The organism is Streptomyces sp. NPDC005017, from assembly GCF_042873115.1.
Taxonomy (GTDB): Bacteria; Actinomycetota; Actinomycetes; order Streptomycetales; family Streptomycetaceae; genus Streptomyces.
On sequence record NZ_JBIALD010000008.1, the window covers coordinates 1 to 57,044 of the forward strand.

Here is a 57,044-nt window from a genome sequence, read left to right on the forward strand (position 1 = left end):
GTGGGGCCCCCCCCCCGCCGGGGGGGGGGCCCGCCGCGCGCGGGGCCGGGGGCGGGGCCCGGGGGTGCCCCCCCCCCCGCGGGCCCCCCGGGGGGGGGGTGCCAACACTCCGCTGGAGCCCTCCGGCGGAATCCATGTTCGGGCGATTTCAACACGTGGGGCCACGGCCGGACCAAGCAGGACTACCGCGATCTCCTCGCCCACCTGAAGGACCCGGAGGGTACCCCGCCCCCGAAGGGCTACCAGGCCCCGTTCCACAAGGCCGGCCGAGAGGCCGAGATGAGGGCCGCGCACGCACACTTCCAGTCCCGACTGGACACGGAGATCGCGACGGGACGCTGGACGCCACCCACCCACGAAGCCGTCAAGGCGTAGTTGGCGCCGCCGGACACAGGTCTGCCCCTGGCACCTCGCCAGGGGCAGACCTGGCGGCTACTGAACCGCGAACCCGAGAAACGCCGTCCATGCGACTGCGGCGACCGGGATGGCAGTCCGGCTGATGTCCTTGGAGTCTCGTACATGGATGACGTGGGGCAGTGTGGCGACCTCCACGCACTGGCCGCCCTCACCGCTGCTGTAGCTGCTCTTGCGCCACGCACCCGGTTCGTCAACGTCGACGTTCATGTCTCTCCAAGCCGTTTCTCGATGAGCGTCAATGACTCGCGCGGGGTCAGGGCCTGCGCCCGGAGAAGGCCGTACTGCTCCTCCAGTTCCCGGACAGTGCCCCGCTCGGTGTAGAGACGACTGTGCTTGTAAGCCTCCACGTAAGCGATCCTCCGTCCATCCTGCGTCTCGATCAAGGTGAACGGACCTGCCAACCCAGCATGCTCGTCACGCCTGTTCGGCATGACCTGAACCTCGACGTTGCGACGCTGGCCACACAACAGGAGCTGCTCCAACTGCCCTCGCATCACGTCGCCACCGCCGAGGGGGCGGGTCAGCACGGACTCCTCGATGACGAAGCTGAGAGTCGGCAGCGGCAACCGGCCGAGAATGTCCTGGCGGGCGAGGCGAGCAGCGACCCGCTCCTCGATGATCTCGTCGCTGAGCAGAGGGCGGCGCATGGTGAAGACAGCTCGCGCGTATCCCTCCGTCTGCAACAGCCCGTTGATCAGATGGGTGTCGTAGACGTGAAGCTCAACCGCCTCCCCCTCCAACCTGGCCGCATCCCGGAAGAACGCCGGATACTGCGCCCGAGCGACCTCCTCCTTCATCTCCTGGAGGACCCCGCCCGCGTCCAGCGTCTCATCGGCCTGGTCGATGAACTTCGGGGGCGGCACCCGGCGGCCCTGCTCGTACGCCGCGATGGTCGACACCGAGTAGCCCGTCGTCGAGCCGAACTCGGCGCGTTCCAGACCCGCCCGTAACCGGAACCTCTTCAACTGGCGCCCGAAGACACGGAGGATGCCGGAGCCCGGCCCCGGCTCCCGCTCCCCGCCGCCCTCCTCCGTCCCGGACTCGTCCTCGGCCGCTCCAGCAAGTTCGCTCAACGTCCCTCACCGCCCTCCCGGCCAACGCGGACACCGCGTCGGCCGTCACGCCCCACGCCTCCTACACCCACCGGCACACCACGTACAGCGACCGTCTGTGTGCACGTCGTATCTCGTCACGGTAGAACCGGCAGGTCAGCGTGGACACATGAACACCGAAACTTCCCCCGCTCAGGGGGCCGCGCCGCGCCCGGTCCGCGAGTTCGCGATGCGGTTCACGTCGTCCGCGCGGGGAGCGCGCCTCGCGCGGCGGCTCGTGTCGCACCGGCTGGACTCCTGGGGCCACCCGTACACCGGGCACGTCAACGAGACGCTGACGCTGATCACTTCGGAGCTGACGGCGAACGCCGTACGGCACGGGCACGTCAACGGACGGGACTTCCACCTGCGGGTGACCGAGACCGGGGGCAGCCCGCACACCGTGCGGGTGGAGGTCACCGACACCCGCGCCGAACGCGTACCGCCGCCCACCGCGCAGGAACCGCCCGGCGACGAGGAGTCGGGGCGGGGTCTGCTCATCGTGGCGGGGCTGGCGTCGCGCTGGGCGGTCGCACCGCGCGCCGAGGGACCCGGCAAGACCGTGTGGGCGGAACTGTGGCTGCCCGGGAAGACGCCCGCACCGCCCACGACCAGCCGCTTTCCCGCCAACGCCTGAGGGGGTTCCAGATACGCTCCCGCCCGTCGTCGGACCCTCGACCCGGTGGGGGCGGCCGATCCGGCACCGGCGCTGGGCTGGGTCGACGTACCGCGCGGCGAGCCGTTCGCACGCGTTCCGGCAGGAGCGCAGCGGCCTGCCGACGCTGCTCGCTAGACGCTCGGCACTCTTGAGCAACGCCCGACCGGCTCCGGAGACCGGCCGCCAACCCGCAGGTCAGAGGCCCTACTTCACCGGCTCCAGGATCGCCACGCACTCCACATGGTGCGTCATCGGGAAGATGTGCAGTCTGGCCCGCTCCAGAAAACGTGCAGGTCAGAGGCGGTTTTCCAGCCCAATCCAGGCCCCATTAAATGCGTCGTGCGTCATACGTGCGTCACCGTCACTTACGTGCGTCAGAGACGCTGGGACCCCGAGTGTGGCCCTGGCCCCAGCGTACTCGGCAGCAGACCGCATCGCCGGTGGCTGCGCGAATTGCAGACTCCCCACCCCAAAGTCTGTAGGAATCGCGGGGCAAACGCCAGAAGCCCCCTGCCCGGCAGACGCCGGGCAGGGGGTATAAGGAAGGAGCAGGGGAACGGACGCGGAGAGTTGCGGCAGGCGACCCGGCCGGCCGCATGGGGGGATCCATCGCGATCCACCTCACCCGAGTGCGCGTCGGCTCCCCCTCCGCCCAAGCGATGCCTCGACCCCTCCGTCCGAGGATCCCGGGCAGTCACTTCGCTATCGCAACAGCCGGCGCCGTCCCTCCGCCCGTGACTCGCTTGGGAGTCGGCACAACCAGTTGGGATTCCAGTCGCGTCCATGCACCCAAGACAGCCTGATGGGAGTCCGGAGCCAGGTGGGCATATCGCTGAGTCGTGTGATAGCTCTCATGACCGAGGAGATGCTGGACCTCGTACAGCGAAACGCCCTGCTGCACCAGCCACGAGGCGCACGTATGGCGCATTGTGTGGGGTGGGTAGTGCGGGACCCGCTGCGGCTTCCCGTCCCGGTCTACGTACTTCGCGCCGTCGACGGCAGGCCACCACGTCTGCCGACGCCAGTTTCCGTCACTAAGCAGCCGTCCGGCGCGTCCTTTCGTAACGGTGGTGAAAACCACCCCGTCACGATCACGTCCGTGCATATGTCTGGAAACGGCTTCAAGCACGTGATCTGGCAATGGCACTTCGCGTCGGCTCTTGGAGCTCTTCGGGTATTCCTTTATCTTCGATGCCGCGTTGACCTCGACGACGAATAGTCGCGATCGGAGCCAGTCAATTCGATGTCCATGCAAGCCGGAGAGCTCGCCCCAACGCAGGCCGGTATAAAATCCCAATAGGGCCATTATGTGCCAGGGTGGCGGCAGCCTATCGAGGATCGCCTGAGCCTGGGACTGCGTGAACCACTGAGGAGGCTTGACGGCCTCCTGGGGAAGTTCGATACGCCGACATGGCGTGACCGCGATCAGGTCCTCGTCCACCGCGTCACGCATCATCGTGGACAGCAAGTTGTAGGCACGCCGGATAGCTGAGGCACCCTTGCCGTCAACGATCAGCTTGCGAACCCAAGCCTGCACGTCCATGCGCGCCATCTCCCGCAGTTCCCATTCGCCCCAGTGGGGCATAACGTGCGTGCGGATCGTGGAAGCGTCACCCCTCAAGGTTTTCGGCTCGACGACACGTGCCGCCCACCACCGATCGTGCCACTCATGGAATCTAATCTTCCCGGCACGTGGATCGCGGACCGTACTGCGAGCAAGCTGCTCTTCGAGTTGCACCCCCCACGCACGTGCCTGTGTTTTCAGGGGAAACGTTTCCGTGATTCGCTCGCCGGCACGATTTCGAACCGTAGCCTGCCATTTACCAGAAGGCAGCTTGCGCAGGTAGGGCATTGCACCTTTCCATCGATTGCAAGAGTGACAAAAATACCTCGGGACCGAACCTAGAAAGCAGACCGGGCGGTTTTTGATAGGGCCATACGACGCTTGATCAGGGCCTCTACCTCGCGTCCGAGAATCCGGACACGGGACCTTTCGGCTCCGGTGCGCATATCAACAACCGTCAGCTCACCGGCCTCGATGTATCGGTAAACGGATCGCCGGCTGACGTCGAGCATTTCAGCGACACTCGGGACGGAATACAGTTTGTCGCACATGCGTGACGACCTCCGGACTATCGCCGCCAGCATGGCGGGCAGGGGCAGAATCACGTCCGCACCGAATCCACCGCCAAGCAGCCGGTGAGGACCCCACTAACTGTCCGGAAAAACCCCGGTTTCGGTAACCGGGGATCGTCTGCTATATATCGCCCTGCACGACGAGAGCGTGCCCCTCGCCCCCGTTTCGGCCTCGGTCAAGCGGCCAGCCGGTAGGACCGGAGCGCGGGGGTCGCACCGTCGGTGACGAGTGCCAGCAGCCCGTCGTCGGTGAGGCGGTCAAGGTTCCAGGCCACGACGCGCTCGGAGGTTCCAACGGCGCGGGCGAGGTGACGAGTTGCGGCCCCGGGGTGCACTGCAATGTACGCGAGGACCGCGCTGTCACCGCAGTATCCGCGCTGCAGCAGATCCTCACCGAAGCCCGGCCACGCACACACAGAAACACAGCGCCGTGGACAGGGCTCCGTAGTTCCCCGTCTCCTTGGCGGTCCACGCGTTCATGGCGCTGAGCGCCAAGGAGACGGGGGCAGTGAAGCGGGCCGATCGGAGAGCGGCATTCGGCAGGTGTCCTCCCTGGGGCGGGGCCTCTACGAGGAGGCCGAGCAGCATGGGGATCGGCTTCCGTCGTGGCCGACCTGCCTGCAAGTCGACCCGTAAGCCCGAACCCCTCGCTGACCTGGTGTTTTCCGGGACGTTGTACGTTGACATGATCTCGGAGCAGGTTCCAGTCCCTTGGGGCTCTTTCTCGTCTGCCGAGGGCGAATCCGCCCGGCTTTGCCCTGGAGAGGCCCGTCTCCGCCGCGGAGCACAGCGGCGAAGCGGCTGGTGAACCCGCGTCCGACATCCGACACTCGGCCCGGCGTCCGCTACGCCGCCCAGGCGTCGGAAGACAAACCGACGGATGCCCCACGGAAGGTCGACGCTCGCATCTCGGAGCCCTCACATGACAGGCGGGCCGCCGACGCCATCGACGGCGCAGCGGTGCCCCTGTTACACAGGAAAAACCAGTCGATCGACGAGTGGGCGAAGCGTTCAACACTGGGCCCTGAGTGAATGGCTGGCTCAGACTCGAATGCCATTGCGGCGGTGATATCACCCCAGCGATAGGGCGCCAGGCTGCCTGTGGTCCATGGTGGTCGTCCGCCATCTGCTGGGCTGCTGACGGTTTCGTTGGGTCACTTGTGGACGCGCCCAGTGAAGTCGGCGAGCGATCCATTCACTTGTGGGAGATCGCGCTGACGCCATAGCTCCTGCCCTGCGAGAGGTCACAGCCATGCCCCGCCCGTTCGGAGATTCGCCCTACGCGTTCACTGTCCCGCCGTCGGTCGAGGCCGTGCCAGCCGCACGACACCGCGTTGTCCACCGTGCGCAGCGACTCGGGCTGGTCCTGGATGAGGTGCTGACCAACGACTTGCAGTTGCTCACCGGAGAAATAGTGGCGAACTCTGTCACGCACACACAGGCCGCGTGTGTGGTGTCCGTGCAGTGGACCGGAGAGCGGCTGCGCGTGGAAGTCACCGACGTTGACCCCACCTTGGTACGGCCGTCCCATGCCGAGGCGATGGACGAACACGGGCGGGGCCTCTTCCTCGTTGCCGCATTGGCAACCGAGTGGGGCTCACATCCCTGTACGGCAGGGAAGAAAACATGGTTCGAACTGGCAATCCCCACTCCCTCAGAGGGCACCGCAGCCGTGACCGTCTCACATGCTGATGCTGCTAAAGAGGAACCCGTGCCAATAACCTGTACACCTGTGCGAATCGAGCATCAAGCGGCCTGATCTGCTCCCGCCCGGCCGCCATCGCCCCTTGCAGACCGCTGTTGGCACGCCCGCGGCCTAACGAGCGAACGGGTCTCATCGCTGCTTCGCGGTTTCCACCTGGCCGGTGCGCGCCGTCCCCACCACTGAACGGATCCCACCTTGATCAGGTCGGCTTCCAGCCCTGCTCGTACCTCTCACTCAGGGTGCGCCCGCTGAGCGGGCCCAACCGTGTGGGACGTCTCGGAAATATTCAGTGTTGCTGCGAGAGCTCTCGTCCTAACCTCTTCACCAACGCGATGACGGAGACAAGTAGCCCGGGTCCACGCGAGCCGAGAGAACTGCCGGTAGCTGGGAAGGCAGCCTCGCGCCCTGCCGCGAATCCCCTCCCGAGTGCGGGGAGGAACGGCCTCAGCGGAGGCCCAATGCCCCGCCGGATGACCCCCGTGACCGGGTCGTGAACGAGGCCACCACTCTGTGGTGGTGAAGGCGCGGTGGCACCGCGAGTTGCCCCTTCTCGCCCGCGCTCCCAAGGGATCACGTCACAACGACTGATCGAACGGAGCACCGGCACGATGATCGATGTCACCTTGATCCGCGACAATCCGGCCCACGTCCAGCAGGCACTGGCAAAGCGGGCCGTCCACGTCGACCTCGATGGGTTTCTGCGTCTGGACGACGATCACCGGCATACGCGAACGGAGGTAGAGCGCCTCCGCGGGGAGCGGAAGAGGATCTCGGGCGAGATCGCGAAGCTGCAGCGGGCCGGCGAGGACGCGGCAGACCTGCGCTCGGAGGCGACGGCCGTCGGCGACAATCTGACCGCCGCCGAGACGAAGCTGGCCGAACTGGAACAAGCGCGTCGAGCTTTCCTTGATCCGTTGCCGAACCTGCCCGACGCGGAGGTGCCGGCTGGAGGCAAGGAGAACAACGAGGTCGTCCGCGAAGTCGGCCGGCGTCCGGAGTTTGGCTTCGCGCCGAAGGATCACGTGGATCTCGCTCGGCACCTTGGCCTGGTCGACTACGAACGGGGAACGAAGCTCGGAGGCAGCGGCTTCTGGCTCTACCGGGGAAACGGCGCGCTCCTCGAGTGGGCGCTATTGAACTACTTCGTCGAGGCCCACCTGCGGGATGGCTACGAGTTCATGCTGCCGCCGCACGTGCTGACCTTCGCAGCCGGGTACACGGCGGGCCAGTTCCCGAAGTTCGCCGACGAGGTCTTCGCCCTGGAGGAGGGCGAGCAAGGCCCGGCACGGTTCCTACTGCCGACTGCGGAGACGGCACTGGTCAACCTGCACCGCGACGAGACACTGTCCGAGACGGAGTTGCCGAAGCGGTACGTCGCCTACACGCCGTGCTACCGCAAGGAGGCAGGCGGCTACCGCACGGCCGAGCGGGGGACCCTGCGCGGACACCAGTTCAACAAGGTCGAACTATTCCAGTTCACCCACCCCAACGCTTCGGACGCCGCGCATGAAGAACTCCTTGGTAGGGCCGAGGCATTGGTACATGAGTTGGATCTGCACTATCGGATCACACGGCTCGCGGCCGAGGACACGAGCGCGGCGATGGCCAGGACCTACGACGTCGAGGTGTGGCTGCCGAGCGTCGGCGGGTACGTCGAGGTCAGCTCGGTGTCGAATGCCCGCGACTACCAGGCAAGGCGCGGCAACATCCGCTACCGGCCCCGGCAGGGCAAGTCGGCGTACGTGCACACGCTGAACGCCTCGGGCCTGGCCACCAGCCGTCTGGTGCCCGCGCTGCTGGAACAGCACCAGCAGGCCGACGGCACCGTGGCGGTCCCGGACGTCCTGCGGAAGTGGATCCCGAGCGGTGTCCTGGCAGCACCGGTGCCGGCCTGACGCTGAGCGGGCTGCGCGTCGAGCACCGAACGGACGCGCCGCGGGTCAGACTGCCCAGTCACGCCGATCGGCCAGCCACCGCAGGGTGACCTCCCCACACCACGTCTGGTGCTGACGAATGTGCGGGGACCACTCTGCGGGGGGCTGTCCGCCGGAAGTCAGGAAGAAACCCGAGAGCGCGGCCAGCGCCGCATCAAGTTGTTCGTCGGCGACTCCCCGGGCAGTGGGGTGCTGGATGAAGAGGGACGTGGCATCGTGGCCGTCGGCGTAGGCGGTGGCCAGGAGCAGCGCCAGATCGAACCAGCTCGCCCCCAGGCATGGCCAGTTCCAGTCGCAGATCCACGCGGCGCCGTATGTGTCGATCAGCACGTTGTCCTGGCGCAGGTCGTGGTGAAGGACGGCATTTCCTGCGACGGCCTCCCGCCATCCGCTCTCCACTCCGGCCAGCACGTCCAAGAGGTCGAGTGGCATCCAGGAGGGGAGGACGTTTGTGGGCGTCGCGCCACCGGCGAGGTTGCGCCAGTCAGCGAAGTCCCCATCTGCACCCACTGGCTTGAGGCCGATGTGCTGGAGTCGTGAGGGTGGGCTGGCGAGTGCTTCCGCAGTGATCGTGTAGGCGTCGAGGGCGGCCGTGAGCTCGTCAGGTCTCCATGGCGTGGCCGGCAAGCGACCGCCGTCGACAGCATCGATGCCCAGGACGACCCATCCGTCGTGCTCCTCAATCCACTGCAAGCGTGGTGCCGGAATCGGTGCAGGGAGCGCCTGGTTGATTAACGCTTCACGGCGGTAGCAGTCGGCGACCACCGCATTGTCCGTGCTGTTGACCGCTTTGATGAACTGAGCTCCGGACGTGCCACGGAGTACTGCGGCGAAGCCGCTGGTGAATCCGCTCCCGCTGCTGGGCCCGGCCTGTACCTCGCCCCCGAGACGGTGTGCGATGAGTTGGCGAACGTCGTGGGGGAGGTCCTGCCAGCGTGGGCGTACCGCCGTGGAGTCGTACCGGAGGCGGGGGGTGATGATGAGGGGCATGTCGTCAGGATGAGGGAACCGCATTCTCCGGCGCCACGCAGTTGTCGCGTGGACGAGTGCCGTTCCATGCCTCACTGAGCCCCGTAGGGCTGCGTCGAGACGGGGAGCGTCCTGGTCGCTGCGGCCACCGCCTGATCCTCTGTCCCTCACTCTGATGATCACCGATGGTCGCCCCCTTCCCGAACCGGCCGACTGGCACGATCACGAACTGCGGGCGGGATGAGGCTTGTTCCAACCGGTGGCGGCCACAACCTCCCGCGCGATGTCCACGACAGGTCGTCCGTCCGTCACCACCCGCACGGTATCTGCGGCGGCCCGCAGGTCTAGGAGCTGCGCCTTGCGGACGCTCCCTTCCAGCTCTTTCTCCAGCTCCGAGCCGAGTTCCCGCCCCAGAAGCCGCTCGCGGGCGGTGGCATCGGAGGCGGTGAGCAGGACTCGTATGATCCGCACCTCGGCCCCCATGGCGCACTCGAACATGCCTGTCGCCTCGGGCAGCACGCTCACGGTGTTCGTGTAGATCAGACGCCGGTAGCCGCGGTGGGCGAAGTTCGCCCATACGGCGGTCAGGTTGCTCTCGGTGATCTCCGTGCGGTGTGGGTCCCCTGCTGGTGCTGGATGCACCTGCCCCATGAAGTCCCCCTCGATGACCGCGTGAGAGACCGCCGCGGCGCGCAGCAGCGCCGAAACCTCCCACCCCACCGTCGTCTTGCCGACACCGGCTCGCCCGCCGATGAGCAGTACTTCAGCTTGATCCATGAGCGCAGCATGCCAGCGGGCAATCGGCTCACGCGATCCCTTATCGATCCACCTTCCCTAGCAAGATCACGGCCTGAGCAGAAATCTCGCTGTCCCAAGGGGTCCTGCCTCGCTATCCTCCGTGGCAACGCGATGACGGAGACGAGTAGCCCGGGATCACGCGAGCCGAGAGAGCTGCCAGCAGCTGGGAAGGCAGCCTCGTGCCCCGTGGTGAAGACCCTCCCGAGTGCGGGGAGGAACGGCCCGCCGGCCCAATGCCCCGCCGACTGGCCCCGTAACCGGCCACGAAAGAGGCCGCCGCCGTCGAGTGGCGGTGAAGGTGCGGTGGAACCGCGAGTCCCCTTCTCGCCCGCGCCCCCAAGGGATCACCATGACGCCCTGGAGGGCTGCGATGATCCACACGACCAATCGTGTACTGGTATCCGACCTGCGCGAGCACGTCGGCCGCACCGTGTCTGTGTCGGGCTGGGTACACACACTCCGCCTGCTGAGCAAAGTGCAGTTCGTCGTCGTACGCGACCACACCGGCCTGATGCAGGTCACTCACCAGCGAGGCGGCGCAGGCGACGAGATCGAGGCCGCCCTACAGCAGCTCAACCCGGAGTCCGCGGTGCGGATCACCGGCCGCGTCGCCGACAACCCGATCGTGAAGCTCCACGGCCTGGAGATCATCCCGGAGCGGGTCGACGTCCTGAACCGGGCAGAGACACCGCTGCCGATCGACGAGGGCACCGGCCTTGAACACCGCCTGGACTGGCGGTTCCTGGACGTACGGCGCCGCCCGGCCGCGCAGCTGCTGTTCGCCGTGCAGACCACGCTCGAGCAGGGGATGCGCGAGTACGCCTACGGGCAGGGCTGCACCGAGATGCACACGCCGAAGCTGATGGGCACCGCCTCGGAGTCCGGGGCCGAGGTGTTCGAGCTCGGCTACTTCGGCCGCTCCGCCTACTTGGCGCAGTCGCCACAGTTCTTCAAGCAGATGGCGATCGCGGCCGGCGTCGACAGGGTCTTCGAGATCGGACCGGTCTTCCGCGCCGAGCCGTCGTTCACCTCTCGGCACGCCACCGAGTTCACCGGCGTGGACGTGGAGCTGGCGTGGATCGACGGGGTCGAGGATGTCATGGCGTTCGAGGAGCGGATGCTCGCGCACGCCATCGCCCAGGTAGCCGACGCGCACGGGCAAGCGATCCGGGAGACGCTCGGCGTCAAGGTGACAGTGCCGACAACGCCGTTCCCGCGGATCACGATGACTGAGGCTCAAGAGATCCTGCGGGCGAAGGGCTGGGACCCGCAGGGCGCGAAGGAGGACCTGGACCCCGAGGGCGAGCGCGGCATCGGCGCGCATCTCAGGGAGCACACCGGCCATGAATGGGTGTTCATCACCCACTACCCGACAAGTGTCCGGCCCTTCTACCACATGCGGCCGACGGACAACCCGGCTGTGACGCTCAGCTTCGACCTGCTGTGGCAGGGACTGGAGGTCACGACCGGCGCACAGCGTGAGCACCGCTACGACGTGCTCGTGAAGCAGGCTGCGGAGAAGGGCCTGAGGCATGAACCGATGCAGGACTACCTCAACGTCTTCCGGTACGGCTGCCCGCCCCACGGTGGCCTGGGCCTGGGGCTGAGTCGAGTGCTGATGGTGTTGCTCGGGCTTGACTCGATCCGCGAGGCCACGTTCCTGTTCCGCGGCCCGAACAGGCTGACTCCGTAGCGGCCGAAAGACCGGGCGCAATCAACGGTTTGTCGTTTCACGGCAGTTCAGTGTGCGGCTGACGTCGTCGAGAGGACCCGATAGCCTGCATTGAGCGATCTCTGAGGGGCGAGATTCATCCTGGCTGAGATTGGTCAGAACTTGGGGGCGACGATGGGCGCAACAAGAACGGTGGCCGTCTACTCTCTCGGCGGCACCATCGCCATGACCACCGATCCGGCGACCGGCGGCGTCGTCCCGGCCCTCTCCGCCCACGACCTCCTCGCGGCCGTGCCCGGCCTGGATGGCCACGGAATCGATCTGCGCGTGCACGACTTCCGCCGCGTGCCCGGTGCCTCGCTGACCTTCGACGACCTCACCGAACTTGGCGCGGCGGTCGACAAGACCCTCGCCGGCGGCGACGTCGACGGCGTCGTGATCACGCAGGGGACCGACACCATCGAGGAGACCGCGTTCTTTCTTGACCTTCATCACGGCCACGAGCAGCCGATCATCGTCACCGGCGCCATGCGCAACCCCACCATGGCCGGTCCCGACGGACCCGCCAACCTGTACGCGGCCGTCCTCGCCGCATCCGACCCGCAGCTGCGTGGCGCCGGTGCCCTGGTCGTCCTGAACGACGAGATCCACGCGGCACGCCACGTCCGCAAGTCCCACACCACCAGCCCCTCCGCCCTCACGTCACCCGGCGCAGGGCCCATCGGCCGGATCGCCGAAGACCAGGTACGGCTGACAGCTGCGCTACCCCACCGCTATGGCCCCTTGACACGGCCGCGAAGCCGTGAGGTGCGCGTGGGCCTGTATACGGTCAGCCTCGGCGACGATGGGGAGCTGCTCGCGGCATGGGACGGCCGATGTGATGGGCTCGTCGTCGCTGCTTTCGGTGTCGGCCACGTTCCTCAGCGACTCGTCGAGAGCCTGGAACGGCTCGCCGCGCGGGTCCCCGTGGTCCTCTCATCACGCATCGGGAATGGCCCTGTCCTGACCAGGACGTACAGCTTTCCTGGATCCGAGAAGGATCTGATCAGCCGTGGGCTCATCCCAGCTGGCAATCTTGGCCCCTACCAAGCACGCCTCCTACTCCATGGGCTGCTGGCACAAGACGCGAACCGCGAGACGATCACGGAGAAATTCTCCCTCTTCGCGCGCTGACCTGCGCACCTCAGCCCGTCCGACGGGACCCCAGAGACGTGCCAACGGTGCCATTCCCGAGGATCAGGAGGACCGAGGAACAAGAGATCCAGCAGTTCGGCAGCCGACCTTTTAGGGGATTACCACTGATCGGGTGACTCGATACCGACCAGGCCAAGTCCCAGTTCGTTGCGGCAGATGCGATTACTCGCCACCGCAGTCTGACGACAAGATCACGAGCTGAAGTGGAACATCAGGAGACTGTCCGCAGAGGTGGGCCTGGAGCGGTAGCTACGGGGCGGAGCATCGGCCCCGTGATGTCGACGGGTGCGTTCAAGCCGTCCAGGAGCACGATGATCCTGTCGATGTTAGTGAGGCGTCGCTGCCCAGATTCCAGCATCGACAGAAAAGCCTGGCTCAGCCCCGTGAGGAGGGCCATGTCCTCCTGACGGAGGTGGCCGTACTCTCGCACGAGTTGGCACAGCCTGCCGAAGTCCTTGTGTAACAGGGCGTCTCTGACGTCCTGGCGAGCCCATACCTGGGGTGGAACGGGGCGCGCAGGCTGTACGGCTGTCCCACTGCGAGCGCAGCCGGAACAGATATCTTCCCTGTTGTACCGACTCAGGCGGCATCGGCAGAGGCTGCAGAGCCGGGTGCGGCTGGTTGGCGTCATGGTGCTTCTTGTGGCGCTCACGGCGATGCGCTCCGTGCCCGACGGTGTTGGGGCGGCATCAGACGAGCGTCGAGATGAGTAGTCATTGCCACCCATCGCATCTGTGCGTGCGTTCGGGTCGCTCTTGGATGAGTCGCCCCAGGTCGTTGCGCCGGGGAGCGCCGCGCTCAATCCCTGATCGGGCATCCGGTCCCTCCGTTAGTCGGTGATGCCCTCAGACTGGCGCCGGTCAGGACGAAGAGCCCGGACAGACTGTCCGGGTCCAATTCTTCTTGTTTCCGGGCTTTGTTGATGGAATGTCAGGAGACTGCTCTGCCGGCCACGTCTAGTACGGCTTCCCACGGGTACCGGCGCCCCGGCATCCCAGCCCGCGGCTCGGCGAGCGGCCATACCTCGTCTCCGTAGATCAACCGCACCCTTGAATCGTCAAGGGCTTGGATGTGCCCTTCCCATGCGGGGTGGCGAGCGTGCGCGGCGTTCACGCGGGGCCAGACGACTACCGGGAGGTCCAGTGTTCCGATGGCTTCGTTGACCTGTGTCAACGCCTGGTTGTCTGAGATCCCCAGGGCGAGCTTGGCGACGGTGTTGGCACTTGCCGGGGCCACGACGTAGCAGTCCACCGGCGGATGCGGCCGGGAGTCACCCGGCAGGCGTGATTCGGACCGCACGGGAAGGCCGGTCAGCCCCTCGAGCTGCGCCGTCTCCCCGCTCGCGCGGAGCCACTGACCTGCGGTCGGTGTGAGCGTGACCGCAACCGTCCAGCCCCGTTCGAGCGCCGGGACCACGAGCCCTGTACGCAGTTCCTCAATCCCGCCGGCGCTCGACCCGACAACGCCCAGCACCTTGCCCTGCATCGAACTCACTGCACCGCCCTGCATCGTTGGGCCATGGCCAGCAGCTCGGACGAGTGGCTGCCACCCGTGACCGGGGACTGCTTCCTCAGGTCGCGAAGGGTCTCGCGTACCCGTGGATTGTTCCGCACGAGCTGGGGCGAGGTGCGTTCGGCCTCACGCAGTTCCCTGAAGGCCTCGTCGACGCGCCCCCTGAGGCAGAGGCCGCGGGCATAGTCGATGCGATGAGACACGGCGCGTTCCGCCGGCATGTGGGAGACGTCGATGCCGCCATGCTCGACGACGTACGGGATGTTCTCCAGGTCAAGCTCGATCGACAGGCGGTGCAGCTCGACGTTCGTCGGACCGAAGCACGTCTGCCAGTGATTCTCGTCGGAACCGAGCCGGTCGACGAGCCGCTTCGCTTTCTCCAACAGGGAGTTGGCGGTGTGCCGATCCTGGTTCCGTGCAGCGGCCACAGCAGCCCGCAGATGAATCATGCCGAGCAGGCTCAAGGCGGCCGGGTCGTCGGCGCGAACCTGACTGGCGAGCCAGGCCGCCGCGGTATCGCCCAGTTCGAGGGCGTCCTCGTATCGCCCGTTGGCCAGCAGTGCGTGCGTGCCGGAGCGGGCGGCGGAGACGAGCGACAGCGGGTCTTCGGATTCGTCGGCGGCCCGCATGGCGCGTTCGGCCGCGAGCCACGACAAGTCGGACTCGCCGACCTTGGCGAGGGTGGTTGCCGCCAGGTGATGCGTACGGGCCGAGACGGCGAGGCCGCGTCGCCGCTGATCGCCAGGCGGAAGGTCTTCCAGCTCCTGGGCAGTCCTCAGCAGACCGGGCAGGGCGGCGATGACGTCGCCAAGAACGCCGGCCTGATAGTCGTCCCAGCTGCGCTCGACGAAGACCTGCGCCTGCTCCGGCCTCGGCAACTGCCGCTCCGCCGTGGGACCGAACAGCAGCCTGGAGAGCCGTCGAGGGCTCATCAGCGCATCGCGGACCGCCGGCACGTCGTCCATGTGCTTTTCCTCGTCCTCCAAGAGGACAGGCTGCCCCATCAAGTCGCCAAGCGAGACACGCAGTACGCGAGCAAGTTCAGCGAGCTTGTCGATCCTCGGCGGCTTTCGTACTCCTCGCTCGATCTTCGACAACCAGTCGGTGCTGTGCCCGACGAGGCCGGCGAGGACGGGCTGCGTGTAGCCCCGGCGCTCGCGGTAGAACGCGATCCGCTCTCCTATGCTGAGGTGATCACCAAGACCACGCATGCGCGCTGCCTCCCCAACTTTGGTCCGTCATTCACGGTAGCGGCCGAGCAGGCCGCGAGATCAGGCAGCGATTCGGGCTGCAGTGCCATGTTCAACATCCGCTGGCGGGCCTAGAACAAGCCGGACACTTTGTCCGGCTACACCCACACGAGGCGCCACAGTTCTACTCGTCCGCGATCACGGCCAACGGTCGATGACCTGGGGAACTACTTGCCTGGCGGCGCAACGCAGTGGAAGTCTCCGAGCTAAGCCCAACGCTGGATCATGAAGTGCCCACAGAGGTCTGGTCATCGGAGTTCCGCGAACCCGCTGCGCCGGACCGTCGGGGCGCGCAAGGGACCGCGACACATGGGTGCGGATTGAGCGGCGTCCGCTCGCCAACACGCATTGACCAAGGCTTCCCACGGCAGAGGCAGGGAGGCACCTATGCAGCATCGCTGCCCTGGCCCCCTTCCCCTACCAGGGTGCGGACGGTGTGCCGTCAGGATCGAGCCCATGAGGCCACAGTCGTCCAAGAAACGTATCTGGCCTTTCGTTCTGACCCGAGCTGCGGAGCCGGAGCCAATTGTCGGCGTCACCGGCGTCGGCTGCTTCCCGGGCGAAGCGTTCGGCATCGGCGCGGTATCCAGCTTTCTCTCGCAGTTGGGCAAGCCGATACAGGGCACCGGACGCGCCGCGGTCAGCTGCTTCCCGGGCAAGGCGTTCAGCTTCGGCGCGGTCGCCGGCTTTCTCTCGAAGTTGGGCAAGTCGAAACAGGGCGCGAACGCTGCCGCCAGCGTCGTACAGCTGAGCGAGCCGCTCGGCTTCTACACGGTCGCCGGCCTGCTCTCTGAGTTCGGCCAGAAAGTAAAGGGCGCCCTGGTCGCCAGCTGCAGCGGCGTCACGAAACAGGGCTTCCGCCTCTTCGTACTCCCCACGCTTCGCCCGTATCTCTCCGAGATGGGTCAAGGCACCAGCGAAGGGCCCTGAGGCCGCAAGCCGCCGCCATAGGACCTCGGCTCCTTCGTGGTCCCCAGCCTCTTCCGCCAACTGGGCAAGGACATCGAGTGCGTCGACGTCACCAGCGGCTAAGGACTGCTGGAGCAGTTCCTCCGCCGCCTCGCGGTTTCCAGCTTCTGCCCGCAGTTCGGCCAGCCGGTGCAGGTAGTACGGGGCGCCGTCGTGGGCGGCTTGGCGGGCGAGCCGTTCGGCCTCGGCATGATCCCCGGCTTCTTCCAGGAGCGTCACGAGTTGGAGCAGCGCCTCACCGTCATCGATGCCCATAGCCTGGCGCAGCAGCATCTCCGCGCTCTCACGGTTCCCAGATGCTTGTTCTAGTTCGGCCAGCCGGTGCATGGCCTCGACGTCGCCGGCATCGACGGCTGTCTTCAGTAGGTCCCTTGCCCCTTCGCGGTCCCCCGCCTCCATTCTTATCCCAGCCAGGCGCACGTAACCGTAGGTGCCAAAGGTGTCGCTGACGTCGGCCGCTTGCTGGGCCAGCCGTTCGGCTTCCTCATGGTCGCCGGATCTTTCACGCATTTCGGAAATCCAGAGCAGAGCGTGTGCATCACCTGCGTCTGCGGCCTGTTGGAGCAGATTTTCCGCAGCTTCTGGTTCATCAGCCTGCATCCGCAGCTCGGCGAGCCGATGCATCGCAGTAACGCTGCCGGCCTCGACAGCCTTCTGCCAGAGCTCGTAGGCCCAATAGATCCGGTGCCGGGAAAAGGCGGCCCAGGCAAGGTGGTCCAGGGTTTCAGGATCGGTGAACTCGTCGCGTGCGGCCTTCCAAAACGACGTCGGCGGGCAGAGCGGTTTGCGTTCCTGGCGTCCGTATTGCTCCAGGTAGTCGGCTAGTCGGTATGTCGGTCCGGCCTGTTGGGCGCCAGTGTTGCGCCTTGTCGATCGGAACCGGGTGCGACGCAATGGAGCTAGGTTGCCGTGCACGGTTGTGGCGAGCTGGTCGAGGGCCGATTGAAGCCAGTCGTCGTCAAGGGCGTCGTACTCGTCGTCGGTGAGATAGTCCTCAGCCGCCTGCTCCAAGAAGGTGATGGGCAGGTGGAGCCCCGCGCCGAGACGGCGGCCGTCCATGGCTGCGTTCAATAGAGCGCGCCCGGGTGGGGAGGCGGTGTGGTAGCGGTGCAGCAGTTCTGGTCCCCCAGCCATGAGTTGTGTCACCTGCCCGTTGAGCGCGTGTTCCAGAGCATGTGTGAGTTGCTGATCGCCAGCAGCGGCTACAGCCTTCGCCACACCGATGGCGGCGGCATCGAAAGCGTCGGGTACGGCGATCAGCCGGCCGGCCAGTAGTTCCCGCACCTGGGGGTAGTTGCTTTGCTGCCCGGTCTTGTTGAGCGTGTAGACGGCAGCATATTCCGGCCACAACGTGCCCAGGATGAGGACGGGCGACCGCGCCGGTTCGGTGAGCAGCGAGCGCAGCGCGGCGGCGATGCGTTCGCCAAGTCCGGCTGGTGCGCCGAGGTAGTGCTGGGCTTCGTTCAACCAGACGACCGTGTGTGGCGCTACGCGATTCAGGTCGGCGAGGGCGGCCTCCGCATGGGTGGGGTCGAACGGATGCCAAAGTCTCCACCCCAAGGGAATGAGGGGCTGGACGGCTTCCCAGCAGGCGCGGGTCTTCCCTGTTGAGGATGCCCCGACCAGCACCGCCATCTCGCTATGTCCGCCTGCCGCGATCATGGTGATTCTGGCCAAGTCCTCGTCATGCGGTCGACGTACGTATCCGGGTAATCGCCCGCCGCTTCGCAGGAGCCTCCTGCGGCTGACACCACCGTCATCTCTTGAGCGCGGCGGGTCAGCGGCCGGGTGGACTTCGAGGTCCAGAGGGTGCCAGTCAGATATCAGCCGACCGACGCCGCCTGGCAGGCCTGCCTCGGATCCATCGGGAGTGTTGGCTAAGGCGGCAGCGCGAAGATCAAGCAGTGGGCGAGGGGCGAGGCCGAGTGCGTCAGCGAGAGCAACCACGGTCTCTGCCGAGGGCACCGGAGCACTGGCGCTGAAGGCTTCACTGACCGTGGTGCGCCCCAGCCCTGCCCGCCGGGCGAGCGCCGTCTTGGTCAGGCGTTTGGAAGACAAGGCCTCCTCAAGGAGCGCACGAAGTTCAGTGAGTGCGGCTCCGGGGGCCCAACGACCCTCCCTGCTCACGCTGTTACCCCCCTGTTCCCTACTCCGGCCGTGGCGGTGTTCGAAGGTGTCCATCATCGTCGGCCTGCACCACGGCGAACACATCCTCCGGGAGATTCAGAAGACATCAAACGTCCATGTTCGCCGATGGGAAGTGGCATCGTGTCCGACCACACCGCAGTGATCCTTCTCGCTTGTGTCCTTGCCGTTCTCGTCGCCGTGCTGGTCGGCATCGCCGCCGGCTGCCTCGCACGTCTCGATGGCTCCACTTACCCCGCCGCGCTTGAACGAGCAGCCCTGGCGTTCGCCGCCGTTCTCACCCTGGCTGCGACGATCGCCAGCGCAATCACCAGCTAACCTCCATGCCTACACAGCACCCGACTCCATCAGGATGGATCGCTCCGTGAACGGCAACCAGAACGAGTTGGGCTGCGCTCTGGTTCAGCTCCGCACGTCACCCTCGTCGAATCGAGGTCGGGCTGCGGTTGGCCGGGCAGCAGTCGGCGAGGTAGCCACAAAGCGCGGGCCGAGCACCCGCCGGGAAACAGTAGGCTTGCGCGCATGTCTCTGGCCTCCACACGCGTGCGCTTCGCCCCGTCCCCGACTGGAATGTTCCATGTTGGCGGGGCCCGGTCGGCTCTCTACAACTGGGCCGTCGCACGACAGTCGGGGGGCAAGTTCGTCCTGCGTATCGAGGACACCGACGCGGCCCGCAACAAGCCCGAGTGGATCGAGGGCATCATCAGCGCGCTCGCGTCCATCGGGATCTCCAAGGACGATCCCACGTTCGAGGGCCCCTACTTCCAGTCGCAAAACGCTGACCGGCACCGCGAGGCTGCCCAGCAGCTCTACGCGCAGGGCGGCGCGTACTACTGCGACTGCACCCGTGAGCAGGTTCAGGAGCGGACCGGTTCGCAGCACCTCGGCTACGACGGTTTCTGCCGGGACCGGGGCCTCGAGCACGTGGAGGGCCGGGCTCTGCGGTTCCGTACGCCCACCGAGGGCGACACGGTGGTCGTGGACCTGATCCGCGGTGAGCCGTCCTTCCCGAACTCGGCGATCGAGGACTTCGTCATCGCCCGCGGCGATGGCTCTCCGGTCTTCCTGATCGCCAACGTGGTCGACGACCTCGACGAGGGGATCACCCTCGTCATCCGCGGCGACGAGCATCTGTCGAACACGCCGAAGCAGCAGCTGCTGTGGGAGGCGCTCGGCGCGAAGCCCCCGGTGTGGGCGCACCTGCCGGTGATCGTGAACGAGAAGCGGCAGAAGCTGTCCAAGCGCCGCGACAAGGTCGCTCTTGAGGACTACCTCGCCGAGGGCTACCTGCCAGAGGCGATGACAAATTACTTGATGCTGCTCGGCTGGGGCCCCGGCGACGACGTCGAGCTCCGCCCGTACGAGGAGCTGGAGCAGAAGTTCCGCGTCGAGGACGTGAACACCTCCCCGGCCTTCTTCGACATCAAGAAGCTCACCGCGTTCAACGGCGAGTACATCCGCGCGCTGCCGGTGGAGAAGTTCATCGAGGACTGCGAGCCGTGGCTGCGTGCACCGTACGCCAACTGGACCCCCGAGGACTTCGACCACGCCGCCTGGGAAGCGATCGCGCCGCATGCCCAGACCCGCCTGGCCGTACTGTCGGACATCACGGCCAACGTCGACTTCCTGTTTCTGAAGGAGCCGGTGGAGGACGAGGCCTCCTGGACCAAGGCGATGAAGGGCGACCCGGCGGCCCTCCTGGCCACGGCACGCGCCAAGCTGGAGACGGCCGACTGGACCAGCCCCGAGTCCCTCAAGGAGGCGGTCCTGGCCGCTGGGGAGGAGCACAGCCTGAAGCTGGGCAAGGCCCAAGCCCCGGTGCGCGTCGCTGTCACGGGCCGCACGGTCGGCCTGCCCCTCTTCGAGTCCCTGGAGATCCTCGGCAAGGACCGCACGCTGGCCCGGATCGACGCGGCCCTGGCGAAGCTCGCCGACTGACCCCTTCGCGATCAAGGTCCCGTCGCCAGCGTGGGGAGGCGGGACCCGACGTCGCGGAAATATGTCGTGTCAAAGCGGGCCAGCGCGACGGCATATGGGCGTGGACCTCAAGAGTTATTTGGTTGCTCGGGAAAACGCTGACTGATGCACTGAACGGCATGGCGACCATCACCGGCGAGATGAGGACCACGTTCTGTCAGCAGGGATTCATAGTGGTTCCCGACGTGCTCCGCGGCGAACAGATCGCCACAGGCCGCAGGGTGGTCGCTGCCATACTGGAGCGGCAGCCCCCCGCCGACGACCACGTCGGACCGTATTTCCTGTGGCCGTCCTTCCCCTCGACCGGCCATCCGCTGCTCGACTTCTATCGGGAGACGGGCATCGGGGAACTCGCCACCCAGCTACTGCGTACCGATCTGGCCGTGCAGGACCCCGTTTTCGCACAGGTGGCCACAACGATCCCGCCCTGGCCGCATCGGCCGGGTGGGCCGCACGTCGATGGCCTGACGCCGGGGGAAGCGGACGGACGTCCTGGGACGTTCTCGCTGCTGGCTGGCGTATGGCTCACCGATCACGACCGGCGGCATCGGGGGAACCTGTGGGTCTGGCCGGGCACCCACCTGCGGTTCGGGCAATACCTCGCCGAACGCGGCGCAGACGCCCTGGCTTGCGTCGAGGACATGAATCCGGGGCCCTATCCAAAGATCGAGCTCGGAGAGCCGAGACAGGCCGTCGGCAGTGCGGGCAGTGTGCTGTTCGCGCACTACCTGCTCGCCCACAACATCGGTGACCACGACGGTGCGGCTGACGAGGAGCGGCGCGAGACGGTGTACTACCGGCTCCACGCGAGCGGCCACCGTGATCGGTGGCGCGAGGCCGTCACTGATCCACTCGCCGAATTCCGCTGATAGGGCACGACGTGAGGAGCCGGGTCTGTGCGTAGTGTCGACCGACCAGGGCCGGTCGGCCACACCCACCAAGTCCGGCCGCAACCGCCTCACCTCTCCAGAAGTGCACACCGGGTGGATGATCAGCTCAGCTGGACGGCATCGCAGGTTCTACCGGCAGAGCCAACGATGAAGCCCTGCCCCTCAGCTACGGGGGGAGCCGAGGGACAGGGCGGCTCTTCACCAGGCCAGCCGCGAAAGGCCATGGCGAGGCAGGTAGTCGCGCGCTGGCTACGCGATGGTGAGCACAGGAGTGCCTGTCGTTTCCCAACTCTGCATTAACAGACGGGACTTGGCACATTACGCGCGTGATATTGCTGTCGGCGGCAGCTGGCTACCTTCTCTTTATCGTGGCGGAAGTTCAGGCGGGCTGAGGGTCTGCCTTCCTGAGGGGAAGATCCCCGTAACTCTCACCCCAGCGACCTTCGCACCGCGTCGACCAGCGACGTTGCACGCACATCATCGGGGCCCCCGATGATGTGGTTCATCGCGTAGCCGAACGCGATCCCGTGCTCCGGGTCGGCGAAGCCGAGTGAGCCCCCACGACCGGTGTGGCCGAAAGCGTTGGGCCCGGTCATGGGGTTGGTCTCGGTCGGCAGCATGTATCCGGAGCTGAACCGGCTCAGCGCCACCATCACCTGGTCCGCACCACTTGCCTGCTCCTTGGTCGCCGATGCGAGGGTCTCCGGAGTGAGCAGGCGTACGCCATCCACCTCGCCGATCAGCGAGGCGTACATGCGCGCCAGTCCGCGCGCGGTGCCGATGCCGTTGGAGGCCGGGAGTTCCGCAGCCTGGACCTCGAGCGAGTTGAAGTCGATCTCGGCCGGGTCGGTGACCGCGAACGCCCTGTTGCTAAACGAGTTCGGGTCGCGCCACGCCGCGACCAGTTCGCGGAGCTCCTCGGGGATCGACTCCGGAGGCACGGTGGTGAAATCGACCTCGGGCTGCTGATACGCCATCCGGCTGACCCGGGCGCGTTCGCTCGCCGGCAACCCGATGAAGAAGTCCAGCCCCAGGGGGCCGGCGATCTCGTCGGCGAAGAAGCGGCCCGGCGTTCGGCCGGACACCCGTCGAATCACCTCGCCGACCAACCAGCCCCAGGTCCGGCCGTGATACCCGTGCGCGGTGCCTGGAGTCCACACGGGACGTTGAGCGGCCAGTGCGGCCGCCATCGGCTGCCAGGCCAGCGCCTCAGCCAGCGGCACCGGTTGGTCCAGCGCGACCAAGCCCGCCTGGTGGGAGAGCAGCCAGCGCACCGGGATCTCCGCCTTGCCGTTTGCGGCGAACTCCGGCCAGTACTTGGCCACCGGCGCGTCCAGGTCCAGCGCCCCGCGCTGGGCCAGCAGGTGTGCCGCGGTCGCGGTCGCCCCCTTGGTCGCCGAGTAGACCAATTGCAGCGTGTCCCGCTCCCATGGACGACCGGTGTCGGGGTCGGCTATCCCACCCCACAGGTCCACCACTGGCCGGCCATCCCGGTACACGCACACTGCTGCGCCGACGTCCCCGTGCTGATCGAAGTTCGCCGCGAACGCCTCACCCACCGGCTCGAACCCGTCCGCGACCTCACCGTTGATCGTCGTCATGCCGACCATCCTGGCATTTCGGCCGCTCGCCCGGACCGCCCACTTGAGCGCCGGGGAGTGAGGGCTCAGCAGAGCGGGTTAGGGATAGCCGTAGTGCGCACGGTGTGGGTGCGACAACCCGATATGCGCGACAAGGCGACACTACAATCGGGCCAACCGGAGCACCAAGGACCGCGCGGCGAGGACGAGCAGTGATTAGTCAGCCTACTTCCTTCTACATTCCGCCAGAGATCAAGGCGGGCCTACTCAGCGGCGACCTCATTCGATACGGGAGCATCGTTCGCAACCAAATGGGACAGATTGTCAAGCACTTGAAAGAAGTCCCCCTGCCCGTGAGCAACGAGAAGGCAGCGGCACGTGCAGCAGGGATGTTGAAGAACCCGCGAGTCCTGATCCCGACCGCCATCGTGGGTACGGTAGCAGCCGTCATTTTCGCCGCAAAGAAGCGCAAGCAGACCGCCAAGCCTGAAGTGCCGGAGTGCGTCCGAAGTTGCAACGCCTCGTTGGCCGCCTACGTGGAAGCAGTTCATGAACGGCGCCTTGAACTGGACATCATTGATCGGCTCATCGCCGACTTGGATGCGGTCAAGGCGTATTCCGACGAGGACGGCAGGATCACTCTTGAATTTTCGACCAAGCACGCAGAGATGCTGGTCAACATCGTGGTTGATTACACGAGGAAACTTGCCGAAGCGAACTCCGTTGACTTGAACGAACTTCAGGGAGTAGCACCGGCTCCGGAGAACGAAGCTGTTGTTGACCTGCGTCGCCATCTTGAAGTGCAGAGGAAGATCTTTACCGACGCGGCATAGTTCAGCTGCTCGGGGAGGGGATTCGCCAAGCATGAAGGCACCAGGCCGAAACCTGATGCCCTCCTGGTGATTTCGGGAAGAATCTCCTATCCAGCACCCCTCTGCGTCTGTTCCTTCTCGTAGCGTCGTTGCGCTTCCTCAAGTCGTGACCGTCGGCAAGTGAGTTCCTTCTGCTGCTTCACGAGACGGGTTCGCGGATCCGGCTGGCCATCCCCGCCCTCACCGGCGTGCTCACACCACCGTTGGGCCGGCCACCTACGACCCCGCCTACCACTGCAGCAGCACCACTCGCGGGCCCTCCGCCAGACCCCATCAACCGTCAGCCACTACAACCGGTGGAGCGACCCGCTACCCTCCCGCCTCTGACCCTGGCGACCACCAACCGACCAGATCACGAAGATCTGAGGATGTAGCGCAAGGCTCGCCTGAAGCAATGGCGGATTTCCGCAAGGCACGTTGCAGCACGAACCGGATCGGCTCGCTGAGTCGCAACTGGATCGGGTTATCTGCCGGTCCAGTCCTACAATGGCGGATGTCCCAACGACCCCGAGGGTTCGCCATGGGGTGGAGTGGGGTGCGCTGAGGTCCGCAGCATGGGGCCAGTCAGCTCGATCGGCACGTCAAGGCCATCGAGCATCATGATGATCTTGTCAATGTTGGTGAGCCGCCGTACGCCTGATTCCAGCATCGACAGGAACGACTGGCCGAGCCCGGTCAACGTGGCGAGGTCTTCTTGTCGTAGCCCTCCAAGGCGGCGGACCAGCATACAGAAGGTCCCAAAGTCCCGCATGGCGAGCGCCTGTTGAACCTCGGCATCGGACCAAACGTGCGCTAGCGTCGGCGGCTCTTGTGTCCGGCGGATGCACGCGGCGCAGGACGTCTCATCGTTGTAGCGGCTGAGGTGGCATCCACACCCTTTGCACCGGCGCGCCTGTCGCGGGCGAGGCGCCTCGAAGGTAGTTACAGCCGATACGGACACGTCTCCTCCGGTTAGTGGGCACTCATTCGCGGCCAGTCGCTTGGACGACTGGTGGGGCTATGGCGAGTGCAGGACCATGACATCGGCGACTGGGTAGCTGAGGTATCAGGGGCTCGCCGAAGATACGGAGGCTCCGACGGCGGCGACGCAGCAGTTGAGTTCAGTGGCCTGGCCGTGCCGCAGTGCGCACATGGAAGCACCCTCCGAGTAAGAGTGGAAACCCCAGAGGGCAACTCCATGCGGACCACTGCGCTGAGCTGAGTGGTCGTCAAGTTCATGACTAGAAGCCTCGGGTAGGAGACGATGACCATGCGAGGGCCTGCTCGGGCCCCCTGGCGGACCGTATGCGGACCAGAACGGGACCAGGACCGGCAAACCTCGGAAAGCGCGGGAACCTGAAGATGCAGACCACGTAGCAGGGGGCGACGCTATGGCTGGCAACGCCGGCAAGAGCGGCCAGGATCCACGAACGATGCTGGAGTTATTGCTCTCGCAGCAGCCCAAGACGTACGAGGAGATTGCCCGCGACTTCGGGGTGTTAGCCCGCAGGATGGGCGAGGACGCGACGCTGACTGCTCGGCATCTTCGGCGTCTTGCCTCTGGTCAGCGGTCCGGGGTCAACCCCGTCACCCGCCGTGTTCTGCAGATGATGTTCGGCAAACCGCTTGAGGAGCTGCTCAGCCCGTGGGATGGGTCGCTCGTGGCGGGGAGCACGCCTTCGGGTTTGGTCATTGCGACTGGCCATCCCACCGCAGACAAGGAGCTGATCAACGTGGCTGCACAGCGGGCCCGACGCTTCGCCCTGACGACGGGGCAGACCGACCTCACCCCCGAGGCCATGGAACAGGTCCACGCGGACGTTCAACGCCTCGCCATGGAATATCCGCAGCGACCTCTCTCTGAACTGCTGCCCGACATGATCGAGACGCAGGACACCATTTACACCTTGCTCGAGCGCCAGCGGCGCCCTGGGCAAGCGCGCCAGCTTTACCTTCTGGCAGGAGCGACCGGAGGCATGTTGGCCAAAGCAAGCCATGATCTGGCTGATCCGCACGCCGCGCTCACGCAGGCCCGTACGGCGTTCATGTGCGCGGACCAGGCTGATCACAATGGTTTGCGGGCGTGGATCCGCGGCGTGCAGTCCTTGGTGGCGTACTGGGCCGGCCGTACTCGAGAGGCCGTGCAGTACGCGCAATCTGGCGCGGAGTTCGCCGCTCTGGCGGGCAGTACGGCCAAGGTGTGGCTGCCGATGAACGAGGCCCGTGCCTGGGCAGCACTCGGCAACGTCGACAAGTCCCGCGCAGCGATCCAGCGAGCCGAGGATGCCTGGGAGTCCGTCCAAGAGGACGAGGTGGACGAACTGGGCGGTCTGTGCACGTTCGGCCGGGTGCGCCAGATCTACTACGCGGCTGACGCCCTGACGTGGCTGCCGTCCGAGGCGGGAGCTGCGCAGGACTACGCCGAGCGGGCTGTGCTGGAGTACGAGGATGAGTCAACTCCGGAATGGGCGTTTGGCGACCAAGCTGGTAGCCGGGCCGACTTGGCGATCGCCCGGATCCGGATGGGCGAGTTGGAGGGCGCGACGGAGGCCGTCGTCCCCGTCCTTGATCTCGCACCCGAGCAGCGCATCAACGGGATTGTGCACAGCGCGCAGCGAGTACACCGGGCGTTGCGGGACTCTCCGCTGGCTGAGGCAGGATCTGGCCTGCAAGAGCAGATCGAGATGTTCACCCGTACACCGCTGAAGTCTCTGCCCCGTTGAGGAGCCTCGTGACCTACCCCCTGCGTCTGAGTGGCCAGCGTGTGGTCCTTCGTGAGTTCATGCTGGACGACGTCGACGACGCACTGAAGATCATCGGCGACGATCGGGTCACGCGCTTCTTGTCCTTCGACAGCCGTAGCCGTGACGAGGCTCAGGTCATGATCGAAGGTGCGGTGAAGCGTGCCCAGGAGTCGCCTCGGACGGAGTTCTACCTGGCGGTGGCCCGCCCCGACGACGACAGCGTGATCGGCTTTGCCCGTATCGCCTTCGCCGGCGTCAAGGCCGGCAAGTTGGGCTACGCCATCGCGGCGGATGAGTGGGGCCGCGGGTACGCAACCGATGCCGCCCGGACGCTCACCGACTTCGCCTTCCGTGTTCTCCAACTCCACCGCGTCAGTGCCGCCATCGGCCCGGAGAACACTGCTTCGATCACGCTGGTGGAACGACTCGGCTTCACCCGGGAGGGAGTGCTCCGGGACCACGTCTTCACCAACGGTTCGTGGCGAGACAGCGTCCTGTATTCCGTCCTCGAGCACGAGTGGCAGCCCCAGTAGAGGCAGCAGACTCCGTCGCTCAGGCCCGGGTCCTTGACCCGGGCCTGAGCAATGCGGGCCTCGGCCCCCGGTACATAGGGCGAGACCCTGGCTGGACCCGGTGTCCAGCACGGCACCTGGCCGGGAGTCCGTCACCCTCGGTGTGGGCCACGGACGCACTGCTTGCTCCTGTTGGCATCACGGGAGCCACACTGGGATCCGCCTCAGCAACTGCGGGCTCGGCCCGCCATCGTGACTGGTAGCAGAGTATGGATCGATGGCGAGGAGATTGGACTGGACGCGCGTGCGCGCAGGAAATCGTTGAGCACGCGCACCGGAGACGTCGGACACAGGGCCAGTCGGGCGTCGAGCGCCGTCTCCCACTGCTCGGTCAGGCCGAGCATGAGGCGTTTGCGCATGCCGATGGTGACGTGGGCGTAACGCGCCGAGGCCGAGCCGTCGATGTGGCCCATGCGCTCGTCCATGAGGACCTTCTCGATGCCGAGGTCCTCCATCACGGTCCGGTGGGTGTGGCGGAGGCCATGGGGTGTAAGGCCCTTGGCGATCGGGAGCCAGTAGGCGTCGGCCCGCGCACGGGCGCCACGTCCTCGCGCCGGGACACCAGGCCACGGTTCGCCGAGGAGCGGTACGGGCCGGGCCTCCTGCGGCGCCTTCTTCGGGTACCAGCCCGAGACCGCCGGGGTGAACAGCCAGGTCGCGAAACCGTTTCGGCGCCAGTGGGCAGCGTGCTCCGACACCATCTCACCCCGCACGAACCCCAGATCGGCGATGGCCTGCTCCACCCTCACCCGCTTGGCTTCGGTGACGCGGTCGGGGTGGTTGAAGACGTTGGACACCGTGCCCGTGGAGACATCGGCACGGCGTGCGACGTCGACGAGCTTCGCACCCAGGTGGCCACCAGTGCGGGCCGCGCCCTGCCCCCGGAAGACGTAAGTCTTGCCGTGACACGGGCAGGGTGTCGGCTTCGTACGGGCGACGTGGTCGGCGACCAGGGCCGACAGCCAGTCCATCGCGTCGATGGTGCGGTAGCTGTCGTCCTTGGGCGGACAGCGAACGAGCTCGCCCGTGTCGAGCTCGTACAGCTGCCACTCGATGCGGATCGAGCCGGGGCGGGCGAACTCCGACTCCAGGCCGACGATTTCGCCCCAGCGCATGCCGGTGTACCCCTTGAGCACAACGGCGACGAACTCGTCGTCGCGGCCGGAGAGCAGAGCGGCCCGCTCGGCCGTCAGCAGGATGCCGAGAGCATCGGTGACGACCTTCTCCGGACTGCGGTCGCGGGAGCGGCCGGCGCGCTTTCCGCGCCCTCGCCGCCTGGCCGCCGGGTTCGCCGTGATCAGGCCCTCGTCGATCGCGTCCTCGAAGATCAGGTGGAGCGTCGAGCGCCAGGTCTTGACACTGGAGGCCGCATACACGGCCTTCTCCTTCTTCTCCCACAGGGCGACGTCCGTGCGCTGGATGCTGGCGAGCGCCTTGTCCTCGAACTCGGGGAGCAGGTGCTCCTCGATGTGGCGGCGGTAGTTCTGCATGGTCGAGGCGGCCAGGTCCAGGGCCGCGTACCAGCGGTTCGCGTACTCGCAGAAGGTCTCCTGGCCAAGTGATGGGTCGCGCCAGTCGCCGCGCCGGTACTTGTTCTCGGCCTCGCTCGCGGCGCGCTGGGCCTCGCCCTTGGTGGCGAACCTGATCGTCTTGCCGCTCTCGTCGACGACCGTGAGGTGCTGGCCTGACGCGATCCTGTACCGACCGCGCCAGTAGTTTCCGCGCTTCTCCGCAAAACCCAACTTCCGTCTTCCTCCCCTGCTCCTGCCTTGTGGCTGGCGCAGGCGCGCTAGGCGACGGACTCGTACCGGGTACGGCGCGGCGGGCGGGCCCGCAGACGCCCCGTCGTCGAGGCTGCGGTAGGCCGGCGAGTCTGGGAGGCACGGACTCGTGCGACGGGAGGCGTTGTCGCGACTGGAACGGCCGCCGCGCCGCCGGGAGATCGTGTCGGGCGCTCTTCGTTTAGGCGGACGATCTCCGCGAAGTGTTCGGCGGTGAAGCGGTATGCGCGGCCGACGCGGACGTGCGGAATGAGGCTGCGCCGGGCGCGGTCCTTGACCCACCAGGCAGAGCAGCCTAGGGCTTCGGCGATCTCCTCGGGGCGGTAGAGACGGGGCAAGGCGGATTCGTTTTCGGTGTGGGGACGGAGGCACACGAGGGCAGGGGGCATCGTGGAGTGATGCAAGACACCATGCGGAGCGGTCATCGGACGGCCTCCTTCGGAGGTCTGAAGCGTTCTCCCGAAGGCTCAACCGATGACCGCTGCCTTATGCCCCACGCCACTCGCATGCACGCTCAAACCACCCCATCGGCGATGGCCTCAACAGCCCGCCACACCCCGTCCGTGGACGTGACTACGCCACATAGTTCCCCAAGCTGACATTCACGGGCATCCTCCTAGGGAGCGTGGAGCTGCTCCGTCATGGTGCCAGCGGACCGGCCACTCCAAGAACGCACGGCCCTACTCGCTCACTCCCTAGTCGTCTCTACCGTCGAGCGAGCAGGGCATACAGCAGGGGAACCCGCGGCTCGTCGTTGGGCAGCTGCCACCAGCCGTCGCCGGTACGGATCATGCGGTCCCAGCGGCGCCAGGGGAGCTGCGGCGTCTCCCGCAGTCTCTCGATCTGCAGGCCGGCAGTAACGACGGCGTTGACCACGTCGTCGAGCCCATGCATCCACTCGAAGAAGTCCGTCGCGCCCTGGAGGGCCGGACCATCGGTGTACGTATGGGTGGACTCGCGTTGGATGGCGCCGCTGGCCAGGTAGTCGTGCCCGATCGAAAGACTGTTGGCGTGGTGGTCGTGGCCAACGAGGTCGGGGCCGTCACCGGTGTGCGGCCTGGGGCGCAGAGCGTTGAGGAGCGGGTGGAACTCTGCGACGTACAGCCTGCCACCCGGACGCAGGAGCCTGGCGACCGTCTTGGCCCACGGAATCAGGTCGGGGAGGTAGTACAGGGCTCCCTTCCCCGTGTAGATCACGTCGAACTGACGCCCGTCGAGGACTTCGGCTGCGTCATACACATTGGCCTGGACGTACTCGACAGAGATGTTGGCGCGCTGCGCGAGTTCTCTGGCTGAGGAGATGGCCTGCCCAGAAAGGTCGAGACCTACCGCATGGGCGCCGCGGTGGGCGAAGGCGATGGTCTCGGTACCGAGATGGCACTGAAGGTGGAGAACGTCGCGCCCTTCCAGTTCACCGAGGTCTTCCCACTCGAAGGGGGCAAACCAGCGAGAAGGGTCGGGAGCCTTGCCGTCTTCGAGGCCGTAGTACCTGCTGCCGATGTGGACAGAAGTACGCGCGTCCCAGTTGAGCTCATTGGCTCGCATCATGTCCCGGCTGGTGAGGTCGAGCCCTTCGGATGCCTCAGTCATGCCTTCATCCAATCACCGGCCTTCGGGACACACATATCACCTCGGTGATATCACTCAGGCGATGGTCCCGCCCTTACGAACTAGGCATCCTTACAAGCTCGTTCAGCTCGCGTCAGGAGCCGGATGTTGAATGCACCTTCTCCCCGCGAGCAGCACCTTGGCGAGCGGGAAGCGCGGCTACTAGCCGCACTGGAACACACCTCGCTCCGTGTCCGTATTCCAAACACCTGCTGGACGGCCCATTAGGAGGGGCACAACGTGACCACGTTGACGCACCGATGGCTCCCGAGCCGCATGCCGGACGAGACCTATGTGCGACAGGTTTACGGCTTCTGCTTTGACGCCGCCGGCCGGGTTTTGCTGGGAGTGGAGCACGGAGAGAGCCCCGGGCATCGAATGCCCGGTAGCGAAACGAAAGTAGACGGATACGACTACCTCGCAACGTTGGTCCGAGAGTGCCGAAGCGGGTATCGGGTCACCATCACGAAACCTATCTATCTAGGATATCGGCAGGTTCGAGACGAAGACGCCAAACTCACCTATGCCGAACTCTTCTTGGCAGCGCGCATAACCACGTTCCATCGCCGGAGTCCCGCGCTTGGTAGCTGTCGCTCATTCCAGAGGCTGCTGACACCAGTCAGCTATGTTCCCGATCGCCTCGGCTGGGGAGCAGAGGGGTCGCTGCAGATTTCTGCCGCTGCCGCTGTCGCAACTAATGTCTTCGGCCTCGACCTGTCGGTTCTGCACGACGAGATCTATCGGACCTGAGGCGATAGCCGTCCGCCACCAACACGCTGACAGCTGAATTTGACTCTCTCTAATGGCACGTATCCAAGAACGTGGATGACGCGTGGCCTGCAAGACAGTGTCGCAAACGATCACGCATGTCCGAGTCGGCAGGCTCGGCGAAATGAGCGGCGGGAGGGGAGACTTGTGGCAACCGTACCGCACAAACCGATCGCTGAGAGTCCAGACAACGGGCGAGGCAACGTACCAGATCGCGGCATCTTGGTACTTGCCTACGGGCACAGGCGATACCACCGCCAAGCATATTCACTGGCCCTATCGTTGCAGCGCCACTCTCCCGGCATGCATCGCACCCTGGTCACCGACGACGTGCGATGTGTAGCAACAAAGGCATACGACTCGGTGATCAAGATTGAGACTGGGCAGTCCGATGACTGCCGCCTCAAGCTCAGTCTCGATACGTATGCCCCGTACCCGCGCACCCTCTACTTGGACGCCGATGCTCTTGCAGTCCGCCCCATCGAGCCAGTATTTGACCTATTCGACAGCTCCGACGTTGGAGTAGTCGGGCGTGACGTCACAGCCGACCAAGACGAAATCTGGTACGGGGACGTCGCCTCAATGTGTCGCGCAGCGGGTACAGGCTGGCTACCGAAGTGCAACAGCGGCCTGATCCTCCTCCACGCCACCGATGCAACTGGGCAAGTGTTCGCTCGGGCCCGCGAATTGGTCAATCAGTACAGCGAATTGGGGCTGCACACCTTCCGCGGAGGAATCGCCGACGAGCCCCTCCTGGCGATGGCACTCGCCGAGCAAGGTATCCACGCCCAAGATCTCACGGCTCTCGCATCCGCGACTCCGATCGGCATCAGTGGCCCACTGCGAGTCAATGCACTTACCGGGGCGTGCACATTCGCCAAGCAGGGGATTGAAGTTGAGCCCGCTCTGATCCACTTCGCAGCTGACTACAGCTCGGACTACCGGCTTGCCGGCGCCCACTACAGGCGTGAACGACTCGCGCTTCATCTGTCTCAGCGCCTCGGAGCGCCTGACAGGACAGCCCGGATCGCCGCAGGGCTGCGCTACGGCCTTCAGTGCGCAGCGTTCAACACCTGGATCCGCATCGTTGGCCGCGCCCCTCGCGACCCTTCCGACTTCTTCAGCACGGCGAAGCAGCCCCTTGAGGTGTCCCAGTGATCAGCGACAGGAAGCAATCTTCGTTCAGGGAGAAGAACTTGTGACGCAGGTGCCACAGCCCCGTGAGACTTCGCCGATCCACGAGTCGACGGCCGGGGAGCCCGCTTTCCGGATCGCGTTCCTCTTCCACGCCAATCTCGACCTGCTCAGCCAGACCCTGCCGCGTTGCTTGGAAGCCCTGACGGCAGGGACTCAGGAGTCCTTCGAGGTGGTACTGCACTGTGACGGGACTCCCCCGCAGACCGTCGCCCAGCTCGCCCCGCGGCTGGCGCAATGGGGGGTCGACGAGGTGCGAGTACGCCGCCGAGACCGGTTCGTAGCTTCTGGGGACGGATCGAACAACGGGCACCGCAGACTGTTCGACCAGCGCTCCCCGTACCTGATCGTCATCGAAGACGACGTGGTCATGTACCGCACCGATCCGTCTTTCGACGCCTTGTCTGCCTGCCGGCGCCTCTTCGAGAAGCACCCAAGGGTTCCCGTGTTGAGCAAGGTGAGCGACCACCACCAGTGGTCCTGGAAGCTCGAAGACGCAGGCGACGAGCTCGAACCTGGCGTGCGCTCCGTCAACCGGCTGTCCACGCACTTCATCGCGTACGACCTGCGCCGGTTCACCCCCGTTGCCGATCGTTTTGGTGGCTTCGACCTCGACGTGTTCATCGACCGGGACGACCTCAGCTACAACTGGGAGGATCTCGTCTCCCACGTCGGCACTACGGGGGAACGCCATATCGCCTTCCCCGAAGGCTGGCCGCTTGAAGTGTTCCACTGCGATCGCAAGGCCGCCCCAGGGTCGATGTACCACACCCAAGATCCCCGGCTGAAGGCTCAAGTCCTCGCCGAGCTGGAGCAACGGTTCCGAGTGGGTCTCGACACGCCCATTGAGGTGACAGCATGACGACCGCTCCGACACGCATCAACTCGTCACGCTCGTATGCCGAGCGCCTAGAGGCGTGGCGTACGCGCCTTGCCGAGAGCCGGCATCTCTCGAGTCGCTTCCGCGACCGGTACTCGATCGTCCTGGCGCAGATGGAAGCATTCGCCATGGCGGAAAGCGTCGCAGCAGCACGGGAGGCAGCAGCCGACGACCCTCATCGAGCCGCTGAGTTACTGGCTGGCACTACCCTGCTCCCGTCAGCAAGCCGGGCTAGCGCGCCTCTTCTCTTTGACGGCGACGCGGACATCGTGAGACTGCTGCGAGAGCTGCTCGCTGAATGTCCCCACCTCGATGACTTCATGGCGGCCCAGCAGCCCTTGGCTCAGACCGCCGTCCCGATCCACCCCTCCCGTAGAGCACGCATTCTCCGAGTCGATGAACCAGCTTCGTGTGACTTGGTGGCGCTGGTCTGGTCGGCCGGATCCGTCGAGGAGCGGCAGAGGAACGCTGCTCTGATCTCCGGCATCCTCCCTGAGCGGAGTGGTACGGGTGAGCTGCGGTTCGCCGTCCAGAGCGAGTACGCGCTGGTCCGGACGGAAACTTCGGTGGACCCGTGGGTCTTCTCCCCGAACCTCGGCGAGACATTGGAGGATGCACTGCGCTCGAGGAGGCTCGATTCGCGCAGCCGACGCCGGATCCTTACCGCCCTGCGACGGCTTCGCGAGGCGATGCTGGAGGCTGGCCTGATCTGGCAGGGCTTCGCTCCCCGGAACATGTTTCTCCGAGATGAGGAGATCATCCTCATCGACTTCGAGGAGGTCGTCGACAGCAGCACCTCGCCAGCACGCGCGGCTGAGTACCTGCTGTGGCACAGGATCTTTTTTGCCGACAGCCTGACCGCCGCGGAGGCCGCCGAGCTGTTCGCCGTGGACAGCAACGGTGCGCCCGCCATCGCTGACGATCATCCGCTGCTGGCGGACTCGTTTGAACGGGCGCTGCTCGCGGTCGATACGGTGACGTGGCGGCAACGCCGAGAACTCCTCGGTCAATCCCTACGCCTTGAGAGCCAGCACCGACGCCCTGAGCGACGGCGTGATGGTGGAGTTCTGTACGGACACGAGCTTGGGCACTTTTGGGGCGACTTCCTGCCAGTTGCTCGTGAGGTCCGGCTCTTCAGCCATCTGTCCCCGATAGAAGATCCAAACACGCTGGTCGCATGCCTGGAGGCATTTGAGGCCGCGATGGAGGCCGACATCTGCCGCGCCATTCGAGCCAGCTGCACAGGCGCCGGCGATGGCAGTGCAATGCGCACAGAGGGGCTCATCGACGCCCTGGATGCTGTTGGCGTGACCGCTCTTGCTGAGGCGCGTCTGAACACGCGGGCCTGGTACCAGCAGCTGACGGCAGACCCTGCTCGTCTCATAGACGAACTTCTCTTTCAGCTCGGCACCAATGTCGGCGGTGTGAGTCAGCCGCTCCTGGACACTTACCTCGTCGGCAGAAGTGGCGCCCGGAAAGGGCATGAGGAGGATCTGGTCGAGACTGTTCGTGTTGGCCTGGACTTCCTGCACGGCGCCGAGCCGGAGCAGCCCTTCCTTCGTTACGCCGAGCCGACCGCACTGAGGAAGTCCATCGCCCAGCCCCTGCCGCGGGAAGGGCTCGGTTTCGACCACGTCCTCGCTGAGGTCAACGACGTCGTTGCCCGTTACTCCATCGGGCAGGGGCACCCCAGGTATTTGGCGTTCCCCGACTCGGGCAACGCCTTGGCTGCCCTGGCCGGCAGCCTTCTCAGTCCGCTCCTCAACCAGAACCTCATAGCCGTCGACCGCAGTGCGCCCTCAGCGACCTTCGTCGAGGCACAGGTCATCGAATGGCTGCGGGAGCTGGTCGGGTACACGACCGTTCCGCTCACCGAACTACGCGGCGTCAAAGACGTCTCTGGACTCTGGACGACCGGAGGGCATCTGTCCAACCACATCGCGATGCTCGCTGCGCTGGGACACACCTTCCCGGCCGCACGCAAGCATGGCCTGCGAGGGCTCGACACCCAGCCGGCGGTCGTCATGGCAGGGCCGATCGCTCACTACTCGCACAGCGACGCCGCGTTCCACCTCGGCCTGGGCTGGGACGCGATTCTCTCCACCGGCGCCAAGCAGGGCTACACGACCGACCCGGCGGCCGTCGACCGGCTTCTCTCAGATCCCCCGTCCGGTCGTACACCGTTCATGGTGGTTGGAGTGGCCGGCAACTGCCGGACAACAGGACTGGACGATCTTGAGACGCTCGGTGAGGTCTGCCGCAAGCATGGTGTGTGGTTCCACGTCGACGCCTGTCACGGAGGAAGCCTGATCTTCAACGATCGGCTGCGGCAGCAGCATCTCCGTGGAATCGAGCAGGCCGATTCTGTTTCGCTCGACCCCCACAAGGGCCTCTTCACCCCATACCCCTCGTCGTATGTCCTGTTCCGGGAGCGTGAAGTCCTCACCCAGTTCAGCCGTCACACGACGACTGTCATGGCGGACGACTGCTGGGACCTCGGGTTGATCACCCCGTTCCTCGGATCGCGGGGCTTCCAAAGCCTGCCGACCTGGATGCTGCTGCGTCACGTCGGCACGCGTGCCCTGGGCGCGATGGTGGAGGCTCGGCAGGCTCTGGTCCGCTACCTGGAGAGACGACTCGACGAGACCGGACTGTTCGTTCGTCTCAACGATGTTGACTTCTACCGGATGGCGTTCGTGTTCTGCCCGCCAAGCGTTCGTAGTGCGGTAACCAGCCTGGATGCAGTCGGCAGGCAGCGAGCGGCGAAGATCGTCAGTGCGTACACGTCGCGGGTGAACACAGCCCTGTATCAGGCAGGTGAGGTGTGCTTCGACGAGCACTCGCTCGCCGACCTGGCTGACCGTGTGGGTGCTGGTGCTGGAACCGGCTACACGATCATGGCCACATGCCCGGGTAATCCGCTCCTCACCCGGGCTGATCTGGATGTCGCGGTGGAACGGCTCGTCGCCGAGGCGCAACCGCTCGTCGAGCCGATGCTGGCGGAGATCCGCGGAGAAGCTGCGCACCAGCACGCTCCTCGACTGAGCGGGCCTGCCGGATGGAACGATGGCGAGTGAGCGGCGACGTTGTATCCGCGATTGATCAGTTCCTCACCGATCAGTCCTGCGAGGCAGTTGCCGCATTCGTCTACGGCTCAGTCGCGACGGGCCAAGCGGGGCCGACGAGCGACGTGGACACCTTCGTGCTGCTCGCAGCGCCGTTGCCTGCGCTTGCGGTGCAACAGCTCCGGTCGGGCTTCGCCGAGCTCCAGGAACGCCTCGGATATACCCCTGACGCCGCCTATCCAGTGGAGCTGTTCACCGTGCAGCAGGCCCATGGGGCGCTTGCCGGGGATGAGGTCAGCCGAGCCATTCATCAGGCCTGCTCTCAAGGGAAGGTCAACTCAGACCTGGCCGAGGCAGATGCCGTGGAAGTCCTTCGGGCCCTGCTCGGTGCACGGCTAACCGTGCGCGCCTCCGCGCAACTCGATGAGTTGACCGTGCGTGCCAACCAGGTTCTGGCCCGGCACCTGCGCTCCGCTTCTACACCGCCCGAGCGGGAGGTTCTCCGCGCGCTCGGCATACGAGGGAACAACTGACCGCACAGAGGAAGGAAGATCTGTTGGCTACGGAAGATTTCGCATGGAAGGCCTCGCCCGGACAAGTTCTCCCGGCGGACAACCACGTCCACACAGAGTGGTCGTGGGACGCTTCGACGGGGGTCATGGAGAAAGCCTGCGAGGAGGCGATACGGCTCGGGCTGCCGGCTATCTCTTTCACCGACCACGCGGACTTCACCGCCTGGGCGTTCCCTGGTGAGGCGCAGGATTCGTCCGTGGTCCGTGTCATCGACACCCACGCTCACACCGGCCTGTTCGACCTGGACGGGTACTGGGAGTGCCTGGAACGCTGCCGCGACCGCTATCCGGATCTCAAGATCCTTTCCGGCATGGAACTCGGCGAGCCTCATCTGTTCGACAAGGAAATCAGCTCGCTCCTGAAGCGGCGGCACTTCGACCGGCTCCTCGGATCTCTGCACTCGCTGACCGTCGACGGGCAACTGCACTACGCGCCGTTCCTGTTCACGGCCGACAACGCCCAGGAGCTGATGCGCACCTACCTCATCGAGACCCTCAACATGGTCGAAAGCAACGACGTGTTCCAGGTCCTCGCCCACATCGACTACCCGATGCGCGCCTGGCCGAAGGGCGCGAAGCCGTTCAACGCGAACGACTACGAAGAGGAGTACCGGGCCGTCCTGCGTGCCCTGGCCCGCTCGGACAGGGCACTCGAGATGAACACCCAGGGCCCCTGGCCCGCGGCCGAGGTTGTGCGCTGGTGGTACGAGGAGGGCGGATCAGCGGTGTCCTTCGGCAGTGACTCCCACGAGCCGGAGACCGTCGGCCGGAACTTCGCCGCGACTGCGGCCATGGTCGAAGCTCACGGCTTCAAACCGGGCAAGGACCCCATCGACTTCTGGCGCCGATGACCAACCCAGGACAGCAAACGAGGAGATTGCCTGTGCCATCGAAGCCAGCACCGGATCGCCTGGTGCCATCGCCGGTGTTCATCCTCAGTTCGATACGTTCCGGGTCGACGCTCCTGCGGTGCATCCTTGACACTCACAGCAAGATCCGGGCACCGCACGAGCTGCACTTGGCCGATCTTGAGGTCCAGCTCAGCAGCCCCTACATCGAATTGGCAATGCAAGCCTCGAACCTGGAGAAGGACGAGATCGAGCACCTGCTCTGGGACCGCATGCTCCACCGCGAGCTGGCCTTCACAGGCAAGGACATCGTGGTGGACAAGACCCCCGGCAACTTACTGCTATGGCGCAGGCTCGCCGCGTGTTGGCCGCAGGCCAGGTACATCTTCCTGCTCCGGCATCCACTGCACATCCTGGAGTCGTCGCTGGCCGGGAGACCCGAGCAAGATCCCGCACAGACACAGCAGTTGGTGACAACGTACCTCCGGGAACTCGACGCAGCCCGCCGTACCCTCAACGGCGCCACCGTGCGCTACGAGGACCTCACCCGCGATGCGGAGCAGGTGACCCGGGAGATCTGCGCCTACCTCGACGTGCCGTGGGAACCCGAGATGCTCAACTACGGGACCGTGAATCACGGCCCGTTCGTGCAGGGGATTGGCGACTTCACCGAGAACATCAAGAGCGGCGTCGTCCAGCCCGGCCGGAGCCTGCCGGCAGACGCGGATGTGCCGGACAGCCTGATGGAAGCCTGCCGCACCTTCGGGTACGTGGAGGCCCATCGGTGACAGCCCCGGCGACCGCGGGCCAGGTGCCGGACAACGGCACCTCCCCCCTTCAACGACAGGACGCGAGGCAAGAGCAGGCGCGTAGCGTCATGAACGCGTTGCAACCACTCCAGCTGTGGGAGCAGTTCGGTGTGCCGAAGCTGTGTGGGGCTATGTCGTACGGCCTGCTGGTTGCCCCCGACATCGACATTGAGATCTACGGTTCTCTACGTGTCGATACCGGGTTCTCCCTCGTGTCCGAGTGGGCCCAAGACCCGGCCGTCGACAGAGTCCTGTTCCTCAACGCAGTCAACGAGCCAGATGCCGGTCTCGGCTGGGAGGTGCGCTACCGGGTTGGCGGCGTGCCCTGGACCGTGCAGATGTGGCTGCTACCCGCCGACTACGACGGGCCACGCTCGGCTGACCTCGTGGAACCCATGCGCGCCGCACTCAGTTCCCAGACCTGCAGTGCGATCCTGCGCATCAAGGAATCCCTCGTGGCAAGCGGCACCGAGTACCGGTCGATCGATGTCTACCGCGCGGTCCTAGACGATGGCATTAACGACGTTGAGGAGTACGACCGGTGGTGCCGGTCGTACTCCTCAACGGGATTGCTCAACTGGCGCCCAGTACCTCGCCGGTAGCAGGCGCCCACGGGTCACATACGGTCAGGGGCGTCGATCCCGAGGAGGCCCAGGCCCAGCTCCAGTGTCCGAGCGGTGATGTCACACAGAGCCAGGCGGCTCTGCTTGACATCACCGTCGGCGCGCAGGACAGGGCACTTCTCGTAGAAGCTCGTGAACGCCGACGCCAACCCGTAGAGGTAGTTGGCGAGCTTATGGAACTCCAGCGTCTCGGAGACCTCGGTGAGGAGGCTGCTGAACTCAAGCAGCTCCAGAGCGAGGGCACGCTCGGCAGGCTCAGCGATGACCAGCTTCTCGATACCTTGCAGCGGCGTTTCCACGCCAGCGCGGCGGAAGATGGAGCAGATCCGGGCGCGCGCGTATTGCAAGTAGGGGGCGGTGTTGCCTTCGAACGACACCATCCGGTCGACGTCGAAGACGTAGTCCCGCGTGCGGTCGGTGGAGAGATCCGCGTACTTGACGGCGCCGATACCGACCGCCTGGGCGACTGCGGAACGGGCTTCTTCATCAAGCTCGGGGTTCTTCTCGGCGACCACCGCGGATGCGCGGACCACGGCCTCTTCGAGGAGGTCCACCAGCTTCACTGACTTGCCGGCGCGGGTGCGCAGCATCTTGCCGTCGTCGCCGAGGATCGACCCGTGTCCGACGTGCTCGGCGCGGGCGGGTGGGACGAGCCAGCGTGCGTCCCGGGCCACGTCGTAGATCATCGCCAGGTGCTGGTGCTGGGGCAGGCCCACGACGTACAGCAGGCGGGTGGCGTGGAGGTTCCGCAGGCGGTGCCGGATCGTGGCGAGGTCGGTGGCGCCGTAGCCGAAGCCGCCGTCCCCCTTCTTGACGATGATCGGCAGAGGGTCGCCGCTCCGGTTCTTGTAGCCGTCGGGGAACACGCATTGGGCGCCGTCGCTCTCCCGCAGGAGGCCGAGCTCGTCCAGCTCATCCACTACGGACTGGAGCTGGTCGTTGTAGTAGCTCTCACCGAAGAAGTCGTCTTCGGTGAGGCGGACGCCCAGCATGCCGTAGACGGTCATGAAGTACTTCTTCGACTCGTCCACGAGCGTCTTCCACAGACGCAGGGTCGTCTCGTCGCCGCTCTGCAGCAGGACGACACGCTTGCGGGCCCGGTCCTTGAACGTCTCGTCGGCGTCGAACTTGACGCGAGCGGCCCTATAGAAGCCGTTGAGGTCGCCGACCGACAGTTCGTGTGCGGCCTCGGACTCTCCGATGTCCAGAAGGTGCTCGACGAGCATGCCGAAGGGGGTGCCCCACTCGCCGATGTGGTTCTGGCGAATGATGGTGTGCCCCTGCCACTCCAGGAGGCGCACGGCTGCGTCGCCGATGATCGTCGAACGCAGATGTCCGACGTGCATCTCCTTGGCTGCGTTCGGGGCGGAGTAGTCGATCGCGATGGTCTCCGGGGCCTTGGCCTGCGGTACGCCGAGCCGCTCGTCACCGATGGTGTCAGCGAGGAGACGTGCGAGAACCTCGTCAGAGAAGGTGAGGTTGATGAAGCCGGGCCCCGAGATCTCGACCGAGGAGCAGAGATCGTCAAGCTGCGCGGCCTCCACGACCCGGCTGGCGATGTCGCGCGGGTTGCCACCGATCTTGCGAACCAGCGCCAGGGCGGCGTCCGACTGGAAGTGAGCACGCTGGGATCGTCGGATGACCGGGTCGACGGGAGCGCCTGCCACCGTCTCGAATGCCGGGGCCAACCTCTGATGCAGCAATTCTTCCAGATTCGCCATTCGAAAAATCTAGCTGAGCCAAAAGATGAGTGTCCAATCACGAGATTGGCGCCACGGCGGGCCCAAGGACGGCACCCGGCGCAGGCTCGGCCGTCCGGAACCAACACCGCACCAACACGTAGCGTGATCACCTGACTACAAGATTTAAGAAACGGCTGAACCCCCACGCACGGGCTGACGGCCACGTGATACTCACCAACATGCCGGACCCTGTGCACGCCTCCCACGATGAGATCGGTTTGACCAGCGACCCCTTCAGCAGGATGGGGCACCCTCGGTCTCCAATCAGAGGTACGGCGGCGGCCGGCGCAACGCGGTACCAAGCACCAGTCCCGCTGCCGCAGCCACTGATCATGGGAGGGCCCCGATGAAGACCATCGTGCTGCTCGTCAAGAACGGCATCGGCTTCGGTCACTTGAGGCGCGCCGTGCTCATCGCCGAGGCCATCAGGAACGAAGGCCGACTCCGCCCCGTGATCATCAGCCAGGCCAGCTCACTGAGCCTGTTCCGCGACACCCCCGTCGAGGTCATTAACTTTCCGCTGCTGCACAGGGTGTCGTCGGCCGTGGCAGAGGACAGCTACACCGCAATCCTCGACCGGCTCCTCGAACGACTTGATCCAGCAGTTGTCATCGAGGACACCTACCCGGACCCTCGCTACCTCTCCCTCAAGTCGCTCGCCCAGCGCCCTCGGCTACTGGTGATGCGTCGCCTCGATGGGACGTCGTTCGACCAACTCCGCATGCAGGGTCGGTTTGCGGCCTACGACAAGATCCTCATCGCGCAGAGCCGCGAGGACTTCTTACGTGAAGGGCACAGTGGCGACTCGATGGCTGCCGTGCAGTTCGGCACCAGCTTCTCCTTCATCGGGAACCTCAGCTATTCGCCTTCTCCTGCCGAGATCGCGCAGATGCGCGCCGCCTACGCGCCCAACGACGAGCCCCTGGTCGTCGTCAACGGCGGGGCTGGTGGGGATCAGATGCCTGACGGTTACGGCGACCGTCTCTTCGGTGCCTGCGCGCAAGTGGCAGCGCGAATCCACGCGGACGGTCACCGAGCGCGGTTCGTGTTCGTCACCGGCCCGTACTATGCCGGCAAGCCGCTGCATGAGACAGGAAACGTCACGGTCCGCCGGTACGAGCCTCGGCTGGCGGGACTTCTCTCCGCGGCTCATGTCGCGATCATCAAGCCCGGTAACAATGCCTTGTCCGAGGCATTGCTGGGCCAGGCCCATCTCGTCCTCGTACCGGATGTCTCCTTCATGGAGGGTCTCGACGAGCACGCGGCTCGAATAGCTGAGCAGTACGGCGGTGCCACGGCGACGACCGATCCGGAGGCCCTTGAGAAACTCGTCTGCGAAGCTCTCAAACGCCCTCTTCGTGAAGTGCGGCTCGAGCCGAACCACAAGGGTCTTGCTGAAGCAGTCGATGTCATTCACCAACTGGCCCAGCGGCCCCTGCCTCACGTCCCACGACGCCGCCTCATGCTCGTCCTGAATCCCGGCTCTGGTCAGCAGGCCAACGCCTTGCGCCGTGCGGTTCCGGAACCGCTGAAGAGTGCGCTGATCCTCAACGAGACCGCGCCGGAGGAACCACCCTCCATCGCGGAGCTCGATGCACCGCGTGCTGGCCTGGAGGAAGTACAGGCGGTGTTGGTGAGCGCCGAGCCCCCCAGCGCCACGCCACAGGAGATCGCGGACCGTGGCATTCGCTTGCTCATAGCGCCGAATGCTGTGTCTCCGGCAGTAGAGCGGTGGATGCGACTGGCCCCGTCCCTACCGGCGCTGGCTGTTCTGCATGGCTCCACCGTCACGGCCGCCGCCGGCCGGGCTGAGTTCTGTCTCCGAAGGCTTGCTCAGGCACTGGCTGCTGAGGAACCGTCGTGTGTGATCTTGGACCTGTCAAGGTTGAGTGACGGGAGAGCCATTGAGCAGTACCTGGCCGAGATCGGCGATTGGCTGCGTCTCCAGCCTGTTGAACTCATCGGTCCCGAAGCGGCCACCGCTCTCCTCGCCCGACGTCTATTGGAGTCATCGTGACACCAGGGGTGGATCTTGCGAACGATGCTGTAGAGCCCGAACTCCGGAGCGTCTGCACGTTCGATGTTCGCCATGCCGACAGCGATGTGGAAGGTCTCGTTGATCAAATCATGGGTCTTCTCGACAGCGGCGTGACGCTGGTGGATCTCTCGCACCACGATCACCGAGGCACAGTCATCGAACTTCGAGCGCAGCCGAAAGGCGGTACCGCTCAATGACGCTCTCAGAGTCCACGACCAGCCTGGTCGCCGACGTACAAAAGCAAGGGTTCGCGATCTGGCCCGGGTTCCTTCAGGGCGAACGATGCGACGAGATACGTAGGCTCGCCAAGCACCTCGCGGGCGGCGAACACGCCAACCGCTACCCCAAGTCCACACGCGTGTGGGATCTGTACCGGCATGGGGAAGAGTTCGTTGATCTTCTCGCCGACCCAGAACTCACCGCGGTGTTGAACGAACTGCTTGGGGAAAACCACCTCCTATCCGACTACAGTCTTAACGTCGTTCAGCCCGGCCAGCCCGTCGACGGCTGGCACATCGACTACCCGTACAACGAGATGCCGGCCCCTGTGAATGGAGCCGTCCTGGGGTTGCAATGCGTGCTGGCTCTGGATTCCTTCCGCTCCTCAAACGGAGCTACTCAGCTGGTCCCCGAGTCGCACACGAGGACGGACCGTCCCGACCCCGAAGCCGTCATCGAGCACGTTGTGTTCGACGGTGAGCCCGGAGCATTGTTGATCATGGCGGCAGCGACCTGGCACCGCTCAGGCTTCAACGCATCCACAGCGCCGCGGTCAGCTGTACTGATGAGCTTTGTAGAGAGGTGGGTGCGGCCGATGTCCGATCCTCCGGAGCCGGGGCCGTGGGGACGCACAGACGCCTTGCGGATCCTCCTGGGTATGCAGCGGCCACCGGAGACGATCAATGGCGTAGCGATCTAGAAGTCGTACACCGCGAAGTCGGTGACCGGTCGGTAGCCGATCCGCTGGTAGAGGCCGTTGCTGGTGGGGTTGGCCAGGTCCGCGAACAGCAGGACTTCCGCCGCGCCCGCGGCAAGCGCGGCCCGGCTCACCTCGACCATTACGGCGCCCGCGTAACCGCGGCCGCGCAGGTGGGCGGGCGTGTAGACGGGGGCCACCCGGATCTGGCCCGCCACCACAGGAGTTACGCCCGCCATGGAGACGGGGGTGCCGTCCAAGGTCTCCCAGAACCTGACGCGTCTATTGGCGATGCGCGTGTCGGCCCAGGAGCTGGCGTCCCTGGAGGCGACTTCTCCGATGGCGGCGGCGAACTCGCGGTACCAGCACATGAGTTGCTCGCGGTCCTGCTCGCCTGCGACTCGACCCCGCCCATCCGGTAGCGGCTCCAGTGGCGTGAGCGTGCCGAGGCGGTACAGGCGCTGCCGCTCATAGAGCGTCGGCGTCGCACCCGTGTGCCGCTGCCAAGCCTCGGCGAAGGCGGTGGCGGTGTCGTGGTCCGCGCTGACACCGGGGAGGGGACAGCCGAGGCCGGCCAGGTGGGCGGCGAGGGTGTCGGCCTCCTCGAGGGTGAGGGGGGTGAGGTTCAGACGGCGGGGCGGGGTGCGGAAGAAGGTCGCGCGGACCTCACCCGCCCGCTCCAGCAGGCCGAAGATGGGGGCATCCGCGCCGTATGCGTCCGCCCCGCGCGTACGCAGCGCCTCGGTCACCGTCAGCGGGACGGTGTGCAGGGCGGGGCGCGAGCGCAGGAAGTCTCCGGCTCGGGCGAGAAAGCTGTCGACGTCTTCGGTGAGGTGCCAGTCATCCGGGCGCATGCCTCATGATCCCGCGCGTTCACTGACTGCGCCCGTGGTTTTCCGACGGGGCGAGGCTACGGGGCGCGGTCAGGCGCCGCCTCCCCCCAGTGAACTTTGCCGCCTACTCCGGCTCCGGGTCGGTCGCCAGACGGCCGTGCAGGTGCATGCCCCGGAATGGGTCGCTCAGGGAGCGGGAGCACCGTAAGTAGGCGGTGTGAGGCGGTCCAGGCGCCAGACGACGTCGGTGCCGCTGTCTGAGGGAGCTGCGGGTGGTGTTACCGGCTCCCGCCGGACTTCGGTGAAGCCCAACCGGCGCGGAATGGCGCCACTGGAGGTGTTGGCCAGGTCGTGCGCGATCTCCAGGTACTCCACGTCCGGCAGGGCGAACATCTCGGTGACCATGGCTGCCATCGCTCTCGTGGCGATGCCCTGGCCGGTGGCGGCAGGGTGCAGCCAGTACCCCATGCGCCAGCCCTGAGGTTCGGCCCCGCGATAGGTCGAGCACATGCCGATAAGCGTGCCGTCTTTGGTAATGGCGTAGTTGTACGCGTCGCCGCTTGCCCACTTCGACTCGGACTTCGCGAGGAAGTCTCGGGTGCTCTTTTCGCTGTGCCCAGCGACCCACGGCATCCACGGGCGCAGGTGGTCCAGAGACTCCTCGATCAACTTGAACGCCGGAGGGAAGTCGCTCTGCCCCCGCCAGCGTCGCAGGGCGAAGTCTCCGCATTCGATGATCTGACTCGGCCGCTCCATGGCAGCCCATGATTGTTTCGCAGAAGGCTCACAGCAACGGAATATGGGCATGCGTCAGGCCGTCTACTTGGCAGGACGCCGGTAGCCCGGACGGCCTGAAGATCGGGGGAAGTTGCCGCCATGTGCGGGTGGTCCCGGCCGCTCCGGTACGCCCCAGGCGCCTGCGGTGATCCGCGGGACAGCCACTGAACGCATGCGCAGCGGGAGCTCAGGTCAGGGCTTCGGCGATCTGGTCAGTGATGTCCACGAGCCAACCAGGATCTCCGTTTTGGCGACCCCATTGCGCGGACATCACTGCACGCGCCTGGGCCCAACGAGAGACGCGCTCTCGGTCGAGTTCGGCGGTTTCGGAGAAGATGTCGAGGCGACGCAGCAGCGCCGTCTTCAGATCATCGGCGGCTAGCAGATCATCGAAGTGGCCGCGGAGTAGCTTGATGGCGTCGTAAGCTGGATCGCCGACGTACCCCTTAGGGTCGATCGCCAGCCAGGGCTCCCGCTCGGCCCGCAGCACATTGGCATAGTGCAGGTCGCCGTGGACGAGCGTATCCGGCTGGTCGGGGCCAAGCTCCTTCACAGTCGAGAGCGCTGCGTCGACTACCCGCTGCGGCAGAGGATAGGCCAACTCCGCTGCTGCCTCGCGGATTTCATCAAGCCACCACTGCTCAGCGTGGTCGCGCAGCCGTGGCAGGCGCGGAGGAGCTGGCACAGCCAATCGACGGACGAGGCGGCCTGCGGCGGCCACCGCCTCGTCAACGTCATCGAGATCGGCAAGGCTGGTCTGTTCTGCCTGCTCCAGCACCATGGCGAAGTTCGAGTCGTCACGCTCGTGCAGCAGCACGGCTCCACGTCCACCCCACCAGGCAAGGGCGTGGGGCTCATGGACAAGGCCGGGGTGCGGATGCGAGATCTTCAAGACTCCGGGGTCGCCATGGCGCAGCACGGGGACTACGAGCCCGACCTGCCCGTGCATTGCTGTAGCAGTCGGTGTGCAGCTCCAACGCTCGAGTAGCTCATCAACCAGGACGGGCAGGGACGCGAGCCAAGTCCTGCTGCCTTCGCCCTCCCGATCGATTGTTCTGCTTGCGAAGTCATCCGGTATCTCGATCATCCAGCACCCTTGGCGGCCTGCCCCCTCCGCTCTGTCCGTCGTCCTCATGCGGAACGGACCAGCTAGATCGTCTTCTCTCGCACGACCTGGGCAGGTACGCCGACCACTGTGGCCCCGGCCGGAACATCATGGGTTACGACAGCTCCGGCTCCGATGTTCGCCCCTTGCCCTATGTGGAGGCTCTCCTCGAACGGAGTGATCACCACGGCGTTCGCCCCGATCATGACATCGTCTCCGACGATGATGCGGTGTGGTGATCCTGCCGGGGCACGAACTGACAGCGTGACGTTCTGCCAGATACGTACCCGCCGGCCGATCGTCACGTTGTCGTGGACGACCGTTCCGAGGCCGTGGTGGCCGAGATACACGTCGGGGCTAACGTCTCCGCCAGCAGCAAGCGAGTTGTGGTAGAGGAACGAGTTGAGTTGCTTGACGCGCTTGGCGAGCCAACGGTGCTCTCGCTTGCGTAGTGCGATCGCCCACATCCACAGCCGTTCAGGGCTCACGGTCGATGCTCCTCTTGCCTACGTTGAAGTCGTCGTATGGGTAGGTTCGTCGGCCGCGGTCAGTTTTCCGCTGCTGTTCATCGGGGCCCAGGCGCCGGCCCGGAATTCGTGTACATTCCGAGCGACGATCCGCGAGCCATGCGATCTCGCATTGATTTCCGCCTCCGATCAGAGTGGATTCCTTTGGAAGCACGGAGGTTGAGCGTCCGCGGACTCGCTAGGCTTGATCGAACGTGACGCCCATCCACACTCCGAAGGAGCGGTCTCACGCGGGTATGAGGTCGTGCAAGAGTCTGATCCGCGCGACAGCGTACGACCGCACCTCGGCACTGGAGTATCACTCCCGTGATACGGCCATTGCCGCGCTACATACCCCGCGCCATGTGGCGCGTCTCTGTCGGTGGCGTCGAAGTCAAGGTGCCGCACAGTTCCGCAGGCCACGAGCGTGCGGTGCGCGAATGATCGGCGTGAGGCCGTCAGTCAGGTCTCGAATTTCTTCGAGTGGGGCACATGGCCTCAACTGTTCGTTCTGGAATGGATATCACCCCCGTGATATCACCTGCGGAATATACGTAGAGGGCATTTGACGGGACAGTTCTGTGGTCAGCCGCCACCGATCGTGCGAGACCCACGGTCGCGGGCGTACGACTTCATCCAAGGGGGCCAGCGGCCTCACACAGTCGGCGCCAACTGCGCGGGCCGTGTCGCTTGCGCGGATTCAGCTACACGCGCCCGCGCAGCCCTCCCCATCAATTCCGAGTGCACGCGAATCGAAAGGACAGTCGAGCAGTGTCGGCCCAGCCTCGCGTAACGCCTCGAGCCCTCACTCCTGCTCAGGTGCGGGTAGCTCGCAAGATCGCTGGCGGCACGGACACCGCTCAAACCGCTTTCGAGTTGGCTATCACACCAGGCACCGTCAACGTGCAGCTGGCGAACATGGGCCGGAAGCTCGGAGTGAGCGGTCGGGCCGCAATCGTCCATGCCTCCTACGTCGCCAGGCAGATTCCTCGCCCCGAGCAGGAGTCTTTCGACGGTGAGTTCACTGAGATCGAGGTTCAGACGTGGAACCTCATCGCGTCAGGGGCAACGGTGCAACGCATCGCTGACGTACTCCGAGTCTCGCGCGCTACCGCTCGCGTGCGGATCAAGTGCTTGCGACGCCGGCTGAAGGCTTCCAGCGACGCGCACCTGGTGACGCTGGGTTGGCGATACGGGTTGGCCGATGAATCGCTCACGGACACGGGTTCTGAGATGACGATCGCAGTCGCACGGAGTGGATGACGTGTCGCCGCTAGGACTCCGCGGTAGTCCTCGGTCACCGCTCGGGATCTTTAGCCTCAGGCAGGCCCCACCACTGCGTCGACCTCTTCGAAGGCGCCTGCGGCGGGGCCTCGCTCGAAGTCGGGCACGCGAAGCTCTGGCCTAAACTGCCCATCAACGGGCCGATGAAGGGACGCAGCCGTGCCTCAGCCGAACGCCGACGACCAGCCCAAAGCCCTCAAGCCCGCCCTCGAATCCATGACCGTGCTGGTCGCCGCCGTCATCGTCCACGACAAGGCCACCAACCGCGTCGTCCTCCTCCAGCGCAGCCAGAACGCTAAATTCGCCCAGGGCATGTGGGACCTCCCCGTCGGCAAGAGCGAACCCGGCGAACCCATCACAGAAACCGCCGTACGAGAGCTGTACGAAGAGACCGGCCTCACCGTGAAGCCCGAGGCCCTCAAGGTCGCCCACTCATCCACGGCGCCTGGGGCGTCGAAGCCCCCAACGGCTTCCTCACCGTGGTCTTCGCCACCCACGAATGGACCGGCGAACCCGAAAACCGCGAACCCCGCAAGCACGACCAGGTCTGCTGGGTCGATGTCGAAGCAGTCCCCAAGAAATTCTTGGACACCACTGTCAGAGCCGTCCACCGTTACTTTGAGGACGGTCCACAAGTGTCTCTCGATGGCTGGTGAGACCACGCTGCCCCAGTTCCGAAGGAGCTTCCCGGTCCTGGTGCGGAATTTGTCAGCTCGGCCGGCTGGCAGCACAGTCGGGCGCACGCTCGACGTCGAGGGCGAGGCCATCAGCTGTCGGCACTTCGTCCGCCGGACTGGCCTGCTCACGCGCCCGTTGGGTCGCCGAGCCTCCATGACCGAGCCGAACTCAGTCTCCATCCTTCGTTCCGACGGCTAAGCGTTTCAGGCAGCACCCCATTGGGCTTGGCCATCGGAATTTCTGAGGGTCTCAACGCGGTGCGACAACTGTCGGCCAGCACCAGCGTCCCCTTGATCCGCACGTCGAATGAAGGAACCGAGGGTGTGGAGATCCCGGATCTCGCAGAGAACGGGCAGACCAGGCCACTGCCTGATGTCGTAGCCGTACCGAAGGCTGAAATCATCGAGCTCTGCAGTGGTCCGTCCGAAGCGGACTCCTTGGAAGGTATTGGCCAGGTCGAGCTCGCGGGGGCCCACGGCTGCTTCGTCCCAATCACAGAGCCTGGCGTCTTGTTCGTCCCAGAGGGTGTTGCCTGGATACGCATCACCATGGATGTGTCCCTGGCCCAGAGGGAACTCCAATTTTCCATAAGCATCCAGCAGCTCCTCGCGCCGGGCAGCCAGCCACTCGCGCTCGGACTGTTCCAGGTAGGTACTGGAATCCACAGCACTCTTGAGAGATGTGAGCGGCTGGTACTGGGGCAGGGACACCGGCGGCGGTGGCAAGGCGTGGAGGGCTCGCAGTAGATCGCCAAGCCTTCCCGCCGACGGCGCTTTACGCGGAGGTTGCGGGTAGTGGCGCCAGAACGTGACGACATACGGGGCGCATGCCACTGGTTGCGGAACGTCTACAGGCTCCGTCGCCGGGAAGTCGTTGGCGACGAGCCAGCGAGTGAGGGGCACGGCAGTTTCGAGCTGCCGTTGTTGCGAGTCGGAGCTGACGCGAACGACGACGCCTTCATCAGCCAGCAGGAAAACGGACGTGGCGTGATGGTGGAGTTGAGTGAGGGATCGGTCTGCCAATCCGGACGCCCGGCAGGCCAGGCGGGCGGCCGACTCAGGTGAGACCGTCAATGTCATGGAGTAAGGGCCTTCGCTGGGGTGTCGATCGCCTTATAGCCGCGGGTTGCGTCCGCTAGCTCGCGGGCGACTCGGCTACGGGCGAGCCGCGGTTCTTCCAGAAGCCTAGCTACTCCCCCCATGGCGTCGCCTAGCTGCCGGATACGACGGTTCGCCGGAAGCTCCAGGAGAGGCTGGAGCTGCTCGCCGGCACCCTCGATCTCCCCGGCAACGATACGCGCTGTCACGATGTCCAGGCGGGCCAAAGCCTCGTCACCGTACGACCGGTGTTCCCTCGGCCCGCTCTCGTACAACTCGATCGCTGCGGTGGCATGCTTTTCGGCCCGCTGATGCTCGCCGAGCAGGGCGAAGGTTCCGCCCATGTAGTACTCCTGCTTCGCTTCGGGGAAGGTGAGAAGTCCCCCAAACCGGGTCAGGGCGTCCGGGGCCGCCTTCTGCTCGCGGGCACGCTGGAGCTCCTGAAGAGCGGCCATGGCCGTACCGCGATCTCCGATTCGCGCTGCTGCTCTCGCTTCAATCGCGGCAATTCGGATCCGAGTCTCACCGTCGGGCGCAAGCCGGATCGCCTGTCGCGTGTAGTCGAGAGCCGTTTGCCGGTGGGTCGACCACTCGGCGATCAGGGCGGCCGTGCCCTTCACCCAAGCCCGTAGGTCGTTGTTGTCCGCCTGCTCGGCAAACGTCCAAGCTGCCTGGAGCTGCGCGACCGCCGCATCTTCATCACCGAGGTTCTGTGAAGCGTGGCCGAGCAGGAGGCAGCTCGTACCAGCGAGGAGGAGTAGTTCGCTGGTCTGGCCCAGCGGTTGGTGGCCGCCGAGCAGGAAAAGAAGGCGGTCTCGGGTCGCGACGAGGTCGGTGAAGACCTGGTGCAGCGGAGCGTGAACGTAGTCGACCGCGATTTGGGTGAGCGCGGACTCAAGTCGCTCAAGTTCCACATCGCTCACATTGCTCTTCGTGATCTCATCGGTGAATTGCAGCGACTGCGCAGCAGCCTGCGCTGCCAACTCGTTCAAGTTCGTGGTGTCGCTTGCCGCTGGCCAGATGCCGTTGCGGCCATGCCCGAGCTGTGGCGCGTGGGCTGGTGTGGAAAGCGCTGAGTGCTCACGAAACGGTGGTCCCAGCAGAGCGTCCGGTGCTCCGACGCCCTGCAAGAACCGTGCGGCCTTATCGATGTTCGTCAAGCGGCGATTCCCGGCTTCCAGCATCGACAGAAAGCCCTGGCTCAACCCGGTCATGAACGCCATGTCATCCTGCCGGAGACCTGCCTTGTCTCGGATGAGGCGGCTCGCGCGACCGAAGTCCCAGGCGGCTATGGCTGCTTGGACGTCGAGGTCCATCCAGACCTCGTCTGGGACGTGAGGTCCAGGGCGGGCAACGAGCCGTTTCCCACGTGCGCACGCGGCGCACCGGTCTTCCAGGTTGTACTGGCTCAATCGGCACCCGCAACCGGCACAAGCCCGAGCGTGCTTTCGCATCGCACCCCCGTTTCTCGTCTGCGCGCGCCAGCGTACGTGCGGACATGGTCCTGCCCGTATCACGAAAGTGATACGGGCAGGTCAGAGGAACTGCGGGTCGCCTCAGGGGCGTTCGACGGTGACTGCCGTAATCGCGTCAAGGAGCTGCGGTACGTCTTCGAGGCTTTCCAGGACGACATCGGCTCCGGCCGACGCCAACTCGTCAGCTGAAGTCTTCCCTGAGGCGACCCCAATCACGGGAGCGCCTCCCTCAAGTCCCGTACGGACGTCTTCGAGGGAGTCGCCGATGATGACCGTGTTGGAGCGGGTGAAAGCCGCCTCGTGTTTGGCCTGAGCGCGCTTCTGTGCGACGCCAACGAGGACCGGACGGTGGTCGCTGTCGGAGGAGTATCCGCCGATTTCTGTCTCCAGGAACCCGTCCAGGCCGAACGCTTCGAGCTTCAGAAGCGCGTTGGGCCTGAGGTTTCCTGTGACGACGGTCGAGACGCACCTCGGCTGGGCCTGCACCGCCTTGAGAGCAGCCAGGGCGCCAGGAAGCAGGAGGCCCTGCTCGCGTAGATCTTCAGTGTGGGCGGCGAGGCGCTGTGGCAGGAGTTCCACCATCCTCGGCTGCAGGTGGGGCACATCCGCCTCGCGGACGCCGTTGTCCAGGAGCAGGGATCGGATCGCGAGGGGCATGGTGACGCCGGTTCCCCGGGCCGGAAGTCGCTCTGCTGGGCGCCCGACGATCTCAGCGAAGGTCTCTCGGTAGACCTGCCGGTCGACGTCACCGACGTACAGCAGAGTGCGGTCGATGTCCCACAGCACGAGGATCTGCTGGGCCTCGCTCAAGTTCGGCTCCCTGTCGCCACCATTGCGGCACGTCGCTCCAGTACATCTTGAGCGTACGCGTTGTGGGCAACCGGCTGGAGTTCGCGAATCATGCTCGTGACGTGGTTGTCGAATCGAGCCGAGTGAAGGGTTTCCGCCAGGTCGAGGACCTCGTGTGCCGTAGCGCACCCGGCTTCAACATCGCCTTGCGCGATATGCGCGGTTGCGGCACGTGAGAGGAACAGGCCCCTGGTTCGGTGGTCTCCTGAGTTGAGGGCCTGCCGTGCCTTGGTGAAGCTGGCGACGGCGCTTCGCGGATCGCCCAGGTCCAGGTGGCAACTGCCGGCCTGTCCGTGGATCTCCCCCTCGTTGATCCAGTACAGCCAGTGCGGGTCATGCTCGGAGCGCCCCTGGGCACAGAGTTCAGCGGCTTGACCGAGCGCGGTGAGGGCAGCGTGGCGTTCGCCGAGTTTCGCGTGACCGCGGGCTTGTCGGGTCAGCAGCATGGCTTCGAGTGCTGGAGTGCCGAGTTTCTTGATCTTGTCGCGGGCCCGGCGTGCCGCGGTGACGGCGTGGTGCGGCGTCCCGGTGGAGTACCCGTGGATGGCGATGTAGGACAGGGCGCCGGCGCCGAGCCGGACGTCTTGTGAGGCTTTGGCTGCGCGCAGTGCGGCGTACAGGTAGCCGAGTGGTCGGTCGCGGTCACCGGAGTCGAAGACGAACCAACCCGTCTGAGTAGCCGTGTCGGCGGTGATCGCCGCGAGTCGCCGCCCCGCTGCCTCGTCGTAGGACGTGGAGACCATGAGGTGCCTGAGGAACTGAAGGTGTCGGTCTGCGAGGCTGGCAACGGTGCCACTGCCGTCGCTCGCGTCCATCGTCCGCAGGCTGTCCGTGGTGCGCTGGAGCCCATCGAGCAGTTCGTTGGTGAGGCGGCTTCCCCCTGCTGCGCGGCGGAGGGGTTCGGCTTCGGTGCTGTCCCATGCGTTCACGAAGGCGGTGAGGGCGATGCCGCTTGCGGTGAGGAATCGTCGACGTTCCATCGTGCTGTCTCCTACCGCAGTATCCAGTGCTGCCACCATACGGACCGTTGTCCAGGGCAGGGTCGGATCGGCGTCACCAGCGAACTGGTCCCGGGGCGGTTGCAACGCGTTGGCTCTGGACTGTGGGAGGGGGAGCGCGACGAGCTCGGCTGGCACATCCAGCCCCGTCAGGAACTCGACGATCTTGTCGATGTTCGTGAGGCGACGGCTGCCCGCCTCCAGCATGGAGAGGAAGGCCTGGCTGAGGCCGGTGAGTTGGGCCATGTCGTCCTGCCGCAGGGAGCCGCGCAGTCGAATCAGGCGGCAGGCCTGGCCGAAGTCCCAAGCGGCGAGCGCGTCGCGAACGTCTGGGTCGAACCAAACGTATTCCGGCACGACGGGGAAGTGCTGTTCGGTGCCGCGGGAGCGAGAGCATGCGAAGCACAGGGTGTCAGTGTTGTAGCTGCTCAGTTGGCCACCACAGCGATCGCAGCTACGCAACGGCTGCTGATGCACGTCAAGCCTCCCCGCGAGTGAGCGTGCGCAACCTCAATTACTCCTGGTGGATCCGGAATTACACAAGTGATATCACCCTCGGAATGTGTGCGCAGGATGTTTTGCCGCCAGGGTTGGAGTCCCGCAGCACGACGTGGCGACGAACCCACCGAGAGCCTGATCATTCGGTCCGCCTGCTGCTCGTCGCGCTACGGGGTACGCGCACCTGTCGCTGATCCCCCTATCGGAGTCCACGTTGTCACCCGCCAGACGACCAAGGTTGGGCCGCGGCCCGCTTGCCTCCTCCCACGGCCCGCTTCTCGCACCTCACCCGGCAGAAGCGCCGGGCCAGTGGGTGGTGCCCGGTGGCCATTAGCATCTCCGCCGTCGTACTCCTGGGCATTCTCGTCTTCATCTTCGTCAAGAAGAGCGGACTGAATGCGGCGCACGCCATCGTGTGCACTCTCTTCGGGTTCTTTCTGGCGAGTACATCGATGGCTCCGAGCATCAACCGCTTCGTCACCAACATTGCGGACATGGTCGGTCAGATCCGCTTTTAGGGCAGTTAGCGCCATAGCCGGAGCAGTCACTCCCCCTGTCTGAAGGCACGACCTGCCGTCTGCGGCTCAATCCCCCAATTCTTCTGAGGCCTCTGATGACATGCACGCCCAACTGGAAATCCACCTCGCATCGCGCTGGTCGTGTGCCTCAGAAGAGCAGCGGTGTTCCGCCTTTGGGGCGTCGTCGTTCCCGATTCGAGGGTCCGTGATGCCTCTCGTGTATCACCCGGCCGGCCACGACGACGACCTACGCGTGGCCTTGGAAGAGCTAGAGGCAGGCCGCTGGCGAACGACCGGGAAGCTGCTCCTGGATACGGGCGCGCACTGGGCACTGCGGACATCGCGCACCCAAGTGTTGGCCGTGGCAGCAGCTCGGTCGGATGTGGTCAAGGTATGGCTCGACGAAGAGCCCGGAAACTACAACGCGCAGCTGATGAGTGCTCGCGTCGCAGTCGAGCGGGCGCTGCGCGCACACCGCCAACGGCATCCAGCGACCCTGGAATTCGAGTTCAGGGCGCGGCGCGAGGTGCTGCTGGCGGCTCGTCACGCGCCGCAGGATCCCGTGCCGTGGGTCTGCCTTGTGGCGTTGGCGCAGATCGACACCCGGCAGCTGCGTCATGAGCACCGCTTGGCGCCGGCCGAGCCGATGCTGCCGAGCGGACCCTGGGGGTTGCTTTACGAGGTCAACCAGCGTGATCCGTACAACCGCGAGGCTTACCACCGTGTGCTGCAGTTCCTGCTCGCCCTTGACGGGCCTCAAGCCGCGTCCTTGGCTGCGGTCTTCGACTTCGGACGATGGGTGGCATCACAGCGGCCAGTGGGGTCTCCGCTATTGCTTCTGCCCGCGTACGCGCAGATCGAGCAGCGACGCCGATCGCACGCCGATCCGTTGTGGCGGCGGCAGTGGGCGCACGAGTCGACGCTCGATTACACGCTCAACGCCTTCCATGACTGGTTCCGCAAGACGTCCCGTGAGCAGTGTTCGGTCGCCGATCTGCACTGTCTCGCCTATGCGTTGTGGGCGGGACATCAGTATCTGGAAGCCGCCGAGGTGTTCGCGGCGGTGGACCCGTACGCGGCTCGTGAGCCCTGGGCCTCGGTGCACGAAAGAGCCGCAGGACCGGATCCCGGCGAAGCGCTACTGCTTCGAGCACGTGCCGAGTCCTATTCCTACGCCCGCTCCCACGGGAGGCGCGCCGGTCCGCATCCGTAAGCGACTTCCGGCTGCCAACTCCTTCCGTTGGCATGAACCCATCGATCTCCGCCTTCCCTCAATCTTGGAGGTTGTCCTGTGTCCCGTTTAAACCACAGCCATCGCGCGGCGCCCCAGAAGGCCGATGACGCGTATTTGCGGGAGCTCGGCTATGAGCCGGTGCTGACCCGGCGTATGGGGCCGTTCGGGAACTTCGCGATCAGCTTCTCTGTCATCAGCGTCCTGTCCGGCTGCATGACCCTCTACGGGTTCGGTCTGAACACCGGCGGCCCATCCGTGATGCTGTGGGGCTGGATCGTCGTGGGCGCCATGGTGATGTTCATCGGCGCCGGACTGGCCGAGGTGACGTCCGCCTATCCGACCTCCGGGGCCTTGTACTACCAGGCAGAGCAGCTCGGCGGCAGGAAGTGGGGCTGGTACACGGGCTGGCTCAACTTGTTGGGCCTGCTCGGCGCCATCGCCGGCATCGACTACGGGGCCGCGCTCTTCACGGGCGCCTTCCTCAACCTGCAGTGGGGCTTCGAGCCGACACCCGGCAAGATCATGGTGATCTTCCTGTGCATCCTCGCCCTGCACCTCACGCTGAACCTGTTCGGAGTCAGGCTGGTCAGCGTCCTCAACAGCATCAGCGTCTGGTGGCACCTGGCCGGCGTCACGGTGATCGTCGGCGCGCTGGCGATTGTGCCCTCCCACCACCAGTCCGCCGACTTCGTGTTCGGCGAGTTCGTCAACAACACCGGCTGGTCCAGCCCCTTGTACGTGGCGGTGCTGGGTCTGCTGCTGGCCCAGTACACGTTCTGCGGCTACGACGCCTCCGCGCACCTGTCGGAGGAGACCACGGACGCCCAGGTGTCTGCTTCCCGGGGGATCATCCACGCGATCGGCTGGTCGTGGCTGGCCGGGTTCGTGCTGCTGGCCGGGCTCACCTTCGCGATCAAGGACTACGCGGGCACCGTGGGCACAGCGACAGGGGTGCCGCCAGCACAGATCTTCCTCGACGCCCTGGGCATGGCGGGGGCGAAGGCGCTGCTCCTGGTCGTGATTGTCGCCCAGCTGTTCTGCGGCAACGCAGAGACCGCCGCGGCCAGCCGGATGGTGTTCGCTTTCTCTCGGGACGGGGCACTGCCGGGCTCTCCGTTGTGGCGGCAGGTGGATCGTCGTACCGGCACGCCCCGCAAGGCGGTGCTGCTGTCCGTGGTGTGCGCCGCGGTGCTGGCGCTGCCGAGTCTGTACAGCCCGGTCGCGTACGCGGCGATCACCAGCATCAACGTCATCGGCATCACCCCGGCGTACGCGATCCCGATC

50 protein-coding genes and 3 pseudogenes (1 of these 53 running past the window's edge) are annotated in these 57,044 nt (G+C 65.6%); 27 read left to right on the plus strand and 26 right to left on the minus strand.

Annotated elements, in window-relative coordinates; genetic code table 11:
- Positions 1–432: 432 nt before the first annotated feature.
- Positions 433–624 (minus strand): DUF397 domain-containing protein, encoded by a 192-nt coding sequence (locus ACFYR0_RS14070; protein WP_389326306.1) that lies wholly within the window; start codon positions 622–624, stop codon positions 433–435.
- The gene (locus ACFYR0_RS14075; protein ID WP_389326309.1) at positions 621–1,490 is read right to left on the minus strand and encodes a helix-turn-helix domain-containing protein; all 870 of its coding nucleotides are present in this window, start codon (positions 1,488–1,490) and stop codon (positions 621–623) included. Before ACFYR0_RS14075 ends, ACFYR0_RS14070 begins: the two co-directional genes overlap by 4 nt.
- Before the next feature lie 148 nt (positions 1,491–1,638).
- Between ACFYR0_RS14075 and ACFYR0_RS14080 the strand changes: the two genes are divergently transcribed.
- Positions 1,639–2,145 carry an ATP-binding protein gene (locus ACFYR0_RS14080; RefSeq protein WP_389326311.1) on the plus strand — a complete coding sequence of 169 codons (507 nt, stop codon included), beginning with the start codon at positions 1,639–1,641 and terminating at the stop codon, positions 2,143–2,145.
- 715 nt (positions 2,146–2,860) lie between these two features.
- Here ACFYR0_RS14080 and ACFYR0_RS14085 read toward each other — a convergent pair.
- The 3 genes and pseudogenes from ACFYR0_RS14085 to ACFYR0_RS14095 form a co-directional block, all read right to left on the minus strand.
- The gene (locus ACFYR0_RS14085; RefSeq protein WP_389326314.1) at positions 2,861–4,018 is read right to left on the minus strand and encodes a tyrosine-type recombinase/integrase; all 1,158 of its coding nucleotides are present in this window, start codon (positions 4,016–4,018) and stop codon (positions 2,861–2,863) included.
- A gap of 50 nt (positions 4,019–4,068) precedes the next feature.
- Positions 4,069–4,314: a helix-turn-helix domain-containing protein gene (locus tag ACFYR0_RS14090; protein WP_389327062.1), complete on the minus strand. Its 246-nt coding sequence runs from the start codon at positions 4,312–4,314 to the stop codon at positions 4,069–4,071.
- A 278-nt stretch (positions 4,315–4,592) separates the two neighbouring features.
- Positions 4,593–4,718, minus strand: a pseudogene (locus tag ACFYR0_RS14095) (MarR family transcriptional regulator); the annotation flags it as partial.
- A gap of 836 nt (positions 4,719–5,554) precedes the next feature.
- Here ACFYR0_RS14095 and ACFYR0_RS14100 point away from each other — a divergent pair.
- Positions 5,555–6,061, plus strand: coding sequence for an ATP-binding protein (locus tag ACFYR0_RS14100; protein ID WP_389326317.1), 507 nt, complete (start codon positions 5,555–5,557; stop codon positions 6,059–6,061).
- Between the two features lie 554 nt (positions 6,062–6,615).
- Entirely contained in the window at positions 6,616–7,902 is a 1,287-nt protein-coding gene (gene serS / locus ACFYR0_RS14105) for a serine--tRNA ligase (protein WP_389326320.1), read from the plus strand.
- 45 nt (positions 7,903–7,947) lie between these two features.
- Here serS and ACFYR0_RS14110 read toward each other — a convergent pair whose 3' ends face one another.
- Together ACFYR0_RS14110 and ACFYR0_RS14115 are read right to left on the minus strand one after the other, a co-directional pair.
- Positions 7,948–8,931, minus strand: coding sequence for a hypothetical protein (locus ACFYR0_RS14110; RefSeq protein WP_389326322.1), 984 nt, complete (start codon positions 8,929–8,931; stop codon positions 7,948–7,950).
- A gap of 201 nt (positions 8,932–9,132) precedes the next feature.
- Positions 9,133–9,687: an AAA family ATPase gene (locus tag ACFYR0_RS14115; protein ID WP_389326325.1), complete on the minus strand. Its 555-nt coding sequence runs from the start codon at positions 9,685–9,687 to the stop codon at positions 9,133–9,135.
- A gap of 391 nt (positions 9,688–10,078) precedes the next feature.
- Here ACFYR0_RS14115 and aspS point away from each other — a divergent pair, with 391 nt between their 5' ends.
- Together aspS and ACFYR0_RS14125 are read left to right on the plus strand one after the other, a co-directional pair.
- Positions 10,079–11,401, plus strand: a complete 1,323-nt coding sequence (gene aspS / locus ACFYR0_RS14120; RefSeq protein ID WP_389326328.1) for an aspartate--tRNA(Asn) ligase — start codon at positions 10,079–10,081, stop codon at positions 11,399–11,401.
- A 153-nt stretch (positions 11,402–11,554) separates the two neighbouring features.
- Positions 11,555–12,553 (plus strand): asparaginase, encoded by a 999-nt coding sequence (locus ACFYR0_RS14125; protein ID WP_389326331.1) that lies wholly within the window; start codon positions 11,555–11,557, stop codon positions 12,551–12,553.
- A 232-nt stretch (positions 12,554–12,785) separates the two neighbouring features.
- On the opposite strand, the gene ACFYR0_RS14130 is transcribed toward ACFYR0_RS14125, so the two are convergent.
- The 5 genes and pseudogenes from ACFYR0_RS14130 to ACFYR0_RS14150 all read right to left on the minus strand — a co-directional run.
- The gene (locus ACFYR0_RS14130; protein ID WP_389326334.1) at positions 12,786–13,391 is read right to left on the minus strand and encodes a helix-turn-helix domain-containing protein; all 606 of its coding nucleotides are present in this window, start codon (positions 13,389–13,391) and stop codon (positions 12,786–12,788) included.
- A 113-nt stretch (positions 13,392–13,504) separates the two neighbouring features.
- Positions 13,505–14,059, minus strand: a complete 555-nt coding sequence (locus ACFYR0_RS14135) for a flavoprotein (RefSeq protein ID WP_389326337.1) — start codon at positions 14,057–14,059, stop codon at positions 13,505–13,507.
- 5 nt (positions 14,060–14,064) lie between these two features.
- A complete protein-coding gene (locus ACFYR0_RS14140; RefSeq protein ID WP_389326340.1) occupies positions 14,065–15,297 on the minus strand; it encodes a helix-turn-helix domain-containing protein in 1,233 nt (410 codons plus the stop codon).
- Between the two features lie 456 nt (positions 15,298–15,753).
- Positions 15,754–17,982 (minus strand): transcriptional regulator, encoded by a 2,229-nt coding sequence (locus ACFYR0_RS14145; protein ID WP_389327065.1) that lies wholly within the window; start codon positions 17,980–17,982, stop codon positions 15,754–15,756.
- A 237-nt stretch (positions 17,983–18,219) separates the two neighbouring features.
- A pseudogene (locus tag ACFYR0_RS14150) lies at positions 18,220–18,516 on the minus strand (helix-turn-helix domain-containing protein); the annotation flags it as partial.
- A gap of 57 nt (positions 18,517–18,573) precedes the next feature.
- Between ACFYR0_RS14150 and ACFYR0_RS14155 the strand changes: the two are divergent.
- The 3 genes from ACFYR0_RS14155 to ACFYR0_RS14165 all read left to right on the plus strand — a co-directional run bounded on the left by ACFYR0_RS14155 (position 18,574) and on the right by ACFYR0_RS14165 (position 21,296).
- Entirely contained in the window at positions 18,574–18,768 is a 195-nt protein-coding gene (locus tag ACFYR0_RS14155; protein WP_067017247.1) for a hypothetical protein, read from the plus strand.
- A gap of 252 nt (positions 18,769–19,020) precedes the next feature.
- Positions 19,021–20,388 carry a glutamate--tRNA ligase gene (gene gltX / locus ACFYR0_RS14160; RefSeq protein WP_389327068.1) on the plus strand — a complete coding sequence of 456 codons (1,368 nt, stop codon included), beginning with the start codon at positions 19,021–19,023 and terminating at the stop codon, positions 20,386–20,388.
- A 158-nt stretch (positions 20,389–20,546) separates the two neighbouring features.
- On the plus strand, positions 20,547–21,296 hold the full coding sequence (locus ACFYR0_RS14165; RefSeq protein WP_389326343.1) for a phytanoyl-CoA dioxygenase family protein: 750 nt from the start codon (positions 20,547–20,549) through the stop codon (positions 21,294–21,296).
- A gap of 449 nt (positions 21,297–21,745) precedes the next feature.
- Here ACFYR0_RS14165 and ACFYR0_RS14170 read toward each other — a convergent pair whose 3' ends face one another.
- Positions 21,746–22,918 carry a serine hydrolase domain-containing protein gene (locus ACFYR0_RS14170; RefSeq protein ID WP_389326346.1) on the minus strand — a complete coding sequence of 391 codons (1,173 nt, stop codon included), beginning with the start codon at positions 22,916–22,918 and terminating at the stop codon, positions 21,746–21,748.
- Between the two features lie 332 nt (positions 22,919–23,250).
- Between ACFYR0_RS14170 and ACFYR0_RS14175 the strand changes: the two genes are divergently transcribed.
- The gene (locus ACFYR0_RS14175) at positions 23,251–23,730 is read left to right on the plus strand and encodes a hypothetical protein (RefSeq protein WP_389326350.1); all 480 of its coding nucleotides are present in this window, start codon (positions 23,251–23,253) and stop codon (positions 23,728–23,730) included.
- Positions 23,731–24,250: 520 nt separating this feature from the next.
- Here the strand turns inward: ACFYR0_RS14175 and ACFYR0_RS14180 are convergent.
- Positions 24,251–24,520, minus strand: coding sequence for a helix-turn-helix domain-containing protein (locus ACFYR0_RS14180; protein WP_389326353.1), 270 nt, complete (start codon positions 24,518–24,520; stop codon positions 24,251–24,253).
- A 619-nt stretch (positions 24,521–25,139) separates the two neighbouring features.
- On the opposite strand from ACFYR0_RS14180, the gene ACFYR0_RS14185 reads away from it, so the two are divergent.
- Both ACFYR0_RS14185 and ACFYR0_RS14190 read left to right on the plus strand, forming a co-directional pair.
- Positions 25,140–26,471, plus strand: a complete 1,332-nt coding sequence (locus ACFYR0_RS14185) for a hypothetical protein (protein WP_389326356.1) — start codon at positions 25,140–25,142, stop codon at positions 26,469–26,471.
- A gap of 8 nt (positions 26,472–26,479) precedes the next feature.
- Entirely contained in the window at positions 26,480–27,025 is a 546-nt protein-coding gene (locus ACFYR0_RS14190) for a GNAT family N-acetyltransferase (RefSeq protein WP_389326359.1), read from the plus strand.
- 203 nt (positions 27,026–27,228) lie between these two features.
- On the opposite strand, the gene ACFYR0_RS14195 is transcribed toward ACFYR0_RS14190, so the two are convergent.
- The 3 genes from ACFYR0_RS14195 to ACFYR0_RS14205 form a co-directional block, all read right to left on the minus strand.
- On the minus strand, positions 27,229–28,806 hold the full coding sequence (locus ACFYR0_RS14195) for a tyrosine-type recombinase/integrase (protein ID WP_389326362.1): 1,578 nt from the start codon (positions 28,804–28,806) through the stop codon (positions 27,229–27,231).
- A gap of 47 nt (positions 28,807–28,853) precedes the next feature.
- Positions 28,854–29,234: a helix-turn-helix domain-containing protein gene (locus ACFYR0_RS14200; RefSeq protein WP_389327071.1), complete on the minus strand. Its 381-nt coding sequence runs from the start codon at positions 29,232–29,234 to the stop codon at positions 28,854–28,856.
- A 316-nt stretch (positions 29,235–29,550) separates the two neighbouring features.
- On the minus strand, positions 29,551–30,435 hold the full coding sequence (locus ACFYR0_RS14205) for a class I SAM-dependent methyltransferase (RefSeq protein ID WP_389326365.1): 885 nt from the start codon (positions 30,433–30,435) through the stop codon (positions 29,551–29,553).
- A gap of 258 nt (positions 30,436–30,693) precedes the next feature.
- On the opposite strand from ACFYR0_RS14205, the gene ACFYR0_RS14210 reads away from it, so the two are divergent.
- The 8 genes from ACFYR0_RS14210 to ACFYR0_RS14245 all read left to right on the plus strand — a co-directional run bounded on the left by ACFYR0_RS14210 (position 30,694) and on the right by ACFYR0_RS14245 (position 39,191).
- Positions 30,694–31,203: an NUDIX hydrolase gene (locus ACFYR0_RS14210; RefSeq protein WP_389326368.1), complete on the plus strand. Its 510-nt coding sequence runs from the start codon at positions 30,694–30,696 to the stop codon at positions 31,201–31,203.
- Between the two features lie 321 nt (positions 31,204–31,524).
- Complete coding sequence (locus ACFYR0_RS14215) at positions 31,525–32,379, plus strand: hypothetical protein (RefSeq protein WP_389326371.1); 855 nt, start codon at positions 31,525–31,527, stop codon at positions 32,377–32,379.
- A 40-nt stretch (positions 32,380–32,419) separates the two neighbouring features.
- Positions 32,420–33,277, plus strand: coding sequence for a glycosyltransferase family A protein (locus ACFYR0_RS14220; protein ID WP_389326375.1), 858 nt, complete (start codon positions 32,420–32,422; stop codon positions 33,275–33,277).
- Positions 33,274–36,372 (plus strand): pyridoxal phosphate-dependent decarboxylase family protein, encoded by a 3,099-nt coding sequence (locus ACFYR0_RS14225; protein ID WP_389326378.1) that lies wholly within the window; start codon positions 33,274–33,276, stop codon positions 36,370–36,372. The genes ACFYR0_RS14220 and ACFYR0_RS14225 overlap by 4 nt, the downstream gene beginning before the upstream one ends.
- On the plus strand, positions 36,369–36,893 hold the full coding sequence (locus tag ACFYR0_RS14230; RefSeq protein ID WP_389326380.1) for a nucleotidyltransferase domain-containing protein: 525 nt from the start codon (positions 36,369–36,371) through the stop codon (positions 36,891–36,893). Before ACFYR0_RS14225 ends, ACFYR0_RS14230 begins: the two co-directional genes overlap by 4 nt.
- A gap of 23 nt (positions 36,894–36,916) precedes the next feature.
- A complete protein-coding gene (locus ACFYR0_RS14235) occupies positions 36,917–37,783 on the plus strand; it encodes a histidinol-phosphatase HisJ family protein (protein ID WP_186280948.1) in 867 nt (288 codons plus the stop codon).
- The gene (locus ACFYR0_RS14240) at positions 37,780–38,568 is read left to right on the plus strand and encodes a sulfotransferase family protein (RefSeq protein WP_389326383.1); all 789 of its coding nucleotides are present in this window, start codon (positions 37,780–37,782) and stop codon (positions 38,566–38,568) included. Before ACFYR0_RS14235 ends, ACFYR0_RS14240 begins: the two co-directional genes overlap by 4 nt.
- Positions 38,565–39,191 carry a hypothetical protein gene (locus tag ACFYR0_RS14245; protein ID WP_389326386.1) on the plus strand — a complete coding sequence of 209 codons (627 nt, stop codon included), beginning with the start codon at positions 38,565–38,567 and terminating at the stop codon, positions 39,189–39,191. The genes ACFYR0_RS14240 and ACFYR0_RS14245 overlap by 4 nt, the downstream gene beginning before the upstream one ends.
- A gap of 14 nt (positions 39,192–39,205) precedes the next feature.
- Here ACFYR0_RS14245 and argS read toward each other — a convergent pair whose 3' ends face one another.
- Positions 39,206–40,933 (minus strand): arginine--tRNA ligase, encoded by a 1,728-nt coding sequence (gene argS, locus ACFYR0_RS14250; protein ID WP_389326389.1) that lies wholly within the window; start codon positions 40,931–40,933, stop codon positions 39,206–39,208.
- Between the two features lie 367 nt (positions 40,934–41,300).
- Here argS and ACFYR0_RS14255 point away from each other — a divergent pair, with 367 nt between their 5' ends.
- Genes ACFYR0_RS14255 through ACFYR0_RS14265 form a run of 3 tightly spaced genes read left to right on the plus strand, consistent with a single transcriptional unit; the run spans position 41,301 to position 43,911 of the window.
- Positions 41,301–42,971: a hypothetical protein gene (locus tag ACFYR0_RS14255; RefSeq protein ID WP_389326392.1), complete on the plus strand. Its 1,671-nt coding sequence runs from the start codon at positions 41,301–41,303 to the stop codon at positions 42,969–42,971.
- Entirely contained in the window at positions 42,968–43,189 is a 222-nt protein-coding gene (locus ACFYR0_RS14260) for a hypothetical protein (RefSeq protein WP_159054492.1), read from the plus strand. The genes ACFYR0_RS14255 and ACFYR0_RS14260 overlap by 4 nt, the downstream gene beginning before the upstream one ends.
- Positions 43,186–43,911, plus strand: a complete 726-nt coding sequence (locus ACFYR0_RS14265; RefSeq protein ID WP_389326395.1) for a phytanoyl-CoA dioxygenase family protein — start codon at positions 43,186–43,188, stop codon at positions 43,909–43,911. Before ACFYR0_RS14260 ends, ACFYR0_RS14265 begins: the two co-directional genes overlap by 4 nt.
- Here the strand turns inward: ACFYR0_RS14265 and ACFYR0_RS14270 are convergent.
- From ACFYR0_RS14270 to ACFYR0_RS14285, 4 genes are all read right to left on the minus strand, one after another.
- Positions 43,908–44,762, minus strand: coding sequence for a GNAT family N-acetyltransferase (locus ACFYR0_RS14270; RefSeq protein ID WP_389326398.1), 855 nt, complete (start codon positions 44,760–44,762; stop codon positions 43,908–43,910). The two genes, ACFYR0_RS14265 and ACFYR0_RS14270, sit on opposite strands and share 4 nt — an antisense overlap.
- A gap of 165 nt (positions 44,763–44,927) precedes the next feature.
- Positions 44,928–45,497 carry a GNAT family N-acetyltransferase gene (locus ACFYR0_RS14275; protein ID WP_389326401.1) on the minus strand — a complete coding sequence of 190 codons (570 nt, stop codon included), beginning with the start codon at positions 45,495–45,497 and terminating at the stop codon, positions 44,928–44,930.
- Between the two features lie 208 nt (positions 45,498–45,705).
- Positions 45,706–46,653 carry an aminoglycoside phosphotransferase family protein gene (locus ACFYR0_RS14280; protein ID WP_389326404.1) on the minus strand — a complete coding sequence of 316 codons (948 nt, stop codon included), beginning with the start codon at positions 46,651–46,653 and terminating at the stop codon, positions 45,706–45,708.
- Positions 46,654–46,667: 14 nt separating this feature from the next.
- A complete protein-coding gene (locus ACFYR0_RS14285; RefSeq protein ID WP_389326407.1) occupies positions 46,668–47,111 on the minus strand; it encodes a serine O-acetyltransferase in 444 nt (147 codons plus the stop codon).
- Positions 47,112–47,900: 789 nt separating this feature from the next.
- Here ACFYR0_RS14285 and ACFYR0_RS14290 point away from each other — a divergent pair.
- Both ACFYR0_RS14290 and ACFYR0_RS14295 read left to right on the plus strand, forming a co-directional pair.
- A complete protein-coding gene (locus tag ACFYR0_RS14290; RefSeq protein ID WP_389326410.1) occupies positions 47,901–48,392 on the plus strand; it encodes a LuxR C-terminal-related transcriptional regulator in 492 nt (163 codons plus the stop codon).
- A 237-nt stretch (positions 48,393–48,629) separates the two neighbouring features.
- Positions 48,630–49,069: pseudogene (locus ACFYR0_RS14295) on the plus strand (NUDIX domain-containing protein).
- A gap of 225 nt (positions 49,070–49,294) precedes the next feature.
- Here ACFYR0_RS14295 and ACFYR0_RS14300 read toward each other — a convergent pair.
- From ACFYR0_RS14300 to ACFYR0_RS14315, 4 genes are all read right to left on the minus strand, one after another.
- A complete protein-coding gene (locus ACFYR0_RS14300) occupies positions 49,295–50,170 on the minus strand; it encodes a phosphotransferase family protein (protein WP_389326413.1) in 876 nt (291 codons plus the stop codon).
- The gene (locus ACFYR0_RS14305; protein ID WP_389326416.1) at positions 50,167–51,504 is read right to left on the minus strand and encodes a helix-turn-helix domain-containing protein; all 1,338 of its coding nucleotides are present in this window, start codon (positions 51,502–51,504) and stop codon (positions 50,167–50,169) included. The genes ACFYR0_RS14300 and ACFYR0_RS14305 overlap by 4 nt, the downstream gene beginning before the upstream one ends.
- A 240-nt stretch (positions 51,505–51,744) precedes the next feature.
- Positions 51,745–52,473, minus strand: coding sequence for an HAD family hydrolase (locus ACFYR0_RS14310; RefSeq protein ID WP_389326418.1), 729 nt, complete (start codon positions 52,471–52,473; stop codon positions 51,745–51,747).
- The gene (locus ACFYR0_RS14315) at positions 52,470–53,987 is read right to left on the minus strand and encodes a helix-turn-helix domain-containing protein (RefSeq protein WP_336246640.1); all 1,518 of its coding nucleotides are present in this window, start codon (positions 53,985–53,987) and stop codon (positions 52,470–52,472) included. Before ACFYR0_RS14315 ends, ACFYR0_RS14310 begins: the two co-directional genes overlap by 4 nt.
- Before the next feature lie 344 nt (positions 53,988–54,331).
- On the opposite strand from ACFYR0_RS14315, the gene ACFYR0_RS14320 reads away from it, so the two are divergent.
- The 3 genes from ACFYR0_RS14320 to ACFYR0_RS14330 all read left to right on the plus strand — a co-directional run.
- Complete coding sequence (locus ACFYR0_RS14320) at positions 54,332–54,526, plus strand: hypothetical protein (RefSeq protein ID WP_186280963.1); 195 nt, start codon at positions 54,332–54,334, stop codon at positions 54,524–54,526.
- A gap of 208 nt (positions 54,527–54,734) precedes the next feature.
- On the plus strand, positions 54,735–55,739 hold the full coding sequence (locus ACFYR0_RS14325; RefSeq protein WP_389326421.1) for a hypothetical protein: 1,005 nt from the start codon (positions 54,735–54,737) through the stop codon (positions 55,737–55,739).
- A 78-nt stretch (positions 55,740–55,817) separates the two neighbouring features.
- Positions 55,818–57,044 carry the 5' portion of an amino acid permease gene (locus tag ACFYR0_RS14330; RefSeq protein WP_389326424.1) on the plus strand. 306 nt of this gene lie beyond the right edge of the window, so 1,227 of the gene's 1,533 nt are visible here — the first part of the coding sequence; the start codon lies at positions 55,818–55,820; the stop codon falls past the right edge of the window.

What these genes read in the sequence shown, in the direction of transcription:
- ACFYR0_RS14300 (WP_389326413.1), bottom strand. Translation starts at nt 50,170, where the DNA reads ATGACATTGACGGTCTCACCTGAGTCGGCCGCCCGCCTGGCCTGCCGG.
- ACFYR0_RS14170 (WP_389326346.1), bottom strand. Translation starts at nt 22,918, where the DNA reads ATGACGACGATCAACGGTGAGGTCGCGGACGGGTTCGAGCCGGTGGGT.
- ACFYR0_RS14325 (WP_389326421.1), top strand. Translation starts at nt 54,735, where the DNA reads ATGCCTCTCGTGTATCACCCGGCCGGCCACGACGACGACCTACGCGTG.
- ACFYR0_RS14085 (WP_389326314.1), bottom strand. Translation starts at nt 4,018, where the DNA reads ATGCCCTACCTGCGCAAGCTGCCTTCTGGTAAATGGCAGGCTACGGTT.
- ACFYR0_RS14130 (WP_389326334.1), bottom strand. Translation starts at nt 13,391, where the DNA reads ATGCCCGATCAGGGATTGAGCGCGGCGCTCCCCGGCGCAACGACCTGG.
- ACFYR0_RS14185 (WP_389326356.1), top strand. Translation starts at nt 25,140, where the DNA reads ATGGCTGGCAACGCCGGCAAGAGCGGCCAGGATCCACGAACGATGCTG.
- ACFYR0_RS14140 (WP_389326340.1), bottom strand. Translation starts at nt 15,297, where the DNA reads ATGCGTGGTCTTGGTGATCACCTCAGCATAGGAGAGCGGATCGCGTTC.
- ACFYR0_RS14135 (WP_389326337.1), bottom strand. Translation starts at nt 14,059, where the DNA reads ATGCAGGGCAAGGTGCTGGGCGTTGTCGGGTCGAGCGCCGGCGGGATT.
- ACFYR0_RS14280 (WP_389326404.1), bottom strand. Translation starts at nt 46,653, where the DNA reads ATGAGGACGACGGACAGAGCGGAGGGGGCAGGCCGCCAAGGGTGCTGG.
- serS (WP_389326320.1), top strand. Translation starts at nt 6,616, where the DNA reads ATGATCGATGTCACCTTGATCCGCGACAATCCGGCCCACGTCCAGCAG.
- argS (WP_389326389.1), bottom strand. Translation starts at nt 40,933, where the DNA reads ATGGCGAATCTGGAAGAATTGCTGCATCAGAGGTTGGCCCCGGCATTC.
- ACFYR0_RS14275 (WP_389326401.1), bottom strand. Translation starts at nt 45,497, where the DNA reads ATGGAGCGGCCGAGTCAGATCATCGAATGCGGAGACTTCGCCCTGCGA.
- ACFYR0_RS14125 (WP_389326331.1), top strand. Translation starts at nt 11,555, where the DNA reads ATGGGCGCAACAAGAACGGTGGCCGTCTACTCTCTCGGCGGCACCATC.
- aspS (WP_389326328.1), top strand. Translation starts at nt 10,079, where the DNA reads ATGATCCACACGACCAATCGTGTACTGGTATCCGACCTGCGCGAGCAC.
- ACFYR0_RS14110 (WP_389326322.1), bottom strand. Translation starts at nt 8,931, where the DNA reads ATGCCCCTCATCATCACCCCCCGCCTCCGGTACGACTCCACGGCGGTA.
- ACFYR0_RS14225 (WP_389326378.1), top strand. Translation starts at nt 33,274, where the DNA reads ATGACGACCGCTCCGACACGCATCAACTCGTCACGCTCGTATGCCGAG.
- ACFYR0_RS14255 (WP_389326392.1), top strand. Translation starts at nt 41,301, where the DNA reads ATGAAGACCATCGTGCTGCTCGTCAAGAACGGCATCGGCTTCGGTCAC.
- ACFYR0_RS14090 (WP_389327062.1), bottom strand. Translation starts at nt 4,314, where the DNA reads ATGCTGGCGGCGATAGTCCGGAGGTCGTCACGCATGTGCGACAAACTG.
- ACFYR0_RS14265 (WP_389326395.1), top strand. Translation starts at nt 43,186, where the DNA reads ATGACGCTCTCAGAGTCCACGACCAGCCTGGTCGCCGACGTACAAAAG.
- ACFYR0_RS14080 (WP_389326311.1), top strand. Translation starts at nt 1,639, where the DNA reads ATGAACACCGAAACTTCCCCCGCTCAGGGGGCCGCGCCGCGCCCGGTC.
- gltX (WP_389327068.1), top strand. Translation starts at nt 19,021, where the DNA reads ATGTTCCATGTTGGCGGGGCCCGGTCGGCTCTCTACAACTGGGCCGTC.
- ACFYR0_RS14070 (WP_389326306.1), bottom strand. Translation starts at nt 624, where the DNA reads ATGAACGTCGACGTTGACGAACCGGGTGCGTGGCGCAAGAGCAGCTAC.
- ACFYR0_RS14305 (WP_389326416.1), bottom strand. Translation starts at nt 51,504, where the DNA reads ATGGACCTCGACGTCCAAGCAGCCATAGCCGCCTGGGACTTCGGTCGC.
- ACFYR0_RS14270 (WP_389326398.1), bottom strand. Translation starts at nt 44,762, where the DNA reads ATGCGCCCGGATGACTGGCACCTCACCGAAGACGTCGACAGCTTTCTC.
- ACFYR0_RS14115 (WP_389326325.1), bottom strand. Translation starts at nt 9,687, where the DNA reads ATGGATCAAGCTGAAGTACTGCTCATCGGCGGGCGAGCCGGTGTCGGC.
- ACFYR0_RS14165 (WP_389326343.1), top strand. Translation starts at nt 20,547, where the DNA reads ATGGCGACCATCACCGGCGAGATGAGGACCACGTTCTGTCAGCAGGGA.
- ACFYR0_RS14240 (WP_389326383.1), top strand. Translation starts at nt 37,780, where the DNA reads ATGACCAACCCAGGACAGCAAACGAGGAGATTGCCTGTGCCATCGAAG.
- ACFYR0_RS14215 (WP_389326371.1), top strand. Translation starts at nt 31,525, where the DNA reads ATGCATCGCACCCTGGTCACCGACGACGTGCGATGTGTAGCAACAAAG.
- ACFYR0_RS14205 (WP_389326365.1), bottom strand. Translation starts at nt 30,435, where the DNA reads ATGACTGAGGCATCCGAAGGGCTCGACCTCACCAGCCGGGACATGATG.
- ACFYR0_RS14100 (WP_389326317.1), top strand. Translation starts at nt 5,555, where the DNA reads ATGCCCCGCCCGTTCGGAGATTCGCCCTACGCGTTCACTGTCCCGCCG.
- ACFYR0_RS14180 (WP_389326353.1), bottom strand. Translation starts at nt 24,520, where the DNA reads ATGCGGGACTTTGGGACCTTCTGTATGCTGGTCCGCCGCCTTGGAGGG.
- ACFYR0_RS14200 (WP_389327071.1), bottom strand. Translation starts at nt 29,234, where the DNA reads ATGCCCCCTGCCCTCGTGTGCCTCCGTCCCCACACCGAAAACGAATCC.